The 55235-nt window shown below is 32.6% G+C and carries 68 protein-coding genes and 4 pseudogenes (2 of these 72 running past the window's edge); 21 read left to right on the top strand and 51 right to left on the bottom strand.

Annotated elements, in window-relative coordinates:
* From FHQ18_RS11590 to FHQ18_RS11550, 9 genes are all read right to left on the bottom strand, one after another.
* On the bottom strand, positions 1-33 hold the start of the coding sequence (locus FHQ18_RS11590) for a hypothetical protein (protein WP_149267336.1). 339 nt of this gene lie to the left of the window's left edge; the window shows 33 of its 372 coding nt (coding positions 1-33); it begins with the start codon at positions 31-33; the stop codon falls past the left edge of the window.
* Positions 21-284, bottom strand: a complete 264-nt coding sequence (locus FHQ18_RS11585) for a hypothetical protein (protein WP_149267335.1) — start codon at positions 282-284, stop codon at positions 21-23. The genes FHQ18_RS11590 and FHQ18_RS11585 overlap by 13 nt, the downstream gene beginning before the upstream one ends.
* A gap of 204 nt (positions 285-488) precedes the next feature.
* Positions 489-758, bottom strand: coding sequence for a hypothetical protein (locus FHQ18_RS11580; protein ID WP_149267334.1), 270 nt, complete (start codon positions 756-758; stop codon positions 489-491).
* Between the two features lie 2 nt (positions 759-760).
* Positions 761-1267 (bottom strand): phage protein GemA/Gp16 family protein, encoded by a 507-nt coding sequence (locus FHQ18_RS11575; protein ID WP_149267333.1) that lies wholly within the window; start codon positions 1265-1267, stop codon positions 761-763.
* Entirely contained in the window at positions 1264-1719 is a 456-nt protein-coding gene (locus tag FHQ18_RS11570) for a hypothetical protein (protein WP_149267332.1), read from the bottom strand. The genes FHQ18_RS11575 and FHQ18_RS11570 overlap by 4 nt, the downstream gene beginning before the upstream one ends.
* On the bottom strand, positions 1712-2593 hold the full coding sequence (locus FHQ18_RS11565; RefSeq protein ID WP_149267331.1) for an AAA family ATPase: 882 nt from the start codon (positions 2591-2593) through the stop codon (positions 1712-1714). Before FHQ18_RS11565 ends, FHQ18_RS11570 begins: the two co-directional genes overlap by 8 nt.
* Positions 2593-5241 carry a Mu transposase C-terminal domain-containing protein gene (locus tag FHQ18_RS11560; RefSeq protein ID WP_149267330.1) on the bottom strand — a complete coding sequence of 883 codons (2649 nt, stop codon included), beginning with the start codon at positions 5239-5241 and terminating at the stop codon, positions 2593-2595. The genes FHQ18_RS11565 and FHQ18_RS11560 overlap by 1 nt, the downstream gene beginning before the upstream one ends.
* On the bottom strand, positions 5238-5642 hold the full coding sequence (locus FHQ18_RS11555) for a hypothetical protein (RefSeq protein ID WP_149267329.1): 405 nt from the start codon (positions 5640-5642) through the stop codon (positions 5238-5240). Before FHQ18_RS11555 ends, FHQ18_RS11560 begins: the two co-directional genes overlap by 4 nt.
* A complete protein-coding gene (locus FHQ18_RS11550; protein WP_149267328.1) occupies positions 5632-5889 on the bottom strand; it encodes a helix-turn-helix domain-containing protein in 258 nt (85 codons plus the stop codon). The genes FHQ18_RS11555 and FHQ18_RS11550 overlap by 11 nt, the downstream gene beginning before the upstream one ends.
* Positions 5890-5937: 48 nt before the next feature.
* Here FHQ18_RS11550 and FHQ18_RS11545 point away from each other — a divergent pair, with 48 nt between their 5' ends.
* Both FHQ18_RS11545 and FHQ18_RS11540 read left to right on the top strand, forming a co-directional pair.
* Complete coding sequence (locus tag FHQ18_RS11545) at positions 5938-6366, top strand: helix-turn-helix domain-containing protein (RefSeq protein WP_149267327.1); 429 nt, start codon at positions 5938-5940, stop codon at positions 6364-6366.
* Between the two features lie 2 nt (positions 6367-6368).
* On the top strand, positions 6369-6803 hold the full coding sequence (locus FHQ18_RS11540; RefSeq protein ID WP_149267326.1) for a hypothetical protein: 435 nt from the start codon (positions 6369-6371) through the stop codon (positions 6801-6803).
* Positions 6804-7076: 273 nt separating this feature from the next.
* On the opposite strand, the pseudogene FHQ18_RS12925 reads toward FHQ18_RS11540, so the two are convergent.
* Both FHQ18_RS12925 and FHQ18_RS11530 read right to left on the bottom strand, forming a co-directional pair.
* Positions 7077-8364: pseudogene (locus FHQ18_RS12925) on the bottom strand (O-acetylhomoserine aminocarboxypropyltransferase/cysteine synthase family protein).
* 16 nt (positions 8365-8380) lie between these two features.
* Positions 8381-8803 (bottom strand): RrF2 family transcriptional regulator, encoded by a 423-nt coding sequence (locus tag FHQ18_RS11530; protein WP_149267325.1) that lies wholly within the window; start codon positions 8801-8803, stop codon positions 8381-8383.
* Positions 8804-9149: 346 nt separating this feature from the next.
* Between FHQ18_RS11530 and FHQ18_RS11525 the strand changes: the two genes are divergently transcribed.
* The 4 genes from FHQ18_RS11525 to FHQ18_RS11510 all read left to right on the top strand — a co-directional run bounded on the left by FHQ18_RS11525 (position 9150) and on the right by FHQ18_RS11510 (position 11276).
* Complete coding sequence (locus FHQ18_RS11525; RefSeq protein ID WP_149267324.1) at positions 9150-9608, top strand: PepSY domain-containing protein; 459 nt, start codon at positions 9150-9152, stop codon at positions 9606-9608.
* Between the two features lie 45 nt (positions 9609-9653).
* Entirely contained in the window at positions 9654-9908 is a 255-nt protein-coding gene (locus tag FHQ18_RS11520; protein WP_149267323.1) for an SHOCT domain-containing protein, read from the top strand.
* Between the two features lie 180 nt (positions 9909-10088).
* The gene (locus FHQ18_RS11515) at positions 10089-10526 is read left to right on the top strand and encodes an IS110 family transposase (protein WP_149267322.1); all 438 of its coding nucleotides are present in this window, start codon (positions 10089-10091) and stop codon (positions 10524-10526) included.
* Positions 10527-10634: 108 nt separating this feature from the next.
* Positions 10635-11276: a transposase gene (locus FHQ18_RS11510; protein WP_223144620.1), complete on the top strand. Its 642-nt coding sequence runs from the start codon at positions 10635-10637 to the stop codon at positions 11274-11276.
* A 23-nt stretch (positions 11277-11299) separates the two neighbouring features.
* On the opposite strand, the pseudogene FHQ18_RS11505 reads toward FHQ18_RS11510, so the two are convergent.
* Positions 11300-11563, bottom strand: a pseudogene (locus FHQ18_RS11505) (transposase); the annotation flags it as partial.
* Between the two features lie 18 nt (positions 11564-11581).
* On the opposite strand from FHQ18_RS11505, the gene FHQ18_RS11500 reads away from it, so the two are divergent.
* From FHQ18_RS11500 to FHQ18_RS11480, 5 genes are all read left to right on the top strand, one after another.
* Positions 11582-11779, top strand: coding sequence for a hypothetical protein (locus FHQ18_RS11500; RefSeq protein ID WP_149267320.1), 198 nt, complete (start codon positions 11582-11584; stop codon positions 11777-11779).
* Positions 11780-11787: 8 nt separating this feature from the next.
* Positions 11788-12090 carry a transposase gene (locus FHQ18_RS11495; RefSeq protein ID WP_149267319.1) on the top strand — a complete coding sequence of 101 codons (303 nt, stop codon included), beginning with the start codon at positions 11788-11790 and terminating at the stop codon, positions 12088-12090.
* 70 nt (positions 12091-12160) lie between these two features.
* Complete coding sequence (istA, locus tag FHQ18_RS11490) at positions 12161-13600, top strand: IS21 family transposase (protein WP_149265869.1); 1440 nt, start codon at positions 12161-12163, stop codon at positions 13598-13600.
* A gap of 17 nt (positions 13601-13617) precedes the next feature.
* The gene (istB, locus tag FHQ18_RS11485) at positions 13618-14364 is read left to right on the top strand and encodes an IS21-like element helper ATPase IstB (protein WP_223144591.1); all 747 of its coding nucleotides are present in this window, start codon (positions 13618-13620) and stop codon (positions 14362-14364) included.
* 61 nt (positions 14365-14425) lie between these two features.
* Positions 14426-15202 carry an IS256 family transposase gene (locus tag FHQ18_RS11480; RefSeq protein ID WP_149267318.1) on the top strand — a complete coding sequence of 259 codons (777 nt, stop codon included), beginning with the start codon at positions 14426-14428 and terminating at the stop codon, positions 15200-15202.
* Between the two features lie 9 nt (positions 15203-15211).
* Here the strand turns inward: FHQ18_RS11480 and FHQ18_RS12680 are convergent, their stop codons facing one another.
* Together FHQ18_RS12680 and FHQ18_RS12675 are read right to left on the bottom strand one after the other, a co-directional pair.
* A complete protein-coding gene (locus FHQ18_RS12680) occupies positions 15212-15358 on the bottom strand; it encodes a hypothetical protein (protein ID WP_188020413.1) in 147 nt (48 codons plus the stop codon).
* Entirely contained in the window at positions 15355-15498 is a 144-nt protein-coding gene (locus tag FHQ18_RS12675) for a hypothetical protein (protein WP_188020412.1), read from the bottom strand. Before FHQ18_RS12675 ends, FHQ18_RS12680 begins: the two co-directional genes overlap by 4 nt.
* 224 nt (positions 15499-15722) lie before the next feature.
* Here FHQ18_RS12675 and FHQ18_RS11475 point away from each other — a divergent pair, with 224 nt between their 5' ends.
* Positions 15723-16415 (top strand): class I SAM-dependent methyltransferase, encoded by a 693-nt coding sequence (locus FHQ18_RS11475; RefSeq protein WP_149267317.1) that lies wholly within the window; start codon positions 15723-15725, stop codon positions 16413-16415.
* 75 nt (positions 16416-16490) lie between these two features.
* Here the strand turns inward: FHQ18_RS11475 and FHQ18_RS11470 are convergent, their stop codons facing one another.
* Positions 16491-17294, bottom strand: coding sequence for an RsmB/NOP family class I SAM-dependent RNA methyltransferase (locus FHQ18_RS11470; protein ID WP_188020410.1), 804 nt, complete (start codon positions 17292-17294; stop codon positions 16491-16493).
* The gene (locus tag FHQ18_RS11465) at positions 17237-17530 is read right to left on the bottom strand and encodes a hypothetical protein (RefSeq protein ID WP_149267315.1); all 294 of its coding nucleotides are present in this window, start codon (positions 17528-17530) and stop codon (positions 17237-17239) included. The genes FHQ18_RS11470 and FHQ18_RS11465 overlap by 58 nt, the downstream gene beginning before the upstream one ends.
* A gap of 222 nt (positions 17531-17752) precedes the next feature.
* Here FHQ18_RS11465 and mnmA point away from each other — a divergent pair, with 222 nt between their 5' ends.
* The 3 genes from mnmA to FHQ18_RS11450 are packed head-to-tail and all read left to right on the top strand — an operon-like array spanning position 17753 to position 19706.
* Complete coding sequence (gene mnmA, locus FHQ18_RS11460; protein ID WP_149267314.1) at positions 17753-18784, top strand: tRNA 2-thiouridine(34) synthase MnmA; 1032 nt, start codon at positions 17753-17755, stop codon at positions 18782-18784.
* The gene (gene larE, locus FHQ18_RS11455; protein ID WP_188020409.1) at positions 18768-19493 is read left to right on the top strand and encodes an ATP-dependent sacrificial sulfur transferase LarE; all 726 of its coding nucleotides are present in this window, start codon (positions 18768-18770) and stop codon (positions 19491-19493) included. Before mnmA ends, larE begins: the two co-directional genes overlap by 17 nt.
* A gap of 36 nt (positions 19494-19529) precedes the next feature.
* Positions 19530-19706 (top strand): exonuclease domain-containing protein, encoded by a 177-nt coding sequence (locus tag FHQ18_RS11450; RefSeq protein WP_149267312.1) that lies wholly within the window; start codon positions 19530-19532, stop codon positions 19704-19706.
* On the opposite strand, the gene FHQ18_RS12995 is transcribed toward FHQ18_RS11450, so the two are convergent.
* From FHQ18_RS12995 to FHQ18_RS11340, 22 genes are all read right to left on the bottom strand, one after another.
* A complete protein-coding gene (locus tag FHQ18_RS12995) occupies positions 19685-19798 on the bottom strand; it encodes a hypothetical protein (RefSeq protein WP_188020408.1) in 114 nt (37 codons plus the stop codon). The two genes, FHQ18_RS11450 and FHQ18_RS12995, sit on opposite strands and share 22 nt — an antisense overlap.
* Positions 19799-19803: 5 nt before the next feature.
* Complete coding sequence (locus FHQ18_RS11440) at positions 19804-20361, bottom strand: transposase (protein WP_188020407.1); 558 nt, start codon at positions 20359-20361, stop codon at positions 19804-19806.
* A gap of 667 nt (positions 20362-21028) precedes the next feature.
* The gene (locus FHQ18_RS11435; RefSeq protein ID WP_149267309.1) at positions 21029-22690 is read right to left on the bottom strand and encodes a sulfate adenylyltransferase subunit 1; all 1662 of its coding nucleotides are present in this window, start codon (positions 22688-22690) and stop codon (positions 21029-21031) included.
* A gap of 102 nt (positions 22691-22792) precedes the next feature.
* Positions 22793-23704 carry a sulfate adenylyltransferase subunit CysD gene (gene cysD / locus FHQ18_RS11430; RefSeq protein ID WP_246798763.1) on the bottom strand — a complete coding sequence of 304 codons (912 nt, stop codon included), beginning with the start codon at positions 23702-23704 and terminating at the stop codon, positions 22793-22795.
* A gap of 146 nt (positions 23705-23850) precedes the next feature.
* Positions 23851-26178: a sulfurtransferase TusA family protein gene (locus FHQ18_RS11425; protein WP_149267308.1), complete on the bottom strand. Its 2328-nt coding sequence runs from the start codon at positions 26176-26178 to the stop codon at positions 23851-23853.
* Complete coding sequence (locus tag FHQ18_RS11420) at positions 26179-26574, bottom strand: M67 family metallopeptidase (protein WP_149267307.1); 396 nt, start codon at positions 26572-26574, stop codon at positions 26179-26181.
* Positions 26575-26591: 17 nt separating this feature from the next.
* Complete coding sequence (locus tag FHQ18_RS11415; RefSeq protein ID WP_149267306.1) at positions 26592-27398, bottom strand: HesA/MoeB/ThiF family protein; 807 nt, start codon at positions 27396-27398, stop codon at positions 26592-26594.
* Positions 27399-28640 carry an aminotransferase class V-fold PLP-dependent enzyme gene (locus FHQ18_RS11410; protein WP_149267305.1) on the bottom strand — a complete coding sequence of 414 codons (1242 nt, stop codon included), beginning with the start codon at positions 28638-28640 and terminating at the stop codon, positions 27399-27401.
* Positions 28637-28849, bottom strand: coding sequence for a sulfur carrier protein ThiS (gene thiS / locus FHQ18_RS11405; protein ID WP_149267304.1), 213 nt, complete (start codon positions 28847-28849; stop codon positions 28637-28639). The genes FHQ18_RS11410 and thiS overlap by 4 nt, the downstream gene beginning before the upstream one ends.
* Positions 28850-28892: 43 nt before the next feature.
* Positions 28893-29600, bottom strand: a complete 708-nt coding sequence (locus FHQ18_RS11400; protein ID WP_149267303.1) for a phosphoadenylyl-sulfate reductase — start codon at positions 29598-29600, stop codon at positions 28893-28895.
* Positions 29601-29611: 11 nt separating this feature from the next.
* Positions 29612-29839, bottom strand: a complete 228-nt coding sequence (locus FHQ18_RS11395) for a DUF2061 domain-containing protein (protein ID WP_149267387.1) — start codon at positions 29837-29839, stop codon at positions 29612-29614.
* A 207-nt stretch (positions 29840-30046) separates the two neighbouring features.
* On the bottom strand, positions 30047-30883 hold the full coding sequence (locus FHQ18_RS11390) for a DsbA family protein (RefSeq protein WP_149267302.1): 837 nt from the start codon (positions 30881-30883) through the stop codon (positions 30047-30049).
* Between the two features lie 87 nt (positions 30884-30970).
* The gene (locus tag FHQ18_RS11385; protein ID WP_149267301.1) at positions 30971-32131 is read right to left on the bottom strand and encodes an ABC transporter permease; all 1161 of its coding nucleotides are present in this window, start codon (positions 32129-32131) and stop codon (positions 30971-30973) included.
* Between the two features lie 38 nt (positions 32132-32169).
* Positions 32170-32889 carry an ABC transporter ATP-binding protein gene (locus FHQ18_RS11380; RefSeq protein ID WP_149267300.1) on the bottom strand — a complete coding sequence of 240 codons (720 nt, stop codon included), beginning with the start codon at positions 32887-32889 and terminating at the stop codon, positions 32170-32172.
* A gap of 14 nt (positions 32890-32903) precedes the next feature.
* The gene (locus FHQ18_RS11375; RefSeq protein WP_149267299.1) at positions 32904-34025 is read right to left on the bottom strand and encodes an ABC transporter permease; all 1122 of its coding nucleotides are present in this window, start codon (positions 34023-34025) and stop codon (positions 32904-32906) included.
* Positions 34026-34039: 14 nt separating this feature from the next.
* The gene (locus tag FHQ18_RS11370; protein ID WP_149267298.1) at positions 34040-34636 is read right to left on the bottom strand and encodes a Fe-S-containing protein; all 597 of its coding nucleotides are present in this window, start codon (positions 34634-34636) and stop codon (positions 34040-34042) included.
* Positions 34637-34649: 13 nt separating this feature from the next.
* On the bottom strand, positions 34650-35165 hold the full coding sequence (locus FHQ18_RS11365) for a hypothetical protein (RefSeq protein WP_149267297.1): 516 nt from the start codon (positions 35163-35165) through the stop codon (positions 34650-34652).
* Between the two features lie 19 nt (positions 35166-35184).
* Positions 35185-36123, bottom strand: a complete 939-nt coding sequence (locus FHQ18_RS11360) for a hypothetical protein (protein ID WP_149267296.1) — start codon at positions 36121-36123, stop codon at positions 35185-35187.
* Positions 36120-36485 (bottom strand): hypothetical protein, encoded by a 366-nt coding sequence (locus tag FHQ18_RS11355; RefSeq protein ID WP_149267295.1) that lies wholly within the window; start codon positions 36483-36485, stop codon positions 36120-36122. Before FHQ18_RS11355 ends, FHQ18_RS11360 begins: the two co-directional genes overlap by 4 nt.
* 13 nt (positions 36486-36498) lie before the next feature.
* Positions 36499-36978, bottom strand: coding sequence for a cytochrome c-type biogenesis protein (locus tag FHQ18_RS11350; protein ID WP_149267294.1), 480 nt, complete (start codon positions 36976-36978; stop codon positions 36499-36501).
* A 9-nt stretch (positions 36979-36987) separates the two neighbouring features.
* Positions 36988-38955 (bottom strand): heme lyase CcmF/NrfE family subunit, encoded by a 1968-nt coding sequence (locus FHQ18_RS11345; protein ID WP_149267293.1) that lies wholly within the window; start codon positions 38953-38955, stop codon positions 36988-36990.
* A 19-nt stretch (positions 38956-38974) separates the two neighbouring features.
* The gene (locus tag FHQ18_RS11340; RefSeq protein WP_149267292.1) at positions 38975-39874 is read right to left on the bottom strand and encodes a hypothetical protein; all 900 of its coding nucleotides are present in this window, start codon (positions 39872-39874) and stop codon (positions 38975-38977) included.
* 294 nt (positions 39875-40168) lie between these two features.
* On the opposite strand from FHQ18_RS11340, the gene FHQ18_RS12670 reads away from it, so the two are divergent.
* Both FHQ18_RS12670 and FHQ18_RS11335 read left to right on the top strand, forming a co-directional pair.
* Positions 40169-40318 carry a hypothetical protein gene (locus FHQ18_RS12670; RefSeq protein ID WP_188020406.1) on the top strand — a complete coding sequence of 50 codons (150 nt, stop codon included), beginning with the start codon at positions 40169-40171 and terminating at the stop codon, positions 40316-40318.
* Positions 40308-40724, top strand: coding sequence for a SoxR reducing system RseC family protein (locus FHQ18_RS11335; protein WP_188020405.1), 417 nt, complete (start codon positions 40308-40310; stop codon positions 40722-40724). Before FHQ18_RS12670 ends, FHQ18_RS11335 begins: the two co-directional genes overlap by 11 nt.
* A 51-nt stretch (positions 40725-40775) precedes the next feature.
* On the opposite strand, the gene FHQ18_RS11330 is transcribed toward FHQ18_RS11335, so the two are convergent.
* Both FHQ18_RS11330 and FHQ18_RS11325 read right to left on the bottom strand, forming a co-directional pair.
* On the bottom strand, positions 40776-42110 hold the full coding sequence (locus tag FHQ18_RS11330) for a sigma-54-dependent transcriptional regulator (protein ID WP_149267290.1): 1335 nt from the start codon (positions 42108-42110) through the stop codon (positions 40776-40778).
* Positions 42091-43227 (bottom strand): sensor histidine kinase, encoded by a 1137-nt coding sequence (locus FHQ18_RS11325; protein WP_149267289.1) that lies wholly within the window; start codon positions 43225-43227, stop codon positions 42091-42093. Before FHQ18_RS11325 ends, FHQ18_RS11330 begins: the two co-directional genes overlap by 20 nt.
* Before the next feature lie 285 nt (positions 43228-43512).
* On the opposite strand from FHQ18_RS11325, the gene FHQ18_RS12895 reads away from it, so the two are divergent.
* Complete coding sequence (locus FHQ18_RS12895; RefSeq protein ID WP_281285462.1) at positions 43513-43638, top strand: hypothetical protein; 126 nt, start codon at positions 43513-43515, stop codon at positions 43636-43638.
* A 38-nt stretch (positions 43639-43676) separates the two neighbouring features.
* Here the strand turns inward: FHQ18_RS12895 and FHQ18_RS11320 are convergent.
* Positions 43677-44897 (bottom strand): annotated as a pseudogene (locus FHQ18_RS11320) (IS256 family transposase).
* 93 nt (positions 44898-44990) lie between these two features.
* A pseudogene (locus FHQ18_RS12990) lies at positions 44991-45157 on the bottom strand (IS256 family transposase); the annotation flags it as partial.
* A gap of 131 nt (positions 45158-45288) precedes the next feature.
* Here FHQ18_RS12990 and FHQ18_RS11315 point away from each other — a divergent pair.
* Complete coding sequence (locus FHQ18_RS11315) at positions 45289-45714, top strand: hypothetical protein (RefSeq protein WP_149267288.1); 426 nt, start codon at positions 45289-45291, stop codon at positions 45712-45714.
* On the top strand, positions 45711-46370 hold the full coding sequence (locus FHQ18_RS11310; protein ID WP_149267287.1) for a sulfite exporter TauE/SafE family protein: 660 nt from the start codon (positions 45711-45713) through the stop codon (positions 46368-46370). Before FHQ18_RS11315 ends, FHQ18_RS11310 begins: the two co-directional genes overlap by 4 nt.
* On the opposite strand, the gene FHQ18_RS11305 is transcribed toward FHQ18_RS11310, so the two are convergent.
* The 9 genes from FHQ18_RS11305 to FHQ18_RS11265 all read right to left on the bottom strand — a co-directional run bounded on the left by FHQ18_RS11305 (position 46326) and on the right by FHQ18_RS11265 (position 53804).
* Positions 46326-48806 carry a heavy metal translocating P-type ATPase gene (locus FHQ18_RS11305; RefSeq protein ID WP_149267286.1) on the bottom strand — a complete coding sequence of 827 codons (2481 nt, stop codon included), beginning with the start codon at positions 48804-48806 and terminating at the stop codon, positions 46326-46328. The two genes, FHQ18_RS11310 and FHQ18_RS11305, sit on opposite strands and share 45 nt — an antisense overlap.
* Positions 48793-48936 (bottom strand): cbb3-type cytochrome oxidase assembly protein CcoS, encoded by a 144-nt coding sequence (ccoS, locus tag FHQ18_RS11300; RefSeq protein ID WP_149267285.1) that lies wholly within the window; start codon positions 48934-48936, stop codon positions 48793-48795. Before ccoS ends, FHQ18_RS11305 begins: the two co-directional genes overlap by 14 nt.
* A gap of 94 nt (positions 48937-49030) precedes the next feature.
* Positions 49031-49462, bottom strand: a complete 432-nt coding sequence (locus tag FHQ18_RS11295) for a hypothetical protein (RefSeq protein ID WP_149267284.1) — start codon at positions 49460-49462, stop codon at positions 49031-49033.
* Positions 49459-50283, bottom strand: coding sequence for a 4Fe-4S dicluster domain-containing protein (locus FHQ18_RS11290; RefSeq protein ID WP_246798760.1), 825 nt, complete (start codon positions 50281-50283; stop codon positions 49459-49461). Before FHQ18_RS11290 ends, FHQ18_RS11295 begins: the two co-directional genes overlap by 4 nt.
* Before the next feature lie 367 nt (positions 50284-50650).
* On the bottom strand, positions 50651-50797 hold the full coding sequence (locus FHQ18_RS11285; RefSeq protein WP_149267282.1) for a CcoQ/FixQ family Cbb3-type cytochrome c oxidase assembly chaperone: 147 nt from the start codon (positions 50795-50797) through the stop codon (positions 50651-50653).
* 38 nt (positions 50798-50835) lie between these two features.
* The gene (locus tag FHQ18_RS11280) at positions 50836-51027 is read right to left on the bottom strand and encodes a cbb3-type cytochrome c oxidase N-terminal domain-containing protein (RefSeq protein ID WP_149267281.1); all 192 of its coding nucleotides are present in this window, start codon (positions 51025-51027) and stop codon (positions 50836-50838) included.
* Between the two features lie 16 nt (positions 51028-51043).
* Positions 51044-51931, bottom strand: a complete 888-nt coding sequence (gene ccoO, locus FHQ18_RS11275; protein ID WP_149267280.1) for a cytochrome-c oxidase, cbb3-type subunit II — start codon at positions 51929-51931, stop codon at positions 51044-51046.
* A gap of 10 nt (positions 51932-51941) precedes the next feature.
* Positions 51942-53348 (bottom strand): cbb3-type cytochrome c oxidase subunit I, encoded by a 1407-nt coding sequence (locus tag FHQ18_RS11270; protein ID WP_149267279.1) that lies wholly within the window; start codon positions 53346-53348, stop codon positions 51942-51944.
* Positions 53349-53366: 18 nt separating this feature from the next.
* A complete protein-coding gene (locus tag FHQ18_RS11265) occupies positions 53367-53804 on the bottom strand; it encodes an RrF2 family transcriptional regulator (protein WP_149267278.1) in 438 nt (145 codons plus the stop codon).
* Positions 53805-53962: 158 nt separating this feature from the next.
* On the opposite strand from FHQ18_RS11265, the gene FHQ18_RS11260 reads away from it, so the two are divergent.
* Positions 53963-55235: the 5' portion of a sensor histidine kinase gene (locus FHQ18_RS11260; protein ID WP_149267386.1), read on the top strand. It continues 401 nt past the right edge of the window; 1273 of the gene's 1674 nt are visible here — the first part of the coding sequence; it begins with the start codon at positions 53963-53965; its stop codon lies beyond the right edge, outside the window.

Genomic DNA, 55235 nt, shown 5'->3' with positions numbered 1-55235 from the left:
CACAGTCATGACCCTGTATTTTACATCAGACATTTAGCCCCCTTATTTTCGAGTTTTAAACCTGACTTCACAAAAGTATAAAAACTTTCAAAATCGATAAATCCAGCTGAAAAAAGAGAGTCCAGCACAACTGATAAGTATTCATCTGCTAAAACATTATGAATCTCTAACATAAAATCGTCAAATGTATCGCACTTTTTGGCGCAATCATTCATTGTCTTCAGGACTGCTTCGCTACTTTTATTTTCTAAAAGATAAACATTGTATTCGTTGTGCATATCCATTTTTTACTCCCTATTTTGTAATTAAAATCCACAACACAATAAGCGTGAGGATCACGCCAAGAGCCACACCGCTTAGATATGTGCCTAAAATCCACAACATATCAGCCTCCGCACGCACTCCAGCCGCATATCAGACAAATGGCACAGCCTTCCTGAAATGCGAGCCTTGCTCCACAAACAGGGCAGCAAGCTCCGGGAATATTGCTATACCCTTGCATAACTCTCTCCATACATCTTTTTATCTGCTGCAAACGTAATTAAAGTCTTTGTATCCTCATCCATTTTAAACAGGATATTCTCATTAGTGTTCCAGTAAATTTGCGCAATTTTAAACACACTGCCATCTCGCTTTCTAATAACCTTAAACCGTTGTACTACAATAGAATCTTCAATCATCTTTTTTATCTCCTCTTCATAAGGCTCGTATCCGAAATACTCCATCCATTTCTTCATAAACGCTTTACTGAATTTCATCTTCACACCCCCTTAGAAGCTCTTCTTAAAAATGCCCACACCTGCCTAAGCTGCTCTATATCGCAAAACTCAAGAGCGGATACTCCTATTCGCTCCTGACAAAATCTGTTTACTCTGTTTTGCCAGCCTGCTCCAAGCTTCCTTTCAGCCTCAGCTTTGAGCTTCTTAAGCATTTTCTTCTTAACTTCCCTGCCAGCCTCTTCAAAATTCATCTTTTTCGCACCCTGAAATCCGGCAAGCTTAAAAAATCTTAGCACTTCAGAAAGTTCAAAAATGTCCATATTTTTACAACTTGTTTTCCCGCTCGCATAAAGCAAAAACGTTCTATAATCAAAATCTGTCATTTCACGATTGTAAATCGAACCGCACTTTGTGCACAATTCAGCAAAATGCACATTCCCGCAAAGCTTACAAATCTTTGCTTCTTTTTTGGCTATATGCACTTTTGCAATCATCTTTCTGCGAAGCTCGTTTTCACTTATCCCATCTCTCCCTTTTAAAACCTTCATTGCTTCACTCCTTTCAACTTCCGCTGATTTAAAATCTGCGGACGCTCCCTTATCTTCCTATTCTTCAACCTATATAGATTGCATATCACACCATTTATTTTCTTGCGCCCGACCTTCTCCACATATCCTGCTTTCCGATACAGTTTTACATAAGAGCCGACTGTCTCTCTAGAAGCATGAGTTAAAGCTGCAATCTCCGAAATAGTCCATACGGGGCAATATCGCCACGCTCTCCACACTTTATCCAACAGAAAGTCCCTTCGCTCACGTTCCACATAAACAAGCATACCGTCTTTAACCTCTAATTCTCCACGCTTCAAAAAATCTCTTATGGTATATCTAACGTCGCTAACATCTAACCCTAAAAGCTCAGCTATGCGCCTATTATCGTAAAAAAAGCGCTTATATTTCACGAAAAAGTTTCTCACTTTCTTTGCCGATCCTTTAGCCATTCAGCGCCCTCAATACTTTTTCATCCACTTCCGTCAATCCGTTGATATTTATTATCCTTGCAATATTGATGGCATCTCTCACCACAAAACGAAAATCTCCGCTTGCTTTTTTGTGAAGTTTTTTGACGATACTAACATCTAGAGAAAGCCCAAGCGCTTTTTCATAATAAACAAAAACATCCTCAACACTTATAGGCTCAAACGCCACAACCCTTCTTGTCCTACTTTTCAATCTTCTTTCTGAATCAAGAATCCTCTTCAAGCTCTCTTCACCAACCAACACAATTGGCATATTGCAGCGCTCATTTAAACCTCTTATCATTTCAAAGTATTTTTTAGGCATTTTGTCGGCTTCATCGATTATAGCGATCTTCCTATAAGCAATAGTTGACTCTTCAATCACATCAAGACACGCCCGAAAACCTCTTGGCCTCACACCACCCAATTCATATGCAATCTCCCTTGCCACATCCACCAGACTAAAACCGTCTAAAAACTGGACATACACAGCTTCAGGCTTATTGATGCAATAATGCCTTGCTGCCTTTGTTTTACCTCTGCCAGCTCTGCCGATCACAACGCCGATACTTGATGTTAAATCAGCTTCCTCGCTAAACATCTCATCGCAAAGCTCGTTAAACCTTTTCACATTTTTTGTAGTGATAAACACATCACTGCGTACCACAATTTTTTTAGGCTCAAGCATATACCCACTTTCAGCTAAAATGTTTAAAACCTCTTGCTCTTTGCCATTTTTTCCGTTATAATTCCCAGCTTTTAACTGGGAAATGGTTGGTTGGCTGTGGCCTGTTATTTTTGCTACGTCGGCCACAGTCAACCCAAACCTATCCATTACTTGCGCCAACTTTGTCATTACACACCTCCATAACTACTTTTTGCCCCATGTATTTTTCTCCACGCTTCCCAATACTTCTTCTCCTCATCACTCAGTTGCGCCTCATACCTACGCTTAAAATCCAGATCAGCACTACTCAAAAACTCGCCCATCAGCTCTCTAATTAAAATATCTTCATATTTATCAACGCTCGATGTGATTATTTTGCTCCTCATAAGCTTGATAGGCTTGACTTTATTGCTCTCCTCTTTGTGCTCTTTGATTCTCTTTAAAATCTCTTCGTTTGTAAGATTTTCACAGGAATCCTGTGCTTTTTTAGATTTCTTTTTAACTGTCTTAATCTTAGAATATTTAAGAACCTCAGGAACACCTTTAATATATTCTTTATATTTTTCTGTAACGGCACTCATCAATGAACGCTTTCTTTCAATCAACGATTTAGTGAGCTCTTTGTCTATCATACTGCCATAAGTTATAGGTTTTAGCTCACGCTCAGATCCGTCGGGTAAGATCGCATAAGCAATAGACGCATCAAACGGGTTGTATCTAATTTCCACTTCAGTTTTATCTGGTAAATGCCAGAGACCGGCGGTAAGATCACCATCCCTAAGCTCGGCGTTTGCTTCATATAAAATATTGTTGATTTGCACTCTGCCTCTATGTACCTTCCTTTTAGCTCTTACAAAAAATACCTTATCGATCTCTTCAATACTTTCAGGCAGCACAACCGTAAACCCTTCATGCTTGATGCAGTATGCAAGCTGCTCAAGTGGAGATTTTTTCAGAGACTCGTGTTTTCTGTTATTATAAATCTTGACAGCATCAAACACCCTTAAGGCAAACTCTTCATAAGTAAGCACATTTTCCTTATCTATTTGTTCAGCTAGTCTCTTTTCGCTCTCGCGCCTATTTTCAGAGCTGTCATTTTTATTCACAACTCTGCCAGGTACACCAAGATACACCAGCAAATCTTCAAATGTTCTAAAAAACCTCTCAATGAGTTTAGCTTTCGCATTATAGGCCCTTGCCTTTCTACGATAATCTTCTACATCTGTAGCTGCAGCTATAATTTCGCCGTTTTCATCCTCTATAACCCAGTGCCCATCATTAGTCTTATAAAGCTCAGCAAAATCCTTACTCTCGGCACCAAAACTGGTAATATCTTTTGTAATACTGCTTATATATTTACTGATTTCAGGTTTGCCGTTATCAGTGTAAATCGATTTGAAAAAACCAAATGTTACTAACCCCATCCTTAAAGCAAGCCCGATCGTGTAAGAGCTGTACTTTCTACCACTCAGAGCAAAGCCGTAAACAAGCCTTGTCCTGGCATCCACAAAAAAGTATCCCATCGGCCGGAAAATTTCGTCTGTTTCAATATCTCTAACCCAAAAATCAAATTGATGCTGGTCCCCCACAACAATCTGAAACGGCTCAAGATCACTATAATCTCTTGCAATATAGAAAAAGTTATCCAGAGCTTGCCTTCCACCTTTTGCATATTTTATCAAAAGGTGATTGATGTCGTTTAGATATTGATATGCAGAAGAGACTGAGCCAACTTTCCAGCCTCTTTTTTTAGCTTCGGCTACAACAGCATCATAAGCCTTCTCTTTACTTATCTTGTTGCCGGCTCGTATACCTCGTAAATACACACCTTTCAAAAATTCGATCGCTTCCACATCCCACGCATACAAACTCTTTTCACGTTTTCTGCTCACAAGTTTCTTCAGTCCAGCAATTCCGCTGTTGTTGAAAATCTTTATATACCTCTCTAGAGTGCTTCTGCCTTTCTTATATTTTCTTGCCACGTTTTCTATATGCTTTCTTTTGCTTATGCCGATAGGCGCTCTTTTAGCTTCATCAATCATCTTTAGGATCAACCCAAGCTCTTCTTTCTCTTTGTCGTTAAGTTTGGTACTGCCAACAGAAATAACGTTTTTCATTTTCTCAATCTCCAAAATAGCCATAGGAGAAAGCTTGTCAGTGATTGCTGCATCCAATCCTTTTGCTTTCTCATTATTATCTAACACCCATTTCACCTGAGCTTCTGCCGGCAAAGAAGAAAGAGCCACTTTATAGGTTTTGCCGCCACGACCTTTGTTTGATGGTGTATAAATAAATTTATACTTTCCTTTGTCACAACTCTTCCTAACACCACGCTCAGAAATCCCGATGAGGTTTGACGCTTCCGAAATTGAGATCCAAATTTCATCTTTTGGAAGTTCCTTAGTCGGGCAATTTTTAGGTTCCTTAGTTCCTTTGTAACCCCAGTTTTGGTTCCTTAGTCGAGGGGTTACTAAGGAACCTTTTTCAATTTTACTTTTATTATCAGTATTTTCTAAATGTGAACCAATTTCACAGGTTACATTTAAGGTTACATTGTTAATTTTTTCGGCTTTATTTTCTTCTTTATCTTCAGACAGTTGCGTGGTTACATTGTGGTTACATTCGGTTACATTGTGGTTACATTGAGCGGTTACATTGCCAACTAATTTTGTGCGAATTTCATCAGGTAAAGATTCTGCAATAAAATACTTAATTGGCTTACCACCATTAGGGTTGGCCTCTTCAACGTAAAGCCAATTCTCTTTTTTGGCCCTTTTGATTATAGCCACTCTTGAAACACCAAGTATTTCCGCTATCTCTTTCGCCGTTAGTTTCATTTGCCACCTTTTAGTTTCTCTATTTCCTTCTCAATCCTCTCTTTTTCTTTCATAAGCCTTAATAGATTCAGCTCTTTACTTTCTTCCTCATCCACCATCTCAAAACCGATTGCTTCAATAAGAATTTTAAGAGGCTCTATGTTGCCGGTAATAAAGCAAAACGCAGGCAAGAGTTCAGCAGGAAACCTGTGGTTTATTTTGCTTGGAGCTGTCATCTGATCAAAAAACTGTTTTGTAATTTTATGACCGGTTAGGCCATGTAAAAGACTCACAATCTCCTCTCTGGAATACTTCGAACCCCTGACAGCTTCAGATAGCGCCTCTCTAAATCTTTGAGAAATCTTAAACTTGCCGCACTCCACACCAGAGCCAGAAGTCAAACATTTCCCCTTATTTGACATTGCTTTTTCCCTCAGTTTTAACTATTCTATATGTATCGCCCCAGAGATCCTCGTAGGGGACGCTCAGGGCTTCAGAAATAGCTTTTTGAATACGAAAGGAGGTTTTCTTGCCAGAAATGACTTGGGAAACCGTAGGAAGGGCAACATTAAGCTCTTTTGCAATATCTGTGAGTTTAATGCCTTTTGCAACCAAAAGAGCTTTAATATAATTTTTTTTGTCAATAAAAGGTAATTTGTTAGCTCTCATATTTAAGTATTATTCGATACGAATATTTTTGTCAAGGGAAAATTTGTTATGAATATTGAAATATGCAAAAGAATTAAACAAATAAGAAAAGATTTAAATGTTTCTCAAAAAGAATTTGCTGCAACAATAGGTATTTCGCAAGGACATCTAAGCAAGATTGAAAGAGGTGAACATTCTCCAGATAAACCAATAATTATGTCTATCGCATATTCGTATGGAATAAATCCTGACTGGCTCCTCACAGGTGAAGGTGAGATGTTTCGTACAAACGATTCAAAAAATATTAATTCTGGAAACATAATAAATGGTAGTAATTTTATAATAGGCAGCAATAATACAGGGTTCCGTGAAAAAGAGATAACGGATATCGAAAAAGACCTAATAGAATCTTTCAGGAAACTACCAAAGAAAAAACAGCAATATTTTTATCATAAAATAAAAGCAGAAGCGCTTGAAACCGAATTAAAGGAGGATTAAAAATGGAAAACAGCAATAATTTTATAAAAGGCAAAAACTTTATAATTGGGAACAACAACATAATCACTCATGACCCTTTGTTTAGCATAATCAAAAACACTAATAACATAAACGATCTATTTGAAAAAATAGAAAAACACAAAACATCACTCAGAAAAGAAAAAGAACATATCATAAATAAAATCTTTTTATTATTAATACCTCTTCTAGGTTTTACAACGTTTCTTATTACTGCCATAATATCAAACGCAACAAAGCTAATCTTTTTATTTTTTATTCTATCTCTAATTCCTGGCGTGCCTATTTCTTATTTTTTTAAAAAACTTGAAAAACTGTCACCTAAAATAAAATCAACTGAAGAACTGGTAATAGAAATCTACAAACTCGTAATCTTAGACAAAATAAAAGAAAAAGAGCCAACAAAAGAACCTTTATAAAACTTTATAAAACTTTTCAAAGGATTTAAACTTGCCTCACTTTACACTGTAAAACACACCAAAAAAACAAAACTTCCACCAAAAACTCCAACTTACCTTAGGCAACCAAAAACAAATAAAACCTTTTATTTCCAACCAGTTCCATAATGTGCGCCAAACACTACCCTACCTCACCTTAAACTAAAATTAACATTTACTTTCTTTAGTTCAACAAGCGGGGTATTACCAATAGTAAAAAAGTATTTATCAAAGTATTTCATCACACTACTCCTTTCAAACTTTTGATAATGCTTGATCTAAATCCTCTATTATATCTTCAATATTTTCAATCCCAACAGACAATCTGATAAAATCATCCGTAACACCTGTAGCCAATCTCTGCTCAGAAGTTAATTGTTGGTGAGTAGTACTTGCAGGATGTATTACAAGAGTTCTTGCATCCCCTATGTTTGCAAGATGTGATATCATTTTTACAGAATTTATGAATTTAACTCCTGCCTCATATCCTCCTTTTATACCAAACCCTATGATTGCACCAAAATTACTTTTTAAATACCTCTTTGCATTCTCATAATCTTCATGATTCTCAAGTCCAGGATAATTTACCCAGCTAACTTTGGGGTGGGTTTCCAAAAATTTTGCAACTTCAAGTGCATTCTCACAATGTTTCTTCATTCTCAAAGGTAAAGTCTCTAACCCTTCAATTATCATAAACGCATTAAATGGACTTATATATGCACCTATATCTCTCAAAAGTTGTAATCGTATCTTGATAACAAAAGAAATACCCTTAACCACAGCTTTATCATGATTTCCAAAGGCATCCCAGTATATTAAACCGTGGTAAGATTCATCAGGATTCGTAAATTCAGGAAATTTCCCATTTTCCCAATTGAAATCACCTTTTTCTATGATGGCTCCACCAATACTTGTACCGTTTCCTGTTATAAATTTCGTCAAAGAATAAACAACAATATCAGCGCCATATTCAAAAGGATTGAAAATATAAGGAGCAACCGTGTTATCTACTATCAAAGGTATGCCTAATTCATGAGCATATTCAGCTATTTTTTTCAAAATCATTTACATTATTCTTTGGATTTCCTATACTTTCCAAGTAAAAGGCTTTTGTATTTTCATCGGCGGCTTTCTTAAAATTCTCAGGATCAGATGAATCTACAAACCTCACTTTTCTTCCAAGTTTTTTCAAAGTGTAATTAAAAAGGTTAGATGTTCCTCCATACAAATATGAACTCGATACTATATTATCTCCTAACTCTGTAATATTTAGTATCGAGTAGCTTATAGCTGCTTGACCAGAAGATACTGCAAGAGCGGTTGTCCCTTTATGTAGTGCTGCAAGTCGTTGTTCAAGTACCTCCTGAGTTGGATTCATAAGCCTTGTATAAATGTTTCCAAATTCCTTCAATGCAAAAAGATTTGCAGCATGTTTGGTATTTTTAAAAACATATTACGTAGTCTGATAAATAGGAACTGCTCTTGCTCCAGTATTATCAGGCGTATAACCATGATGCAGTAGTAAACTTTCAACCTTTTTCATTTTATTCTCCTTCAACCTAAATTATAAAATTTAAATTTTTGTAAATTTTATCTGCTTTATTCAAAATATCTCTCAGCGTAACTTTTTTTAATATGGAAAGAATCTCTTCGTTCAATTCATCAAAAATTCTTAACATATCACAACCATCTTTGTTTATAAACTTCCTGCAATCAAATATAACTAAGTCTCTTTCCGTTATATTAATTATTTCATAAAGAGAGATTTCTTCAGGTTGTTTTACTAAGAGAAATCCACCATGAGCTCCTTTTTTTGAGTCAACAAGGCCGTGAATCTTTAACTCTGAAAGGGTGAGCTCGAGAAATCTACGAGGAATTCCATATTTCTTAGCAATAGTTGCTCCTTTTAATAATTCATTTTTTTGCCTCGCTAACTCAATCAAGGCAATTATAGCATAAATAGTCTTTGATGTTGCATTCATACAAAACTCCTTTCACAAAAATAATAATTAAAATCATATCACTTGTCAATATAAAAATCATGCTCTTTATGATTTTTATGTTTTATAAAAAACAAAACGGATACTTTAGTACCAGATAAAAAGAGATCAGTATTATAGTCATGATAAAATTATACAATGTTTATAGTCTTCTAATCCATACTGACTAAGTGTGTATAAATTACCTAATCATGTGTAAAGTCTACACACATTTTAAATACACCTTAAGAAATATCTATTATTTATCAGTAAATTAAAAATTTTGGCATTCTGGCATCCATTATGCATTACCATAGGTGCAACAAATCAAAAACATAAGGAGGTAGCCATGAAAAGGTTATTACTTTTAGCAGGTCTAATAATTTTCGGAGCAACACTTGCATTCGCTCACGGCCCAGGTTTTGCAAGAGGTATGTGGGGCGGTTATCAGCAAGGATACGGAATGGGAATGATGGGACCACAATTTCAAAACAGAGGTTACAACTCAGTACCATACCAACAAAATTTTGGCCCAGGCTTTTGCATGGGATACGGCCAAAAATGGTTTGCAAACGCAAACGGAATTTCTGAAAAAGAAGCTAAAAATTTGGTTAGTAAAATTCTAAAAGAAAATTTTAAAGGGTACAAAATCAAAGAAGTAGAGAAATTTAGAATGCCTATGGGTACAATGTATGAGGTTGATGTTGTAGATGCGGCTGGTAACAGGTTTGAATTTCATGTAAACCCTTTTGGTGCAGTAATGGGGCCATTTCCAGATAATTACGATAAAGAAAATGATAACGATTAAGGGGAGAGAATTCTCTCCCCTTTTTAAATTTTCAAGGAGGCTATTATGCATAGATACGGCTTTGGATTTATGGGGATTTTTGGAATAATTTTCTGGGCAATTTTCATAATCTTAGCGGTATGGGTCATTTCAGTTGGATTTAAACTTTTTGATAAATCAAATATCATAGTAGAAAAAAGAGATAGAGCATTAGAAATTTTAAAAGAAAGATATGCAAAAGGTGAAATCACAAAAGAAGAGTTTGAAGAAATGAAAAGTGATTTGGACATAGTGCAACTCCTACGTTTTTTTGTTGTATAAGAAAATGATATTATGTAATGAATTAAAAATGGGACAGAGGACTACAGTGGGAATAAGCTTAAAAGCTTCATATTTAGTCTGTCCCCCGTCCCGAAAGTCCCTATTGGTTGATTTGGCTATCAAGCCACTGTCAAACGGGAGTTTGGATTCGGGACTAAAATATTTTAAGTGAGGTTTGACATGAAAAATGACAAATTTGCTTTCTTTATAGGGGTAGATGTTTCCAAAGATAAGTTTAACCTTGCTATTGTTAACAATAAGCTTGAGCTTCTTAAAGAAACTGAATTTCAAATGGATATTGAGGGGTTTAACAGCTTCTATGATTTGATTAAAAAATATAACTCCTCTGTTATTGCTCTTGAATCTACTGGCAGCTATCACATTAACCTCTTAGCATTCCTTGTATCCAAAAAGAAAGATGTCTGTCTTATTAATCCAGCTCTCATTAAAAAATTTGCCCAATCAGTTACTCTCAGAAAAACTAAAACCGATAAAATTGATGCTGTTATTATTGCTAAATTTATAGCTAAGAATATTGAACATTTCAATTATTTTGTTCTTCCTGAGTCCAATGATATTATCGCACTTGCCAGGATGAAAGAAAATATTGCTCAGTAAATTGCAAGAATTAAAACTCAGCTTAAACAGCATCTTACTGTAGTATTTCCTGAACTTGTGGCAAATGCCAATGTATTTACTCAATCCATTTTGCATATCCTTAAACATATGCCTACAGCTGAACTCATCAGGAATGCTAATGAAAATGATCTTCAAAAGATTTTTGATGAATTGAAGTTTGCACATAAGTCAAATATTACCCCTCAGAAGCTCATATCCCTTGCTAAATCCTCCATTGGTATTTCCTCTGATATCTGGGCTACTGTCATCAAAGAAAATGTTGAAATGCTCATATTTCTTAATAGTCGACTTAATAATATTACGAAGGAATTTATTGATAGAATAAAATCTTCCAAGAAAGATGATATGGAGATTATTACTTCTATCAAAGGAATTAATGATATTACCGCTGCCCATTTTCTTGCAGAAATTAAAGGTATAAACAGATTTGCCAACAGAGGTAAACTTGCCGCCTATGCTGGGATAGATCCTGCTATTAAACAATCCGGAAGTATGTATAGTAACGGCAGAATAAGTAAAAAAGGATCCAAGTCCCTTAGGCGTATTCTTTATCTTATGGCAAGCGGTGTTATGAAGTTTAATGAGTATTTTAGAGCGTATTATTTGAAAAAGAAGGAGGAAGGTATGCCACACAGAAAAGCTATGATTGCACTGTGTAACAAACTTGTGCGTGTACTTTATGCCATGCTTACAAAAAAAGAGGTTTTTCATATGCCTGGATTATCTTAATAATCTTTAATATTTATAGTTGACTAATTTTGTGTAAGATTTTTTTCCTCCTGTAATCTACTATATTTTTCTTTTCGTTTTTTTCGTAATACTGATAAAAAATATCCCCAATGTTTTGTTTTCCGACGATTGTAACTCTCATTCATTTCCAAAATTACTAAAAATACTACTTTCTCTAACGCTTTCTTATCATTAAAAAACCCTATAACTTTACTACGCCTCTTAATCTCTTTATGAAATCTCTCTAATGAATTCGTTGTATAAATGTAAGGTCTCATTAATGATGGGGGATTGGGAGAAAAATTGTGTATGAGAAAAAAATAGTTGAGTTAACAAGAATAGTAGAGATAGAAAAAGAAGTAAAAAACTCTGGAGGTTGTACAATGAGTAAGAGAAAGAGAGAAATATCTGAAAACAACCTGCAAGAACTTTTTTCAAAAATAGACGAATACTTGGAAAAAGGGAATAAGCCTAATATTGCTATCTTTTTGAAGAATTGTTGAATTACGTTATGGCTAAAGAACGAGAAGAGTATTTGAAGAAGAATCCTTTTGATTTGGCAAACGGATTTTATAATCGCAAACTAAACATAAAATACGGGGAACTTGATATAAAAGTTCCCCGAGTTAGATTTGGTAATACATTTCGTCCTTCGTTACTTCCTACTCATTGGAAGAGAGTGGACAAAGAATATGAAGAGCTTCTACTTGCAATGCTAACCAATGGCTATACAAAATCCAAGATATCAAGAACGGTCCGTAAACTGGGTTTATCATTTAGCGAAGATGTTAAAGGTACAATAATTCCCCAGTAAAAGGCCCTTAAAAATCCCCACCTGTGTATGTTAACATCCTCCAACAAATACACAGGTTGGAGGAAATAAAATGCTGGGGGTAGAAATGTATTACACAGTAAAGACATTGTTGTCGCAAGGCAAAAATATTTCCCAAATAGCCAGGGAATTAGGGATCGACAGGAAGACAGTGAGAAAGATAAGGGACAAAGTGAAAGACGGTAAAGTAGAAACACCCAAATTTTCAAGAGTAAGTGTTTTAGAGGCTTACAAAGAAGAAATAATCGAATACCTCTCAGAAGGTTTAACAGCAGTATTAATCCATCAGAAACTAATAAGTGATCATGGTTTATCCGTAAGCTACAGTTGTGTGAAAAAGTATGTTAGGAAATTAAAAGGCCCGGATGGAATTTATGTCCCATTAATTTCCCCACCAGGCGAAGAAGCCCAAGTGGACTTCGGTTACATAGGTTATCTTTATGATAGCGAAAAAGGTAAAAAAGTAAAGAGCTGGATATTTTGCATGGTGCTATCTCATAGCAGATATAAATATTATGAAATAGTTAGGAGTCAGGACGTAGAAACATTTTTAAGATGCCACATTAATGCATTTGAATATTTTGGAGGAATTCCTAGAGTAATCAAGATAGACAATTTAAAATCTGGAGTATTGAAAGCAAATTTTTATGAACCTGTAATACAGAAAGAGTATGCTGCAATGCTTGAATATTACGGTAGCAGTCCATTTGCTTGTAAGGTGAGATATCCCCAGGAGAAAGGGAAAGTGGAAAGCGGAATTAAATATGTGAAGAATAATTTTTTCAAATCAATTCAAGAAAAAGATTATTATAAAGTCAAAGGTCTTCTACGAAAGTGGCAAGACAATGTATGTAACAAGAAAATACATGGCACGACAAGAAAAATTCCTTTTGAACAATTTGTAGATAAGGAGAAAAGTAAATTGCAGCCTTTACCATCTCAGAGATACGAGGTTTATGACATATCGGAAAGAATAGTAAACCGCTATGGTCACATTACTTACAGATATAATTACTACTCAGTACCCTACAATTACATAGGCAACAAAGTAAGTATTCGCAGCAATGGTAATATATTAAAAATTTACAATGATAAATATGAAGAGATAGCAATTCACAATATATCTAAATCAGTAGGAGAATTCATAACAAAAGAATCTCATAATCCGAAATTAAAATCTGTAGATTATGAAGCAAAATCGCTTGAGATAGGTACAAACACCTTTGAATTTTATAACAGGTTAAAGGAAGAAAAGCCCCATCATTATCACCGTATGATGCAAGGAATTTTTAATTTGATGAAGAGTTATGATAAAGATACAGTGGAATTGGCATGTAAGAGAGCAAATGAGTTTAATTCCATTAGTTATTTGTCAGTAAAGAGGATATGTGAAACTGGTTTATATACTCAAAAAGATGCGTCATCTAAAGAATCGGTTAACTGTGGTGGTTTTTCGAATGATTTAAGTAAATATGATTTATTAGTTAATTGATGAGGGGGAGGGTATAAATGCAAGATATTTTAAAAAAACTAACAAATTTTAAGTTATCCGGAATGGCAAAGACATTAGAAAGCCGAAATCAATATGCAATAGAAAACAGTTTGAGTTACCTGGATTTTCTTGAATTGTTACTTGATGATGAGTCAGTGAACAGACAGAATAATTCTTTTAAGAGAAGATTTTCAAAATCTAAGTTGGATTCATCCAAAACATTACCTATGTATGATTTTACTTATCAGCCTGAACTGAATAAGCAAGAAATACTTGATATAAGTAGTTGCAGATTTATAGAAGAAAAGAAGAATATAATATTCATGGGTAATCCAGGAGTTGGCAAAACACATCTTGCAAATGCCATAGGATTAGAGGCTTTAAAGAAAGGATACAAGGTTTTATTTATTCACGCCAATGACATGGTATCAAAATTAGTATCATCGAAAGGAGATGGTAGTTATTTTAGTGTATTAAAACAGTTTTTAAGTGTGGATTTACTGATAATTGATGAGGTTGGTTTTAAGAAAATACCTTTAAACCATGTTGATGAATTTTTTGAAATAATCAGACATAGATATGAAAATAATTCTATAATTATCACTACTAATAGGCCTTTCGAAGAGTGGGGTAATATATTTGGTGATGTTGTTTTAGCTTCTGCTATCATAGATAGACTCGTACATCATGCTCATATTTTTAGAATCAATGGTGAAAGCTATAGAATCAAAAGTTTACAATCTATGAAAAATACTAAAAGGTAACTGGGGAATTTTAAGGGCCCTAAGGTGGGGATTTTTACTTGACTTTAACAGCGAAGATTCGTTGGAAATGGTAGAGGAGCTAATTTACGAAAAGCTTGATTATTTTAAGACTCGTCCTCTGAAATCAGATTGGTTTTCAGTATTTATAGATGCTTATCACTGTGAATTGAGAGAAGAAGGCAAGATGGTAAAAATTAGCATATTTGTAGCAGTAGGAATAGATATGGATGGTTACAAGCATATTTTGGGTTACTGGGTACATAAGGGTAATGAGAATTTAGGTTTATGGAGCGAGGTATTTCAGGATTTGATAAATCGAGGTTTGAGTAAAGTATTTGTATTTGTAACTGATAATTTTTCAGGGTTAGACAAACTATTGAAAAAGTTTTTCCCGTTATCGGATCATCAACTTTGTTATGTTCATTTTGCCAGGAATCTGAGGAATAAGCTCTCTCCAAAGGTATCAAAAGAAGCTATTGCTCTGTGGAAGAAGATAAAAATGGCTTATGATTATGATGAAGGTTGTAAACTTTACGATCAGTTATTGACTCTTGTAGAGAAAAACAAGCCTGATTATGCTAAGTATCTGCAAAAATATAAAGAAAATTATTTAAATTTCTTAAAATACCCTGAGGATATTCGCAAGTATGTGTATACTACAAATATTGTTGAATCCATAAATGCAGGCTTAGAACGTATGAGATATGATGTTGGCGGTTATTTTGGTTCTATGAAAACAATTGAAATTAATCTTTTTGTTCAGTTGATAAATCTTCATGATAGCTGGTTAACAAAGCCTATTCCTGTCCTTAAAAGTAAAGCCTATGATTTGAAATAAATGTTTTCACTAAAATTTAACTTGATGGAAGATGAGGTCTTTGATATACACAATTTTTGAGGTAAGTCTCGCAGTCAAAACCAAAAATGCAGCTTCAACGTTTTTAAAATTCACTATCAAGTTTGGGTTACCTTCAACTTTGTTTTTAAATCTCAAAACTCCTCTTTTCTTTTGTAAAACAAAGCAAACCCATCTGGCTTAACCCTCATCATCACACAATAACCATCAGGCCAAGCTGAAATTTCCTCTTTTATCCTATCTTCATATTTTGATATCACCTGAAACGCTCTGCCCATCACGAAAAAGAATATTTTAACGATAACTTCTTTAAACCCCTTCTTTTTGGATAGTACGCTTGATACTTATTAGACATATATAACCTCTTTTAATTTTAACTGAGCATAAATTCATTTTATCCTACTTGCGCTACTTATGTCAAGAAATGTGACACATGGCATCATCCCATTTTTTTGCAAACATTACAATTGAGTTTTTAATGTTTTCGTGATAATTTTAAAATATAGAGTTTTACAAAGAATTAGCCAAACATTACAATGAAATATTCCCATTTGAAGAAGAAATATTCGACTTTCTCACCGATTTTGCAGATAAGAATAAAACTATACTGGATATCGGTTGCGCAACAGGATATTACACCAAGGCATTGATTGACAACGGCTACAAAGCCTTCGGTATCGAATACACCAAACACTTCTCTTTTATCACTAAAAACGTATCAATAGCCGACATGAAAATGTTACCTTTAAGAAAACAGATTTTCGGCACAATCTACATAATAGGCAACACTCTTGTGCATGTAAACAACAAGCTTGAAGCCGCAAAAGTTATCAGAGATTCATTAAACCTTCTTGAAAGCAAAGGGAAGCTGATTATACAAATAATGAATTACGATAGAATTTTCAAAGAAAAAATCACAGAGCTTTCTACCATTGAAACCGAAAATCTCATATTTAAAAGATACTATACATTATCAAGCACAGAATCAATCATTTTCAAAACTGTCTTAACAATCAAAGAAAATAAAGAAACCTACATACAGGAAACTCAACTTACTCCAATATTCTACGAAAATTTTACTACTGTAGCAGATAGCCTTAATAACTGTTATCTCCAGTTTTTTGGAGATTACTCTAAAAACAAATACTCTAAATATACAAGCCCTTTACTTATTGCCGTATTTTCAAAACTTTAAACACAGCAGCAAAGAAACCATCCATTTCATATTTAAGAGGAGTCGTCTTAAAAAAAACATCCAAATCAAGCTTCTCTACAATATATCTAAAATAGTCTTAACATCAATCAACTCTAAGTTCTTATACTTATCAAGGAAATAATCTACCTGATCTTCATTTTCTCTTTTCAATATTGAACATGTCACATACACAATATGCCCACCTTTTCTCACAAATTTGACTGCATTATCCATTATCATCCGCTGCTTTTGCAGCAAAGTGCTTATTTTATCAGCATCAAGTCCAAGTCGCAAATTTAAATCCACATCTCTGCGGATACTTCCCAGCCCACTGCAGGGCACATCAATAAGCACCCAGTCATAAAATTTCAGCTTTGGCTTCTTTATTATCTTAACTTCACAATTAGACACTTTCGCCCTTCTCATCAGGATACTCAACTTGTTTCTATCAACATCGTAGCATTCAAGCTTAATTGAATTTTGCATAACAGACATCAGGGCAAGGCTCTTACCACCTGTGCCTGCACAGTAATCCACCACCTTATCACCAGGTTTTGCCATAATAAGCAGAGAAATTAGCTGACTGGCTTCATCCTGAATTTCATAAAGTCCTTTTTTAAACTCATCAAATTGGCGGGCATTTATCCTTACTTTTAATCTTAGTCCAAAAGGGCTAACTTCTGTGTAAGTTAAATCAACCTTTTGAGACAGTTTATTATACAGTAGTTCTCTACTGTTTTTCAGAAGATTTGTCCTTATTGTCAAAGGAGCCCTCTTAAAAAATGACTTAAAAACATTTAAATCATCAAAACTTTCTGCAATCATCTTTGCAACATCAGCATTAAAAGAAAATATTTCCACCAGTTCTTTTTTCGACAATTTTCCTGTTTTTCTAAAATCTCTTCAGTATCATAAGAATCAAAAAAATTAAGTTCTTTTTTGTACAATCCATAGAATCTTATACATTTGTAAAAATAGTCAGTAACCTCCTTCCTTAGTGAAGAATTAAACTGTTTTTCCCTTAGGTACGAATCCAATACACTTCTTGCAACAGTTCTGCTTCGAGCAACATTTTCAACAAGAATGCCTATTTCGTTCTTCAATCCATCGTTCAATATATATCACCTATCCGATGATTTTTGTAATAATTATTATTGACTTTTTAAAATATTAGCTTAAATATAACAATAAACATTTTTATAGGTTGTTGTAAAATTTTTTAAGCTTTTAAACAAAAATTTTAAAAATCATATGAGAAAATTGTATAAAATCAATATTTTTACATACAGTTTTTTGCAAAATTTTGCTTAAAAACTATAAACACAAGTGAGGTTATAATGAAAAAGAAAGTAATAGTTGCCATGAGTGGTGGGGTAGATAGCTCTGTTGCAGCATACTTAATGAAAGAAAAAGGTTATGAAGTAATAGGTATAACTTTGAAGCTGTTTGACGGTCAGGAAAAACTACTTACAGATGCTAAACGTGTTGCAGATTTTCTTCAGATAAAATGGGAAATGGCTGACTATTCAGAGTATTTTAAAGATGTCATCTCATATTTCATAAACACATACAGAAAAGGTAAAACACCAAACCCATGTTCTTTTTGCAACAAAAACGCCAAATTTTCTTTTCTCTTTAACGAAATGCAAAAGCATGATGCAGAAATGATTGTTACAGGGCACTATGCAAGAGTCGTAGAATTCAATGGTAAAAAGTACATAGCTAAAGCCTTTGATCCTAAAAAAGACCAGTCATATTATCTCAGCCTTCTCGATGAGTTTCAGGTAAGTCTGTTATATTTTCCACACGGTGAAACTACAAAAGAGGAGGTTAGAAAACTTGCCAAAAATATTGGACTGTCAGTGGCAGAGAAAAAGGATAGTCAAGAAGTTTGCTTCTTGATGGGCAAAGATTACAGGACTTTTCTTAAGGAAAAAATAAAAGCAAATAGTTTCAAAAAAGGCTATTTTCTTCTAAATGGTAAAAAGATTAAAGAACATGACGGAATAGAGTTCTACACTGTCGGTCAAAGAAGGGGGTTAAAATTAAACTATCACGAATCCCTATATGTCAAAAAAATAGATGCTGATTCTGGTAATATCTATCTTGGGAAAAAAGAAGAGGTTTTTTATAGAGGTGTTAAATTAGAAAACTGCAATTTTCTTGATCAAAACAAACGCTTATTTAGAGCAAAAGCAAAAATCAGATACAGAATGAATTCCGCTCCCTGTCAGGTTGAAGTTCAGCCAGATGGCAAAGCTTTCTTGTTGTTTGACGAACCACAATTTGCACCGACACCAGGCCAAATAGCAACTATTTACATTGATGATAGGGTAGTTGGAGGAGGATTCATTGCAGAAGTATTTTGAAAATTTCACTTCCTGCTTAGTTGCATTAAGCGGTGGAAGAGATAGCGCCGCTGTCCTAAAACTTGCTGTGGAATTTCTTGGTAAAGAAAATGTGTTTGCCGCAACCTGTGTTAATTTCAATGTGTTTCTCTATGAAATTGAAAATGCAAGAAGAATAGCTGATTATTTTAAAGTACCTTGGATCCCTTTTTATACAAATCAATCACATGAGTTTTTAAAAAACCCTAAAGACAAATGTTACTACTGTAAAAAAGAAGTTTTAAAAACACTGACAGTGATAAAAGATAAATACGGCCTTGATATAATTTTTGACGGAACAAATACAGATGATTTAAAGGATTACCGTCCTGGGATGAAGGCATTACACGAATACAGTGTCAGATCTCCACTACTTGAAAATAATTTCGGCAAAAAGTTTGCGGCTGAAGAAACCTCGTTTCTTCAAAAAATAGGAGTCCATTTCACGGTGGAATCTTGTGCTGCAACAAGAATAATGGAACAAGAAATTACTTTAGATCTATTGAGAAAAATAGAGCTTACAGAAAACAGCCTCAGATACAGATATCCTACAATAAGAATCAGAGTTCTTAAAAATAAAATTAAAGTTGAATTCAAAAACAAAATCTCATTGACAAAGAACGATAAAGAAATAATTCGTGAGAAAATAAACAAATATTTTGATGTACCAATTATCACTATCCAATCTTAAATTGACAATTTGACACAATTAACTAAAATTACCAACATGAACTATAGCTCAGAAGTAAAAGAAATTCTTGACACCCCCTTAAACATGTTAACTTTTGTAGTTTTTGACATAGAAACTACTGGTATTCATCCAGAAAATGGGGATAAAATATTAGAAATCGGTGCAGTAAAACTCCACCCAGATTTTAGGTTCTATTTCATTTCGTGTGGGTAACACATCAAATCACCACAAACTTGTAATATCTTAAACCTCAAGTATTGAAAATTTCTATAACCATACGCTCGCTTGATTAACGTCTTAATCACATTATTTACACCCTCAAGTTGCCTGTATCGCTGACATTCGGACAGTGATACAGGCAAATATCACGCCGCTCCTCCTCTATCTTACAATTTAATATCCTACTCAGATGAAAATAATCATATACTATATCTGCCCTGGGAAATAATTCCTTAACTGCTTTTTCATAAGATAACCAAAAATCCACTGTGACTACCTTTAAATTACAATCGTTTATTTGCTCCAAGGCGGTCTTAGCATTATCAATTTTCCTGCCTCGTTCAACCCGTAACACCTTATTGCGATCATAATCAAACAATATAGTCGCATATCTGTGACCTCGCTTAAATGATATCTCACCTATACTCAATCGCTCAGTCTTGTAAAAAGAAAACTTCTTTTTCAATTCGTTGTAATCTATCCTGTATAAAATCGACGTAGGTATTCCTAGTAATCTAGAAGCCGTTTTATTATCAATATATTTTGTATATCTTGTTATTAATTCCCCTCCAAATTTCGAATATGATTGACGTGGAGAACATATACCATGTACCTCTGTATGAACTTTATTAGTTACTGGGCATCTCAAACGATATATTCGAGTTATAGCATATACCCCCATACCATTCACGCTGCCAATAAAAAATTTTCGCTTTCTGGAATCATATCAGCTGTGAACTTTTCCGCACTCTCTGCATATTGATGGTGATACACGCTCTAAATATAATACGATTGAGTTATTCTCTTCCTCTAAATCTACTATTTATACACTTGAATTTTAAAAAAGGTTGATATAATTTTTTCATTGAGGGACATGGTTAACCTCCTTTTGTGTTTTTTGTTGTTGTTTTTTTTCAAAAAATTTAAGGTTAACCTGTCCATCTTTCAAGTGATTTCTCACTGAAATTTTAGAATAATTTCCTTTATCTATTGATTATATCTATACACATTACCCACACTATTTGAAATAGATCTATTTTTTATATAATTATACCTTAACTTTTTTAACAATACAATAAAATATAATTTTTTACTAATCATACTACAATTAGTTTTTGATAAAATCTCTATCTTCCTGTTATCTATTACTTTTTTTTATTAACTTTTAACTAATAGGTATTTTTATATCCTACTACAAAGTTTTAAAAGAATAAAATATTTGAGGTGTTTTTTAAGATTTAAGCAGTAAATGAAAAAGTAGTAGATTAAAATGGAATAGAAATTTCACATAAAATTTGCTGTCTTATTTTTTATCATTATATCTTTTTACAATTCCATTCAGGGAAATATTTTCTTATTAATTTGTTTAGTTCAATTTCGAATTCAGTATATTTTTTTCTATTCGGTTCACTATATAAAGTATTTTGTTTATAGGAGGCAGCTTTGATAATCATGCCTGCGCCGACAGTATTATTTGTAATTCTATCGATAAATATAATACCACCTGTATGTCTGTTTTCCCAGTAATTATCAAATGGAATTTCCGTATTTAACACTACCCTACAATAAGCTATTTCATTCATCTGGAGTTTATTGTCTTTTTCCTTTTCTAATGTATTAACATTTATTTTAAAATATATCTCATCAACATATCCTGATACATAAGAAGTAGCTCTCTTCACATCATAAGTCTTATCTACCACCAAAGGCTCTTCACCCATCCACACAATAAACACATCAATAGTATCACTCATCTCAGGCAACTCATTAGATTTTACAATCAAATCTCCTCGACTTATATCAACTTCATCTTCTGTGAGTAATGTAACAGCCATCGGAGAACGAGCTATGCTCGTATGTTCAACGTTCAACGTTCTATGTTCTACGTTATCAGAACCTTGAACGTTGAACTTTGAACTTTGAACCTCTCTATCACTTTGAACGTTGAACCTTGAACCTTGAACTTCTTTATATGCTGGTGGTACTATTGCTTTAACTTTTGTTTTTACTCTAGATGGTAAAACCGTGATCTCATCATCCACCTTGATACTACCAGAAACTATTGTGCCGCAATATCCCCTGTAATCCAAATTCGGACGATTGACATACTGAACTGGAAATCTAAATTGTTCAATGTTCAATGTTCTACGTTTAACGTTATCAGAACCTTGAACTCCTTTATCACTTTGAACTTTGAACTTTGAACTTTGAACTTCTACTGTATCTAGGTATTCAAGTAAGGTTTTGCCATTGTACCAGGACATGTTCTCACTTTTTTTAACAACATTGTCACCTTTGAGAGCGGAAATGGGGACAAAAGTAAGTTCAACGTTCAATGTTCTACGTTCAACGTTATCAGAACCTTGAACCTTGAACTTTGAACTTTGAACAATCTCCCCTATCGTCTCCCCAATCCCCCTCATCATCTCAATATAATCTCTCTTTATCTTCTCGTAGACTTCCTGCTTGTAGCCTACTAAATCCATTTTGTTAATAGCCACAATTATATGCTTAATACCAAGTAAGGTTACTATAAACGTGTGTCTCTTAGTTTGTGTTAATACACCATTTCGCGCATCAATAAGAATTACTGCCACATCTGCGTTTGATGCTCCTGTTACCATATTTCTCGTATATTGTTCATGCCCAGGAGTGTCTGCAATAATGAATTTCCTCTTTTCTGTCGAAAAATACCTGTAGGCTACATCAATGGTTATCCCTTGCTCTCTTTCTGCCTGCAAACCATCTACTAAGAGAGAAAAGTCTATTTCGTCTTCCGTCCTTTTATACTTAGCTTCTGCCTTCAAAGCCATAAGATGGTCTTCAAAAACCATCTTAGTCTCATAAAGAAGGCGGCCTATAAGCGTACTCTTTCCATCATCAACACTACCGCAGGTGATAAAACGTAAAAGCTCCTTTTGTTCGTGTTGATGCAAATACTCAAGTATGTCATCTTTTATCAACTTTTCTTCACTCATTACTCCTCCATAATAGTACTAAGTGTTAAGCGTTAAGCATTAAGAAAAAAGAATTAAATTTTAAATCTTAGTGCTTAGTACTTAGCGCTTAGCACTTAATACTCAAAAATACCCTTCGATCTTTTTCCTTTCCATACTCCCCACCTGGTCAAAATCTATCAATCTTCCCTGACGCTCTGAGTATTTTGTGAGGAGCATCTCTTGTATAATTTCAGGCAAAGTAGTAGCTCTTGATTCTACTGCCCCAGTAAGTGGATAACACCCCAATGTCCTGAATCTCACCCATTTCATTTGTGCTTTCTTTCTTAATTCTTCTGGCATCCTATCATCATCTACCAGAATCAGCGCACCTTCATACTCCACCACAGGTCTCTCTTTTGCAAAATAAAGCGGCACTACAGGAATATTTTCAAGATAAATATAAAGCCACACATCAAGCTCTGTCCAGTTTGACAATGGAAATACCCGTATGCTTTCCCCTTTATTTTTCTTCAAATTATATACATTCCAGAGTTCTGGTCTCTGATTTTTAGGATCCCATCTGTGATTTTTATCTCTAAAAGAAAATATCCTTTCTTTAGCTCTTGATTTTTCTTCATCCCTTCTTGCACCACCAAAAATCACATCAAATTTATACTTATTTAAAGCCTTTTTCAAAGCCTCTGTTTTCATAATATCAGTATGAACCTTACTACCATGTATAAACGGGTTAATCCCCCTTTGAACCCCCTCCTCATTAACATACACTATTAATTCTAATCCCAACTCTTTTGCTCTCTTATCTCTAAAATCTATCATATCTCTAAATTTCCAAGTTGTATCCACATGCATCAATGGAAAAGGTGGCTTTGCAGGATAAAAAGCCTTCATAGCCAGATGTAACATTACTGACGAATCTTTTCCTATAGAATAGAGCATTACAGGGTTTTCTGCCTCTGCAACCGCTTCACGGATGATATGAATACTTTCATATTCTAATAATTTTAAATGCGTTAACTTCTCTTCTGTAATCATAACAACCTCACATAAAGTTCAATGTTCAACGTTCATGGTTCATGTAGGTGTAAGTGAAAGTGAAGGTGTTTGCATTCATCACCACACCACTAACCACTACCATACCACTTACACCTTTACTTTCACACTCACACTATCTAACTAAATTACTTTTTCCTAATAACGACAGACCAGTAATTATCAATTCTCTTTTGTTCTATAATCTCATGTCCTTCCATAGCAACGGATCTTGGAACATTGTCTATTGGATCACCATCATCCAGATATACCTCAAGTAAATCACCGCTTTTCATTCCAGCTAAATCCACTTTTATACGCACAAAATTCAACGGACATGATACACCTCGATAATCCTTAAACACCTTAATTTCAGGTTCTGACACCTTATCCTTCTCTTTTGGTTCATCAATTCCAGTAACAATATTTAAACTTTCATCAAGCTCGTCATAAAAACGTTTCACTGTATCAACAAACTCCAAAATCTCATCTTCACGCTCTGTTGTTAAAGACTGATTATCAATAAGCAGTCTTACAATATTTTCATATTTTGTGCTGACAAGCCCTGTTTTAAAATAATGCTCATCAAAGAGCTTTATCAATTGTTCATTAGATTCTGCATCATATCCTTTAAGCAGTAGTAACATTTTAACTGACTTAAAAATCATTTCATTCAATAAATCTAACTTGTCTTTACCATTAATTTCTTTTACTTTCTTTTTATATTTTACAAGCTGTTCTAAATACAACTCTACTAAATCAAACATACTTGCAGAACATTCACCCGGTCCAATATCATTCACATTGAACAATTCATCAGAATTCCAATCATAATAAAAAGAGTTATCTTCTTCAAATGAAGGAACATATTCAAAATCTTTCAAAATTTCTCTAATTCGGCTTTCACCAAACTTATTTAAATAGTCTTGAAAACTTGCTAACCCTGATTCTGCAAAATCTTTTAAAACTTCAATAACAAAGTAAGGCATTTTTTTAGCGCTAATTTCTCCAATTTTCTCGCCAAATTTAGTACCACCATCTTCAACTTTGCCACCAACAAGCACATTATACGCAGGATATAAATATCCATCGTTACGCTTTGCTTTACCAAAAAATCCGAGGTTACCTATCAGGTGTTTACCACAAGAATTTGGACAACCAGAAATATTTATCTGAATTCTACCTAAAGCAGAAAACAATTCTATATTCTCTGAAATTAATTCATAAATTTTGGAAACTGCACCTCTCGGCTTACAAATGCCAAGCTGACATGTATCTGCACCTTTACATGCAATAATATCAGAAATTATACGTGGATTATCAGAATTTGTATCAAGCTGTTTGATAATATTATAAACATTGGGTAAATATTCACCTTTTATATTGCGCAAATGAATATTCTGATTTATTGAAAACCTTATAACATCTTCACCAAAATTTTCTAAAAATTTGGCCAGCTTTTTAGCATCTTCTGTACTTATATCACCATTTTTTAAAGGTATTTCTATTGTATAAAATCCTTTTTGCTTTTGCTCTTTTACATAATTACGTTTCCATTCACCAAACCCTTCATCTATAGGTTCTTCAGGTTTTAAATTAATAATATCATTTAAAAAGTTTCTTTCTTCCTTATATAATGCTTCATAATCCTTTAATTCAAACTTTTCTTTTTCTCTTTCAAATAGTTTTATAAATTCTTCTCTTCCAAGTTTGTTATATAAAAATCTCAAACGAGCAGAATGTCTATTCTTCCTATTTCCGTATTTATAAAAAAGTAACTTCACACCATTTACTACCTGATAAACCTCATTTATCGTAATAAAATCATATAAAAGTTCAGCTATCCTTGATTTTCTGCCAAGTCCGCCACCTACATAAACTTTAAACCCTTTTTTACCTTCTTTTATTCTGGCAATAAACCCAACATCAGAAATTGTAGCACAAGCAGAATCTTCATAAGTATTGGAAAAAGTTATTTTAAACTTCCTCGGCAAATTAAATGAATCATCCTCTTTTAACAAATCATTAGTAAGACCCACAACAACTGGAGTAATATCATAAGGTTCCAAAGGGTTAATTCCTGCATCAACACTCATCACAATATTTCTAACTGTATTACCACCACCACCTTTTGAAGATAATCCACATTCAATAAGTCCCTTAGAAATATAAACTGTATTTTCTATTACAACATCATGAATCTGAATATCTTGTCTTGTAGTAACATGTAACTTTTCAGAACCATATTTGTCTGCAAGTTCTGCAATTACATATAGCTGTTTTGGAGTAATGATCCCTCCTGATAATCTAATTCTTACCATGTATGTTCCAGATTTTCTCTGCTCATATATACCAAAAGGAACACGTATTCCTTTAAATTTTTCTGGCTCAATTCTCCCTTTCAGGAAATCATCTACTGCTTTTTCATATTTTGCCAAATCTTCATAAATTGTATACGGTAAAGTATATGTCAACATTTATATCACCTCATATTCTATTTTTTTTACTTTTCCATCCTTTATCTCAAAACACTTCAAATCTCGCTGCCCATTCATTAAAGAAATAATAAAGTAGTAAACATTCGGATCATGTGCCAACCTGATATCTTCTTCTGAAGGCCTTGCAGGAGTACTTGGATGCGAGTGATATACGGCTATTATATCTAACCCTCTGTTTCTTGCATCCTTAAATGCGTTAAACTGCTCTTGAACATTAAAAGTAAAATGCTCTGGGCTTTGATCTTCATTTTTTATTTTATAATAATTTGTAATTACATCACCTTTCCCAGCAAGATATCCACAAACTTCATTTGGCAGTCCGCTTATAGCATATTCAAATAACTCTTCCACTATCTCTTTTTTTATTTTTAGCATAGATTTACCTTTTTTTTCTAATTTACTTTTAGCTCACAAACAATTTCTTCTTCATCCTTTAATTCGCGTATTACAGGATTTGTTCCGCATATTGGGCATTTATCATTCTTTTTAACTTCAATATTTCTAAATTCCATTAGTTTTGCATCAAAATATAAAATCCTATTTGTCAACAAGTAACCAACTCCTGTAATGTATTTCAGCACCTCAGCCGCCTGGATTGTCCCCAACATACCAGCTATGGCGCCCAAAATTCCAGCTGAAGCACATGTTGGTACCGATCCAGGAGGTGGTGGAGATTTAAATACGCATCTATAGCATGCAGTCTCTCCAGGAATGATCGTCATAGATTGACCGATAAATCTTAAAATGCCTCCATGAGAAAATGGCTTTTTCGCAAATACACACGCATCATTTATCAAAAACTTTGAAGCAAAGTTATCTGTCCCATCAACCACAAAGTCATATTTCGAAACCAAATCAAGTATATTTTCAGAGGTAATTTTTTCATTATAAGTCTCAACTTTGACATTTGGATTTAGCTTTTTAATTTTTTCAGCTGCCGATTGGACTTTTGGTTTACCAATATCATCGGTAAAATGGATTACCTGTCTTTGCAGGTTGGACAAATCAACATTATCCATATCTGCTATTCCTATTGTCCCTACCCCTGCAGCAGCTAAATAGAGTGCTACGGGTGAGCCTAAACCACCTGCACCAATTATTAAAACTTTTGCATTACATATCTTCATTTGGCCTTCTACGCCAATTTCCTGTAAAATTATATGTCTACTGTATCTTTCTATATCTTTTTCACTAAACATTTAATCACCTCCAATACCCTTTAAAGCATTATCTAAATCTTCTAATATATCCTCTACATCTTCTATCCCCACAGAAAGCCTAATCATTGAATCAGTTACACCAAGACGCTCTCTTTCCTTTTTCGGGTATTCACAGAATATTGTTGATGCAGGATGTATTATTAACGTCCTGTTATCGTGAATATTTGTAGATTTTTTAATAATCTTCAAATTGTCCATGAACTCAAAACATTCTTTTTCTGACGATAATTCAAAGGTCAGAATTGCACCTTGATAATCTGGAAAAAACTTTTTAGCTAGAGTGTAATCAGGATAGTTTTTCAATCTTGGATATCTAACATTTTTAACTTTAGATATACCATTCAAATACTCTGCAACAACCAATGCATTTTTACATGCTTTTTCAACTCTAAGCTGAATTGTTTCTAATCCTAAACTTTGCAGATAAGCATTATAAGGTGATAAACAAGCACCGATATTTCTAAACACTTCATTTCTTAATTTTGATATAAAAGCATATGGGCCAAATTTTTTGTAGTCATCATATAAGTAAGGATTATTACTCCACTTATATGAGCCATAGTCGATTATTAAACCGCCAACAGATGTAGCCCCACCAGATATAAATTTTGTAGAAGAAATAACTTCTATATCTATACCAAAATCTTTTGCTCTAAAAATTGGAGGTGGAGTTGCAGTTGTATCAGCAACTAACAATACTTTATAATTTTTAGCTATCTTCGCAACTCGTTCGAAATCAGTTACATAAAGTTGTGGATTTGTTATAGATTCTAAGAAAATCAATCTGGTTTTAGCATCAATTGCCTCTTCAATTTCTTTATAATTTTGTGGATCAACAAATCTGGTTTCAATATTGTATTTGCTTAATGTGTATTTGAGCAATGAATATGTATTGCCAAATACGTATTTTGTACAAACTATATTATCACCAGCTCCAACAAGTGTTAAAATAACATTTGCTATTGCTCCCATACCTGAAGATAATGCTAAAACACCTAACCCATCAGTAATACTTTTAATCCTTTTTTCGAAATAGCTTACAGTCGGATTGGATATACGCGAATAAATGTGTTTGTTTATCCTTCCATTAAATGCATCTGCTAATTCCTTAGAGGTTTCAAATTCAAAAGATACATTACCATATATAGGCATATGGATAGAACCATGTGGGTCATTTTTTGGTAATTTTGTGTGAAGAATTTTGGTTGTAACCCCTTTCAAATCAACCCCCCACCGACAAAATACAGGAAATCAACTTCATCTTTTTCTTTAAGTAAGGTATTATTATATTTGCTTTTATCTAAGAATTCGCCATTAAGTTGAACTACAACTGTATCAGGATCTTCCACTTTCTTTATTTTCAATAATTCTGCAACCGTTAGTTTTTCCTCTTTAACAATTACTTCTTCACCATTCACTTTTAATTTCATAATTACCTCCAATTTTGATGTTTAAAATTTTAAAATCTAAAAATTATTCCTTAAAATGTAGTCCACACTCTTTTTTGGACTCTAATTCCCACCACCATCTTCCAGCTCTTTCATCTTCACCTGGATGTACAGATCTTGTACATGGTGCACAACCTATACTCAGAAAACCTTTTTTATGCAGTTCATTAAAAGGAACATTATTCGAAACTATGTAATCCCAAATCTGTTTTCTATCCCAGTTGATAAGAGGATTTACTTTGATAATTTTAAAATTTTCATCATATTCTATTAACTCCATTTGTTTCCTATAAGTCGACTGTTCTTTTCTAAGTCCAGTAATCCATATCAATTTGTCTTTAAAAGCTCTCTTCAGCGGCTCAATTTTTCTGACATAACAACACTTTTTTCTAAGCTCTTCGCTCTCATAAAAAAGATTTATCCCGTGGTTATTAACCAAATCTTCCAGAAGGTTAAAATCAGGAAAGTACACTTTTATAGCTATATTCAATGCTTTTTGTGTTTCATCTAATAACCTATATGTCTCCTCAAACAATCTTCCGGTGTCCAGGGTAAAAACATGAATATTTCTATCCTTATCCAATTGCGATAACATATGTGTTATTACTTGATCTTCAGGACCTAAACTTGTTGAGAAAGCTGAAACACTTGAATAGTTATTTACTATTAAATTTAATATTTCGTTATCGTGAACATGCTTTAGTTTTTTTATAATTTCATAAATTCCTTGCATAATATGTTCTCCTAAATTTGGTAATCTTCTTTAAGTACTTTTCTTCCAATGTTTATTTTACTCCATGCTCTTTCGTGTAAATAATATAATATCATTTTTGTAATAACTTCTATTGAGCCAATAGAAAAAGCCATTGAGAAATTACCTGTAATCAGAAAAGATATAATGATTGTGTCAATTGTTCCAGTTAATCTCCATGAAATTGTTTTAATTATAGATCTGTATTTTTTTTCTACTATCATGTGGAAAAAATATATGTAAAAATTTTTAAATGTCAAGAAAAATCATGATATTTGTTTGGAAAAAATACGTAAATAATATAGATATATCACCAATATAGTGATAAAACTTTGATCTATATTTGGTTATTAATGTGAAGCTAATTATTGAGTTATATAGAGGGGGAGCCCCCTCTATATTGTTTAATTTTAAAATTTAATTTGTAATTATATTTCGTTTATGTACTTTTTTATTAATTCTTGATTAAAACCATCTATTCTTTTGCCGTTAATTATAATTACAGGTGTGCCTTTTACACCGAGTGAATTTCCTTTTTCAATATTTCTTTTAATCTGTTCAGAAGTTTCTTTTGAAAGGGCTATTTTTTTAAATTTTTTGGGATCTTTTGTTTTGTTTGCAAAAATCTCTAGTATTTTTTTATCTGAAAGTGATTTGTTATTAAAGTTATAAAGCTCATCCCTGAAATCCAATCCAAACTTTGCTCCAGCTATAAGAATTTTTGAAAAAAGTTCAGCCTTTTTATGCATATTTTTTAAAGGATAGTGAAGGATGTAAAAAGCATAATTTTTTTTGGATTTATTTTTGAGAAGTTCTTTTATTAAAAAGTGTGCTTTTTTACAAAATGGACATTCAAAATCGGTTATCATAACTATAGTGTTTTTTGCATCTTTGTTGCCTTCTATCAGAGTAAAGTTTTTGAGATCCTTTTTGGTAAATTTCACAATATTGTATTTACTCTTTAATGTTTCTAACATCTTTTCTCCGCTTATCAAGTTGATTGCATCTGGATAAAGATACTTTCCATCAGATAGCAAAAACGCATTTATTGGTCTTTTTATGTTATCACCAGTTGCTATTATTTTAACAAAATAAATGTTTGTGTCTTTAATTTTCTCGAGAATAGTAACTTTTACTTTTGGATTTTTTGCCCCCTGTCTTATTAGATTGTTTTTGATATTGCTTGCAATATCTTCCTTTAAGTTGGCAGCTGCAAAACTGACTATACTAATGACAATTAATAGTGCATAAAATATTTTCCTCATGATCTCCTCCTTTTTTATTTTTAACTGCAAAAGCAGTTATATCATTATATCAATAGAAAATATGATAATTAAATATAAAAAAAAATATCATATAAAGTTTAATGCCTCTGCTGGATCTGTTTCAGTTGCTTTTTTAGCAGGGAGTAATCCTGAAAGGATACATACAGTGGTTATAGCTAATATAAAAATCACGATATCTTTTAAGTCAAAAACGAAACGGAAATCACTGCTAATGAAGTATTCAACAATAAAATACGTCAGAAAAGAACTAAGTAAAAAGCTAATAAAAACTCCTATAGTACTGATCAAGAAAATTTCTGAAAGAATTAGGTAAATTATATGCTTTGATTTGTATCCAATAGATCTTAAAATTCCAATTTCCTTGGTTCTACGTTTAACAGAGTTCATTAAAAAGTTTGATATGGATAATAGACTGAAAACAATTATTATAATGGATAATAAATGCAAAAAGAATACAATATTCTTGATGCTGTTGAGCTTTACAATGTTATCATCTTTAACAAGATAAACATCATATCCTTTTCCAAGTAAAGACTTCAGCTCATTTAAAACTTCTTTATGTACCCTTTTTTCAAATAAAGAATAGGGCAATCTTATTTTGATTTTGTTTATACTGTTTTTTTTATTAATTAACGTATTTGCTGACATTAAATCCATTATTATTGAGTTGTCATAAACATTTCCATAAGTATTTAAGATTCCAGATATAAAAAATTCTTTTCCTTTTAAGAATATTTTATTGCCAATTTTAAGTGATTCTATGTTTGCTATTTTGTGCCCGATTATTATTTCGTTTGCAGAGTCTGGCAATTTTCCTTTAACAGATAGATTCATTTTGTTTATCTTATTTAATTCGATTCCATATATTTTAATAGTGCTACCTTTGTAAATGTAGTTGTAAGTTAGTTCTGGAATAACACTCAAAAAAAAGTTCTTATACTTTGAATTATTTAACCTATTAATAGTTTTTGTTGAAAAAAGCTTTAATTTACCGCTATTTCCACCAATGCTATACCCTTTATAATTTAAGGTGATATCTCCAACAGGTTTTACTTCTATTTTTACTCCTGTTTTTTCTATGTAGGAACTGATATCATTTTTTACAATATTTATTGCCCAATATAGGGTGATAATTATAGAAGAGGGGATAACAACAGCAAGTATTAGAAAAAATAGCCTTGATTTTTGCTTTATCCACATTTTGAAAATTATTTCAAATAAACTCACAAAACACCTCTTGCTAAATTTTCAAAGTATTTTTTGCTTCAACAACTTGAAACAGCACAAAATTCAATATCAACATTTGTTGAATATTCTATATTTTCAATCAAGCCATCTCTCATATAAATTACTTTTCGGGCAAAGCTTAAATTTTCAATATTGTGTGTTACAAACAGAATAGTTAACCCCTCTTTGTTTAAACTTGAAAATACTTTCATTATTTCTTCACTGTTTTTTGTATCCAGATTACCTGTAGGTTCATCAGCTAATATTAAAGGTGGTTCATGAACTATAGCCCTTGCTATAGCTACACGCTGTTGTTCACCACCAGAAAGCTCTGAAGGCATTCTACCAGCTTTTTCTCTCAGACCAACTTTCTCAAGGGCTGCAAGAGCCATTTCTCTCTGCTTTGAATGAGATATTTTTTTTATGGATAAAGGTAACATAACATTTTCTATAGCTGTGAGGTATGAGATTAGATTATATTGTTGGAATACAAAACCAAGATAATGTGATCTGAAGTCGGCTCTTTTCTCGTTTGAGAGCTTGTAAATATCAATATCATCAATTTTCAGCACACCTGAAGTAGGAGGGTTTAATGATCCAATGATACTGAGCAGAGTACTTTTGCCTGAACCGGATGGGCCAACTATAGCAACGAAATCTCCTGCATCAATTTTGAAACTAACTCCTTTTAAAGCGGTATGTTCATAGTCTGAACCTTTGTAAATCTTCACTAGCTCTTTTCCTTCAATAAAACTCATATTAAACTCCTATATTATGTAAAATTTAATGTTTTTATAGGATCTGTGTTAGCAGCCTTAATAGCAGGTATTAAAGTAGATATTATTACTATAAAAACAGAAACAATAATTACTATTCCGAATAATATAAAACTAAAATTAATGTTAAGATTAAACTCTGTAAACAGTTTCAGATCAGCAATTTTTGCAAGAAGAAAGCCAATTAAATATCCGATAGCGCCGCCAATAAATCCAACAATTATTGCTTCAGTAAAGAAAATTTCGACAATATCAGATTTTCTAAATCCGATAGTTCTAAAAATCCCTATTTCTTTTAATCTTTCCATAATATTGGAGAAAACAACCACAGACACAAAGATAATCATTGTAATAAAAGTGAAAGTTGTAATGACCCTTGAGAACACTTCAAACTTTTCTACAGTCTGTTTTCTTTGCTCTAAAATGCTTGAAATGATCTTTACGTCAGCATAAGGTAGTTTTTTACTAATTTGAGAAGAGATACTTTCAATTGGACATGTGTAACAGAAAGCGGCAACCTCTATTAATGAAAGTTCACCTTCTTTATTTAAGAGTTCCTGTAAAGTAAGTAAGTTTACAAAAATAGTATTGTCATCATCAGTACCAGTTTTATTTAAAATAGCGCGGACAATAAACTCTTTTCCGTAAATATCTAATTTATCTCCAACATTTAAAGATAACTTTTTAGCTGCATAACTACCAAGAAGTAGATCGTTGCTTCTATAAGGTTTGTCTCCTTTTAATATCCACCATTTCTTTTTAAGATTAATTTCAGCTGGGAAATCAACACCTACTGCTATAAGGTCTATATTTTTTACTTTAAGTTTATCAATTAATTTTGGTGCGATAACTGCTATATTTTTTCTGTTTTTTATAGAGTTGATTTTTATAATATCATTTACTGTTAGCGATTTTTTCCCTATGAGATTTTCCTTAAATGTAACAACAATATTGGATCCTATCTCATCAAAACTGTTTGCTATAGTTTCCTCCATTGAGCGATTTAAGAGATACAGACAAACTATGACAGCCATTGATAAAGATATCCCTAAAATCAGATAAACAGTTTTATATCTCCTGCTAATTAAATTCTTTGTGGCGATATGGTCATTTCTCATTAAATAACTCCGTACTAAATTCTCAATCTCCAGTTGTCCAAGATATTTAGATCGATGTAAATCTTTCCATTAATTATTTTATAAGGGATTTCTTCAGGTGGATATTTTACACAACCACCAGAAATACCTCTTAAATCGTTTAAAAACCATCTTGTACCACATGTTTCGCAAACAAGAATGTTGTTTCTAATTCTAAATCTTTGGGAACGGCAAGGCTCACACATTGCAATTACTACAACAAGTCTTCCAGAAGGTGCTATATATGCAGCAAGAGGTACTTCTTTGTTTGAACTTTTATTACGATAAACAGTATAAATTATTTTGTTATTTATAACTTGATTTAAGTCTAAAACCAATTTCTTATTTTCTATTTGATATGAGATATCTGTCATATTTATCTCTTTACCTTTATAATTCATAGATTTGCCTATATTATAATTGCCACCAGTATATCTTTTTATTGGCATAGAGTTTTTTTTAGCATTAAACACAAATGCACCTAAACCTACAATTGCAATAAAAATAAACATAAATATTATTACTTTGTTTGGTCCCTTGTATCTTTCTTCTTCTTTCATCAATTTTTCTTTAAGTTCGTTTCTTTTATCCATAACACACCTCTTTTTATTCAAATATTTTGTAGGCTTCTTTGAGATTTTTGTTGTCTATGATAGTATTTGAAATAAGTAAAAATATCTTGTTTTGTTTAGTAAAAAGATAAAAAAATAGTTCGGTTTCATCAGATAATTTTCTTTCAATAAATTTTATTGAATCATTGATGTTTAATTTAATATTTCTTATGTGAAGCTTGGCAGTTAATGTTTTTTCAAAACTGATGAGCTGATTGAAATCTTTAAATTCCATAGATATTACTGTAAGTTTTGCATTTTTGGATTCGTATTCAGCAATATAAGCATTATTGTGAATATTATATTTCCCAAATAACAAAGAGATTTTCTCAATGGCTTTATCACCATAAACAAGATTCTTAAATTTCATATTTGAGAAATAATTTGGTATTTTCCCTGTGATTAGAAAGTAATTAATTTTGGTAAGGGAAATTGCAATAAAAATAGCTATGGCACCAATAAACATTAAATCTTCAATTCCAACTTTTCTTCTAACAGAAATAGTTTTCATAATAGTTTTTCCTTTTGGCTCAATTCTTTAGCCTTTCAATATTCATCTGTATTTTAGATAACCTTTCTTTTGCTTTGCTTCTCATTTCTTTGTATGTTTTCTCATCAATCTTATTATTGGCAAATTTTTCGTCAAGATTTACAATTTCTTCCAATAGTGATTCTTTTCTTAAATTTAAAAGCTTCAATTGTTCATTTATATCCTCAACATTTGATGCTTTTTTTCTTTTTTTGTATTTTAAATAAATGAATAGTGATATTGGCAGTATTGTTAATATAGCTAAGAAAATATGTGGGTTGATTCCTCTAAATGGGGATTGACGCCAGAACCTTACATGTGCAGCACTGTGAAATTTGGGTTGATATGAATCAATAATTTGCGATGTTGTTTCACTTTTTATATTGACAAACAAGCTTAATTCCATATTGGGAAAAAGCTTTGGATAAAAGTAGTATTTTAACTTATTGTTTTGTATTTCAACTTCTTTACCTTCATATAAATCTTCACCTTTTATTTTAATCCCACTGGGTGGTGTTAGGATGTAGATATTTTCTGTAAATTTATTGATTTTTAAAGGGAGTATAAAATGTGGTAAATTTATTTGTTTTAACATCCTTATTACGATATTGTTTTCTCCGGGTTTTAAGTTTGCTTTAATTATCATCTTGTTTTGATTGAAATTTACGTTTTGTTTGTTTACACCTGCGAGAAATTCAAAATTACTAACATTTTTGGGAATAGATATTTCAATTACATTTGAATTAGTTTTTTCCTTTCCCTGATAATTTATAAATAAACTATATGTCAAAGATACACTATTTGCAGATATTGGATTAATGTATAAATGAAGTGCGGAAATCTTAACAGTTTTATCAACATCAGCTATTTTATAAGTATAGCCGTTGATCATAGTAAAAATTACAAAAAGAACAACAACTAAACCTTTTATTAACTTCATTTATGGCTCCCCATTTTTTGTTTTTTATATTTACTGATTTCCTTCTCTATTTCATCATCAATTGATGAAAATGTTTGATTATTATTCTCTTGCATTAGTTCTTCTTCCTTTAATATTAAAGCAGCTTTTTTTCGGTAATAATCACTTAACTTTTTGTAATCTTTTGGGGACAATTTGTTCATTTTATAATCAAACTCAATTTCAGCTAATGTGGTAAATACTGATTTCTTTTTTTCATCTAATGACATACTATCTTCTTCTTTATCAATATTAATGAAAATAAGTTCTTCATTTGTTATTATAGGCTTTATCACCAATATTATAGGTATTGAAAATATAATTAATGCTATTAAATAAATCATTTATACCTCCCTGTTAAAAATGTTTTTTTATCTCTTCATCTAAAAGTGGATCGAATTCAGCTTTGGTAATTTCATCAATTTCTATGTCGGGTTCTTTTTTTGCACGTTTATTGAATACCCATTTGTCAAGGGCAATGTAAATTATTAGTGCTCCTGCTAATAAACCTAAAAATGGGGTTACCCAAGCTAAAATGTTAAATGAGCTACTCACAGGCGGAGCAGCCATGACTTCTTCACCATAAATATTTATCATGTAAGCGTAGATATCTTTTTCACTTTTCCCTTCAATTAAAAGTTTTTTGATTAATTTTCTCATCTCTTCAGCAGTGTTATTCGAGCAGGCTTTCAAGTACATTCCACACCCATCAGTACACATAAGATTTGCTTCAATCTTTTTAAAAAGAGCGTAATCAAACCCATTGTCTATAGCAAATGCAAGCTGACCATTGATAATTATTGTAATGATAATAAGAAAAATCTTAACTCTTTTCATAATTCACTCTCACAGAATATATTTTGGATTGAGTTGGGCCCCTTTTCCAGGCCACAAGGCTATAATTGAACCGATTATTAAAATATATCCACCAATCCAGATCCATATAACTAATGGATTGATATGGATCATTAAGTCAACATACTTGCCATTATTTATCCAGCCAGCAAGTGCTACATAGAGGTCTTCTTTCAATGTAGAATAGATAGCTACTTCTGTTGAGGGTTGGTCCCATGTTTTATAAAACACTTTCTCAGGCTTGAGAATGCCAATACTTTTTCCATTTTTTTTCACTTTAAGTTTTGCAAAGACTATTTGATTACTACCTTCTTTGGTCATTTCTAACCCTTTGTACTTCATTGTGTAGTCGTTTATTGCAATCTCATCACCAAGTTTTACTCTTACTTCTTTTTCAATTTTGTAGGCATTTGAACCAATGATACCCACAGCAATAAGAATTGTGCCTATATGAACTATATAGCCACCATATCTTCTTCTGTTTTTAGAAATTAAGCGCCATAGAGATACAAGGTATCCTTCATTAACAACTTTTCTTCTAACTCTAACACCTTTAACAAATTCTTGTATAGTTGTGATCAATGCGAAAAATGATATTGTGAATCCGATGGTTGCGTAAAGTTTTTTAGAAAAGATAAAATAGTAACCTATTACTGCAAAAATTATACTTAGTATTGTGGGGATCAAAAAATTGTTCTTAAAATTTTCATAAGATGATTTATGCCAAGCAATCAATGGGCATATTCCTATAAGTAAAATTACTCCCAGAAGTATGGGGCTCATTACCTGATTGTACCATGGAACACTTACAGTAACTTTTACACCACGAATGGCTTCAGAAATAATAGGAAAGTTCGTTCCCCAGAAAACTGCAAATGCACCGCCAACAAGCAACAGGTTGTTAAATAGGAAGCTACTTTCTTTAGAAATATACGATTCAAAAGAACGTTGCTCTTTTAAAAGTTTTAAACGGTGAAATATTAATCCTAAAGATAAAGCTGCAAGCAATATTATATAGCTAAGAAATACAGAGCCTAAAGATGAATCAGAAAAAGAATGTACTGATGCATATACTCCACTTCTTGTTAAAAATGTACCGAAGATAGTTAACAAATAAGTTGCGATGATCAAAAACATATTCCAAATTTTCAGCATATTTTTTCTTTCTTGAATTATGATGGAATGTACAAAAGCTGTAGCAGTCAACCATGGCATAAAAGAGGAGTTTTCTACAGGGTCCCATGCCCAGTAGCCGCCCCAGCCTAATTCTACATAAGCCCACTGTGCTCCAAACAAATTGCCAAGGCTTAGAAACAACCATGCCCAAACTGTCCATCTTCTTGTAGTTTTAATCCACCAGTCATCAACCTTTTTGGTTATCAGAGCTGACATTGCAAAAGCGAATGGTACAGTAAATCCGACATATCCAAGATACAAGGTAAGAGGGTGAAAAACCATTCCTGGATTTTGCAATAAAGGATTTAATCCATTTCCATCTGCAGGTTTTACAGGTAGGAGTTCAAAAGGATTTGTTATGAATATTAATACACTTAAGAAAAAGATGTTTATCATCAATAACACTATGACAGCGTATGCCAAATACTTATTAAACACTCTTTTTAAAGGGAATGCTATAACAGCAGTATATATTGTAAGAAGAAGCGTCCAAAGCATCAAAGAGCCTGCGTTTCCAGCCCAAAAAGCAGCAAATTTGTAAAAAATGGGTAAATCTTTGTTTGTATATTGATAGACGTATTTTATTTGATAATTGCCTGTAATTAAAAAGTAAATTAGTATTAAAGAAGCTACTATTGATAGAAAAGCAACCGATAAGGTTGCTCCTCTACCACTTAATAAAAGTTTTGAATTTTTGTTTTCTATCCCTACCACTAAGCAAATTAATGCGTAAATGCAAAATAACAAAGCTATTACCAATGAACTGGTTCCAATAAAGGTCATTTGTATTTCCTCCAAAAGGTTATTTGTTGTTTAATTCTTTAAGTAATTCTTTGTATGTTTCTTCACTGATTTTTCCATCTAACAGTAATTTTCTTAATTTTTCTTTTTCTCTTTGTTTATGATTTTTATTATTTTCTTTTTGTTTAGGTGAGTTTTTGGATTGTTTGGAAGAAGTACCTTTGAGCATGTATGCAACAGTAAAACCTAATATGGCGGCAAATACTATAATTATCAATATAAGTTTTTTGTCAGTAGGAATGCTTGTTTCATTTAAATTGCTTTGCTTGATATTTTTGATTGAAGGTTCAGAAGAATTTCTTACATAACTTATTTTAAATGATATTTTTTCATTTTCTTTTATATCTTTAAGATTTAGATAGTAATTTGTAAAATCTCCATCTAACTGGTTCCAGTGTGGTTTTGGTATCATTTCAAATTGGGTGGAATCTGTAGGCTGTTTAACTTCAACTGTCATATTTTGAATAGGAAAAGCTGCTCTAAAAAGATGATTAAAGCTCCTATTGCTATTATTAAGGTTTAAATAATCGATGTAATATTCAAACATTACAGGGAATTCTTCTCCAGGATTTATTGTTCTTGAAGGTTTCCAAGTAATTTTAATATAATCACCCATATCTTCTACAAGATATCTCAGACAGAGCATACCGTTTTCTGTTTCGCACAACATATTAATTTTTGCGCCTTTTGGTGCATAATAAATGAGTTCATCATTAAATGGTTTGCCGGTATCATTGATGAATTTTCCTGAATAGATGACTAAAACTGATGGCTTATCATACTCAGGCCATATAGAATAATATAGCTGTTTCATTGTCATTGTTTCTGCAAATGCACTTGCACTGATAAATAGAAAAATTAAAATTAAAAATTTCTTAAACAGGTTTTTTGGTGTCTTCATAAATAAACCTCCAATGTTTTTCCCAACTATGAACAATTTTGATGCCAGAATGTTAATTTCTTGATAAATAAATAAATTGTAGTTGGAGACGATTAATAAATGTAGAATATTCTACAGTTGATCGATTTTTATTGTAGAATTTTATACAATTCTTTTTTTTGAATTGAATTAGTTTTATTCAGATGGGTTTGATTACTTCTTATAATTTAAAAATTTTTCGTAATATTTGAGAGAAATTTTAATATTGGCATGATTTTTGAATAATTAAAAATCAAGAAATTTGAGGAGGAATTTATGGATAAGATATTGATGTTTTCTATATTCACTTTAACACTAATTGGTTATATGCAACTAAAACTGTATAAAAAAGAAAAAGAGCTTTTAAATGTTGCAAAGGAGAAGAATGACAACATTTTTATTGAAGGAGGTTATTATGAGCAGTAAATATGTTTTGCATAAGGCTCGAGTTATAAAAATTAAGCCTGATGGGAAGGCAGTTTTGAAAGTAATGAGAAGTTCAGCATGTGGTTCTTGTGATGATAATCAGTCCTGTTGCTCTACAGGGGATAATTATACATTTATTGAGGTAAAATGTTTAGAAGATCTTAAAGAGGGTGAGACTGTAAATGTTGGTTTGAAAAAGAATAGCTTTTACAGCTCAATATTTATGATTTACATCGTTCCTGTGTTTTTGGCATTATTTACTGCAGCTATAACATCATCACTGAGTGCTAATGATAATATACTGACACCAGTAGCAACAGTTGTAGTTATTGTTTTATATTTTATATTTTTTAAAAAAGTGTATAAGAGTAAAGAGTTAGAGTATAAGGTGTTTAAAATAAACTAATTGGTTAAAGTTTTAAATCGACTTAAGATTTCTATTTATCTTTGCGAAAAGTTAGTCTTTGATATTGAATTTTTCAAGTCGATATAATAAGACATGCCTTGGTAAACAGAGATAATCAGCAGTTTTACTTTTATTCCCATTGAACTTGTTAAGTGCTTTAAGAATCAATGTTTTTTCTAACTGTTGTAAATCAAGTTTATCGTCAGGCAGATTTAAATCGAAACATTTTGCTATATTGTCTCCGATTTCAGGAGGGAGTAAATCATCTGTAACAATTCCATTTTGAGCCATTATACATAATCTATATATTAGATTTTCAAGTTCTCTAATGTTGCCAGGCCAGTCATAATTTTTTAATTTTTTTAATGTTTCTTCACTAATCTTTGTATTTTTAAATCCATATTTAGTCTTAAAATAATTTATAAGTTCGGGTATATCCTCTTTTCTTTCTCTTAATGGTGGAAGGTTTATTGGGAAGACGTTTAATCTGTAAAATAAATCTTCTCTAAAATCTCCTTTATCTACTAGAGATTTGAGGTCTCTGTTTGTTGCAGCAATTACTCTCACATCTACTTTAATAGCTTTGGTCTCTCCAACTGGTTCAATTTCTCCTTCCTGTAAAAACCTTAAAATTTTTGCTTGGATATTAAGAGGCATTTCCCCTATTTCATCAAGGAAAATTGTCCCTTTGTTTGCTTCAGCAATTTTACCTTTTTTGTCTTTATGGGCACCAGTAAAAGATCCTTTTTTATGACCAAAGAGCTCACTTTCGAATAAATTTTCTGGGATGGCTGCGCAGTTAATTGCAATAAATGGTTTGTCAGCTCTGCTGCTTAACAAATGAATTTTTTTAGCTATCAACTCCTTACCAGTACCACTCTCTCCAACGAGCAGTACAGGTGCATTTGTGGGTGCAACGGTTTCAGCTAAATTCAAAACCTTTTTCATAGCATTGCTTTTTCCTATTATTTCCACATTAAATGAGTTTTTTAAAATTTCTTTGAGATTTGAATTTTCATCTTTTAGCATTTTATATTTTGCAGCTTTTTCAACCGTTATCAGGAATTCTTCATTATCAAAAGGTTTAGTTATGTAATCAAAAGCTCCTGATTTAATAGCTTTAACAGCATCAGGTATATTCCCATAAGCAGTTATAATAATTATAGGGATATTTGTATTTTTGGAGATAATATTTTCTAATATTGTGTATCCATCTACTCCAGGTAGCCTTATATCAGTTATTACGATGTCAAACTTATCTTTTTCAAAAGTTTTTAAACCTTCAAGCCCATCGTCTTTATGAACAACATCATAACCAGCATCTTCAAGCATCATTTTCATCAAAGTGGCTAATGATACATTATCTTCAATTAGTAGAATTTTCATTTTCTAAAACCTCTAACTCTATGGTAATTTTAGCACCATTGTCGTTTTCTATAATAATTGATCCACCATGTTCTTTGATAATTTTGTGAGTTATAGTTAAGCCAAGACCTGTACCATCATTTTTTGTTGTGTAGAAGGGTTCAAAAACTTTTTCAAGGTTATCATTTTCAAAGCCTTTACCATTATCTTTAATGATAAATTTTATTTTTCCATCTTCAACTTTGACAGAAAAATCGATTTGTCCTTTATCTACAGATTTTAACTCCTCAAATGAGTTTGCAAATATATTTATAAAAGCTTGTTTTAAATAGTTTAAGTCACCCTGAATAAACACGTTTTCATTAAGCGCAATATTTGTATTAACCTGAACATTAGGATAGTCTTTATTTATCAATTTTACAAAATCCATAATTTCATCAATAAAAATTTTGATATTTATTTTTTCATTAAATCGTTTTCCAAATTTAGCATATTGTAAAAACCGCTCTAAAAATTCATTTAGCCTGTCGATTTCCTTTATAATAATCTGTAAAGTTTCTTCTTTATATTTACCATTTTTTAACATGTTAGCAGCTGTTTTTATTGCTGCTAAAGGATTTCTTATTTCATGCGCAATTCCTGCGCTTAATTGACCAAGCACCCTAAGTCTATCACTTTTGGCTATTTCTCGTTCCATTTTTAATTTTTCTTCTGTGTTCTTTCTTAGTAGTTCAAGGGATTCTTGCAGCTCTTCTGTCAGCATTTTAAGTTTTAAGTTTTCATTGTAGAGTTTTTGGGACAAAACGCCTGTTAACAATCCAACAGTGTAAATCATCAACACTTCTATAAATGGCTTTATTAAATAGTGTGGCAATCGAAAAAGATTAAGATAGACATCAAAGTTGTAAATGGATGAAAGAACCATAGAAAAGAGGATTCCACCAAGTATTCCAAATTTAACTGCTCCATAAATGACAATAAGATAGAAGAAGTAATAATGAGTGTAATGAATAACACTTGCTTTATAAGGTAAGTTAAAATGAAAATAGCTTACAATTGCAGTACCAATAACAGTGAGAAAAAACGGTAGATACCCACCAGGGATGTAAAGCATTTTAATATCAAACTTTTTATTCATTATTTAACTCGTTAGTTTTAACTTATTAAATATGGTTTTTATAAGAAAAGTCAATGATAGTGTTTATAGGATTATTTGAATATATTTTTTATAATGTTTTTTTAAGGTAGGAGGGTATATATAAATCTAAAATTGAAACTAGCAATAATTATCTCTGTTGTTATGATTATTTCTTTCAGCATATTGTTTATTTTTAGTGCAAAAATGGCAAAAAAAGCTGCTATAGCATCCTAGGTAGAAAGGGCCAGAAATATTATTGTTGTTGCTGAAGGTGTAAGAGAATTTATGGCTAAAAAGTGGGAAGCAGGTGTGTACAATTTTGATGAAATAAAAAAATATGTAAATAAATTTCTTTATACAGTTCAAGTTGTAAGGACAATGTCAACTTTTTTGTGTCACCCGACCCTGTAACGTTATTTGTGTAAATCCCCATTTTATTATCTACCATATTAACCATTTATAAACCTGTCAATCCTTTCCTGAAAGTAAATATACAATTGCGGATATATTTTTGACCAATCCCTTAGCCTGCCATTCCATTTTTTAGATATGTCATTTATCGCTAAATATAGCAATTTAAACAATGATTCCTCTGTAGGAAATACCCCTCGATTTTTAGTAACCTTCTTCAATTTGCTATTAAAACTCTCTATGGGATTAGTAGTATAAATAAACTTTCTAACTTCCAGTGGATATTTAAATAACGTTGAAAGTTCCAACCAATGGGTTTCCCATGACTTTATCACGTTAGGGTATTTCTTCCCCCCATTTTTCATTTAATCTATCTAATTCAACTCTTTCAGCTTCTTCCGTTGGAGATGCATAAATGGCCTTTAAGTCTTTTGCTAATTCTTTTCTGTCTTTATAAGATACAAATTTCAGTGAGTTTCTTACCTGATGAACTATACATCGTTGTATTTCAGATTCTGGATATACCGCCTTGATAGCTTCATTTAAACCTGGCAAACCGTCTATACTGAATATAAGAACATCTTCAACACCTCTGTTCTTAAGTTCGTTTAATACTGACAACCAAAATTTCGCTGATTCAGTCTCCATTATCCATATACCAAGACATTCTTTTTTACCTTCAAGTGTAATGCCTATTATTGCGTAAATTGCTACGTTTTTTATAACACCATCAACTCGCATCTTGTAAAATAATGCATCAAGAAATACTACTACATAAATTGGCTCTAAGGGCCTATTTTGCCACTCTTTTGCTCTTTCAAGAACTTTATCTGTAATCCTACTGATTGCCTCAGCTGAAAACTCAAGACCGTATAAAGATTCCATGTGGCCTGGATATCTCTTGTTGTCATACCTTTGGCATACATTGAAATTATATGTTCTTCTATACCTGTAATATCTGTCTGACGTTTTTTCACTATTTTTGGATCATATTCCCCATTACGGTCTCTTGGAATCGATAATTCTATCTCTCCATAATTTGATTTTACTTTCTTATTGCTGTATCCGTTTCGTGAATTGTTTGTCTCTTTAGATGATTTGTCATAACGGGGATAACCAAATAATTCTGTTAATTCTCCCTCATAAATTGTTTCTACTACATCCTTAATAATTGAAGATAATACCGATTGCAAATCTTCTTGGGTATTAAGCTTACCTTCTTTAAACATTCTTCTTATTTCATCCTTGTTGATAAACATATAAATCCTCCTGTTCCTTCTTTAGTTAACATATTTTCAGGAGGATTTACACAGTTTTAGTTACAGAGCCAAAATAATGTAGGTTGACAATGTTCATAGATAATTTTGTGTAAGATTTTTATCTTCCTGCATACTATATTTTTCTTTACGTTTATTACGCAAAACAGAAAGAAAATATCCCCAATACTTCATCCTACGGCGAGAATAACTTTCATTCATTTCTAAAATTACCAAAAATATTATCTTTTTAACGCCTTATTCCTTTTATAGATTTCAGAATCTCCATTTTTTATACTTTTTTTTAAATTTTGAGATGACACAAGGTACAATCTAATGTTGAAAAATTTTGTCAAGTAAATATAATTAGAATAATTTAAATAAGGAGGTAGGTGTGCGGTTTTTAGGAATAGCAGTTTTTTGTTTACTATTATCATTATCTTCTTTTGCAGGGGATAGATTTGTTGTTGAATACGACAAATCTATTGATGTTTCTATTTCTGATATAAGTTTTGAAGCTGATGATGTAGAGTTATTTATTTCAATGACTCGTCCTGCAAAACCTCTAAAAGAGATTGTCTTTACCTTTAAGTTTCTTAAAGATGGTAAAATGGTTAAAGTAGACGATGCTGAGGTAAAATTTAATATGAAAATGGATATGGGAGATTTTGAGTATCCTTTGATATTTAAAGATGGTTATTATTATGTGAAGGTTGTTTTGCCAAAATGCATGATGGGTGGTAAAAGGTGGTATAGTAAGGTGGAATTTGAGTACAATGGGAAAGAATATGAAAGGGTATTTATCTTTGATATGAAATGAATTTGATTGAGCTTTTCAGCTTTTTTAGTCTTGGTTTTTTTGGAGGTTTTGGTCACTGCATTGCCATGTGTCATCCTTTTGTGCTTTACACTTCAAGCAGGTTTGCAAATGGCCAGATTGGTTATTGGAATTTACTGAAGCCTCATTTTTTCTATAATTTTGGCCGAGTGATAACCTATTCGATTTTAGGGTTTGTTGCAGGTATCTTTGGTGGCATTGTAAATATTGCAGGAGGCCTTATTGGTGTGCAAAAGATTTCTGCTGTTGTAGCAGGTTCTTTTTTGATTGTTTATGCGTTTTTGACACTTGTTGGAAAGAATTTTATAGGAAAATTTGAAGATAAAATTGTTGGTAATAATGTTATGAGCTTATTGAAGAAAATTCAGCCTTCCAGTCCTTTTGCATTGGGATTGGTACTTGGATTACTGCCATGTGGATTACTATACAGTGCTCTGATTGGTTCTGCATCAAAGGGGAGCATTTTTTTTAGCATTATGGCAATGATACTCTTTGGATTTGGCACCACATTTGCGATGATGGTTGCTGCTGTATTTGGCAACTTTATAATGCGAAATAAGATTATTTTTAATTTTGTGAGTGTGATTGTAATGTTAGCTATGGGTGGATTCTTTATCTACTCTGGTATCAGCTTTTAAGAGTTTTATTCTCAGTGAATTAAAAACAACAAACAAGGAGCTTATACTCATTGATGCGGCAGAGATAATGGGGTGTATTTTGCCGCTTACCGCAAGAGGTATGGCAATTATGTTGTAAGAGAAAGCCCAGAAGAGATTACCTTTGATGATGTTCATTGTTTTTTGTGAAAGTTTATGAAAGTAAATCAAGAGTTTTATGTCACTGTTCAAAAGCACTGCGTCTGAGCTCTCAATTGCAATGTCTGTGCCTTTACCCATGGCTATACTAATATCTGCTTCTTTTAAAGCGGGGGCATCATTTATGCCATCTCCTATCATGGCAGGTAGTTCTTTCATTTCTTTTGAATGTTTAATTATTTTGGCTTTATCAAGTGGGGTTATATCAGTTATTAGATTGACATTTAACCCTAAGGTTTTGACTATTTTGGCAGCTGAAAAGTAATTGTCTCCAGTTATTACCGTGATTTTCTTTTTCTGGGCCAGTAAAAATTTTATTACTGATGAAGCACTTTGTTTTATTTTATCTGAAAGAAGTATTAATCCCAGTATGTCATCATTTTTTGCAACGAAGATGGTCAGATAACCTTCTTTGGCATATTTTTCAAATATTTCTAAGACAGTGCTGTCAATGTGTATATTCTTTTCTTTCATAAGGTTTAAGTTGCCCACATAGTATAAATTAGTGCCGTCGCTGGCTTCTACTCCCTTTCCTGGAAGTTCTTTACTTTTAACAATATTGATGAATTCTCCAGTGTAGGCAGAGGTTACAGCTTTTGCCAGAACATGAGAAGATAACCTTTCAACAGATGCTGCATATTTAAGCACATCTTCTTCTGATATACCAAAGGGGATGATTTTGATAATTTCTGGCTTTCCTATGGTTAGAGTGCCGGTCTTATCGAAATAAAAGTGTTTTGACTTGGGTAAAAGTTCCAGAATTTGTCCATTTTTGATGATGATACCGTTTTTTGTAGCATTTGAGATAGCAACCAAAATGGCAAGTGGTGTTGCAAGACCAAGTGCACATGGACATGCTATTGCAAGCACAGAAATTGCATTCATCAGTGCAGTTAAAGTGGCACCGTAAGTGTAATACCAAAATATAAATGTTGAAAAACTTATGAGCAGAATTGCTGGGACAAAAATACCTATTACTTTTTCGGCCAGTGTTTGTATATGAATCTTGGATTGCTGGGCTTGTTGGACGGCATCGATGATTTTTGAAAGTACTGTTTCCTTTGGATGAACAGTTGCTTTGATAACAATTCTGCTATTTAGATTGATTGTGCCAGCAAAGACATGTGTACCATCTCCCTTTTTCACAGGCAATGCTTCTCCAGTCAGCATAGACTCGTCAACCTCTGTTTCACCTGAAATTAGCTTTCCATCCACCGGGATTGTTTCTCCTGGATGCACTTCAATGTAGCTGTTTATCGTAACATTTGAGAGAGGTGTAATTACAGGTTTTATTTTACCGGCAAGGTAGTCTTTTAAGTTAAAATTGTTTAAAAGTTTTATCTGTTTTGGTTGTAGAGAGTAAAGAAGTGACAGTTCTCTCGTAGCTTTGGCTTTGGCATCTAGCTCTATGAATCTTCCAAGCAAAATCAGGGTAATAATCATCGAAGATGTGTCAAAATAAACTTCTTTGCCGTTAAATATTGCTATTACGCTATATACGTAAGCGGTGAAAGAGCTTAGAAACACTAAGGTATCCATATTAAATTTTCGTTGTTTTAGGAAAAGCAGGGTGTTTTTCATGAATGGCCAGCCAGAATAAAAAACCACAGGGGTGGCAAGTATCCAGACAATTATTTGAAATAGATGTTTGAGTTCTGGGTCAATCCCTTGAAAATATCCGGCATAGAGAGCAAAAGAATAGATCATTATTTGCATTGTGAAAAATGCTGCAATACTAAAACGGTAGAAATAATCTTTTTTTTCGTTTGCAAGAATATTATCTGTGGATGTGTGGGATGCTGGTAGCGGGCAGTAACCTATGGATTGAATTTTGTTTATGATTTCTCTTAGCGTTGTTTTTTCTTTTTTCCATCTTATTTTGGCTTTATGAGTGGCATAATTGACCCTGATGTAGGTGATTCCTGATAATTTTTGCAGATATTTTTCAATGAGCCATATGCATGAAGCACACCTTATGTTTGTTAATAACAGTTCTATTTCATATTCGTCATCCAGTTCTTTAATGTCTTCAATGAATAAATCTTCTGTTACAGTGACTTCTGGTGGTGGACCAGGTTTGTAATTTTTTCTCTTTTCATAGAATGATTCAAAACCACCTTCTTTCAATATATGATAAACGTTTTTGCATCCAGCACAGCAAAAATAGACGGTTTCACCATCGATTTCTTCTTTGATAGCTGCATTTTTATTGATTTTTAGTAAGCAGTGTTTGCAGACTACAATATTATTCGTCGTCATCGTCTAAAATTCTGTATTTTGGGCCTTCTATGTCGTCAAACTGATTTGTTTTTCCTGCCCACAAAAAAAGGAATAATGCTGCAAAACCCAGTAAAAGACTTATCGGAATTAGTATAAAAAGTGAGCTCATTTTAAAACTTTAATGCTATCAAAAGTGGTATTAATAACATAGCTATCAATGAGAGAATCATAACAATTGTGCCTATTTTCATGATACACCTCCTCTAATTTATATAAAACGATTTATTAAGGGTTAATTGATAATTGTCTAATTTTAGGTTTACTGTCAGAATATAGTATCCTTTTTTGGAAAAATTAAACTGGATTGTTCCTGAATTTTCAAAAATTCTATAAGATATTATTTTTATAATTTCATTTTCAACTGGTCGGCTAATTTTTATATTTTCGATCTTAAAAGATTTTTTGTTGTTGGATAGGATTTTGAACTTAAGTGTGCATAGGTTTGTTTTGGTGGAGATATTTTGGATTGAGATTTTGAGGTTGTAATTTTTTATTATTGAATTGTTTTTATCATAGTGCAAGGCTTCATTATAAGGTTTTGCAACACTTTTACCATCAAAGTATTTCATTCCAAAATAAAAGGTGATAAAAAGCAGCATTGCTCCTGCTGATAATAATGCAATCATCTGTTTCATCTCTTTTTTCCTCGCCTTGTTATTGGTTTTCTAAAACTTATTGTTTTGGATATGATTTTATCAGAATTTTTTAGCTTGATTGAAACGTCTAAGTTTAAAAAATGCTTATTTTCCAGCAGTAATTTTGGTATCTTTATATAGATAATTTTACTGATTCTTTCTGAAGGTGGTATAATAAAGTTGTTTGTTGGAAGAATGTAATACCTGTCTAAATTCTTTATTGAAAGCTCTGTATTTATTTCTTTGTTGCTGTTGTTTTCAAATATGAAGTTGTAGGAGTTTATCGCAAAATTGTTGGTGTATCTTGGTTGAAAGTGGTTGTTTGGGATAATTTCAACCTGCAAGTTGTTCAATCTTGACATTGAAAAAATGAATATTGCTAGAAAAATTGCTGAAATCGCAGATAAAATTACGATGTTTGTTCTTAAAAACCTTGGTTTGTTTTGAATGCCGTATCGATAATCAATTAAAGTGGTTTTGTTAAGTTTTGTCATTGTCTTTGAACATTCATCTATGCACTTGGCACATGCTATACATGCTGAGTTCAAACCATTTCTGATATCAATTCCAGTGGGACATATCTTTACACATCTTAAGCAGTTTATACATTCATTTTTTCTGTCAGGATCCATGGCAATGACAAGTGTGTTGTTGTCTATAAGAACTGATTGAAGCATTGAGTATGGGCATATTGTTGCGCAGAACCTGTATCTTACGAGCAGTAAATCAAGAAAAATTATTGCAGCGATAAATAGTAGAAAATAGAAAGTGACTTTGTTAAATGAATGTATAAACTGCTCAGGAGGTATGAAATACAACAAAATATTTGTGGAAATTATAACACTGAAAAATATTAACGCAATGATTGATAAAAGCTTATTAATTGTAGATTTTTTGTTAAACTTATCCATGAAAGAGGTGATTTCTAATGTCACACTTTGTGGACATAGCCAGCCACACCATATCCTGCCAAATAGCATCGTAATAAGAATGAAGAGGAATGTTAAAAAGAGAAAAAAGATCAGGATAGTAAAAAAATTGTCAATTCTAATTGTTTGTCCAAAAAAGAAAAGCTTTAGGGTCGGAATATCAAATCTTAATGCACTGTTGCCATTAATTTTAATAAACGGTAATCCTGCTGTGATAATAATGAGAACTGTTCTGACAATTTTGCGGTAAGTTTGATAACTATTCATCATCATCTTCTAAGATTTTGTATTTTGGAGATTCAACCTTATGATGCCTTTTTTTGGAGTAGTAAAAGAAAATTATAAAAACAAAAAGGACAACTAATGTAATTCCAAATATTAGATAAGCTATTAAATCACCAGCCATTTTTCACCTCTTTTTTGAATAAGGGAGCCTCTGCTCCCTTACTTTTTTTGAATCGATTCTAAATATGCCTTTTCTTGTGACCAGCCGCTTATTGCTGGAGTGTAGGCAATCACGTAATATATGCCAAAAATTATTAACCCCACAAAAAGTATTACCCAGGCGATTGGCAACTTATTTTTTGTATCTTCTCTTTCAAATGTTTCCAAGTTGTCAAATTCTTCGTTGTACATAAAAACCTCCAAGGTTTTAGTTTTTAGGTTTTAGGCTTTTTATAAACTCAACAAGGGACCAGATCTGTTTTTTAGTGAGCTTATTGGCAAAACCTGGCATAGCCTCTTCAATCCCATTTGCTACTGTTAGAAATGTATCCTTGTCAGGCATTTCAGCCTCTGCGTAATCTCTTAAAGAGCCACCTATGTTGCCCTCTGCATTTTGGCCATGACAACCTGCACATTCTCTCATATATAGTTTTTTACCTTCCTTGATCGCATCAGGCACCCCGGCAAGCGGGCTTGTTTCTTCAACCATTGACTCATCGAAAGTGACTATATTTTTCTTTGCAACAGCTGTGCCTATGGTTTGCAGGTATGCTACAAGGGCATCCATCTCAGTCATATCTTTTAATTGTTCAATCTCTTTTTTGGAGTAAGGAAAGCCAAGTGCTTTCATATGTTTTTCAACTTCTTTAGCATCAATTTTCCTATTTGCCAGAAAGTCATATTTTGGCATATTTGATTGTGGAAAAAATGCCTGAGGATTTGCCAGATGCTGATAGTGCCATTCATCAGGATATTTACCACCTATTCTTGCCAAATCTGGACCTGTCCTTTTAGAGCCCCATAAGAATGGTCTATCATAAGCAAACTCACCAGCTTTAGAGTAATCTCCGTATCTTAATACTTCTGCTTTAAGAGGTCTAACTGTTTGGGTATGACAGTTTACACAGCCTTCTCTTTGGTAGATGTCTCTACCGGCTAACTGCAATGCTGTGTATGGTTTTAAATTTATTAGTTTTGGGTGCATCTGTTCTGTGAACATGGGTAAAAACATGGTTACAAAAGTACCTATCAAAACAGCAACAGCTGCCACAATAGAAAAAATTACTGGTTTGCTGTATATACTCTTTTTTTCCATATCAACCCCCTTAAGCTGCAACTTGTGAAGTGGCGAGCGCTTCTTTGCCTTTCTTCATTGTCATGAAAATGTTGTAGATAAAAAACAGCATCCCTATCACAAAAATAATTCCAGCAACTGTTCTCATTTCCCAGTATGGATAATTTCTTACTAGAGTTTCCATGAATGTGTATTTCAATGTGCCATCAGGATTTGTCATTTTCCACATTGAACCTTGCTGAATACCTGTAATCCACATTGTGATGGAAAACATGAGTTGACCAATTAAAACTAGCCAGAAGTGAATATTTGCTATTTTTTCACTATAGATTTTAGTTTTGTAGATATGTGGAATGATGTAGTAGACTGATGCACAAATTGTCATAGTAACCCAGCCCATTGTTCCCATATGAACGTGACCTGGCACCCAGTCTGTGTAATGAATCAGTGAGCTTATAACTCTTATTCCCTGAGAAGGCCCCTGAATTGTTTGGAGTCCATAAAATGTTATGCCTGCAATGAAAAATTTTGTAAGATAATTTTTTCTCATTACAGACCAATCAGCTTCAACGGTAAAATAACCGTTTATAACAGATCCCCATGAAGGAGCTATTAAGAAGAGGGTAAATGCAATACCTAAGGTTTGCAGCCAATCTGGCAGCGGTGTATAAACAAGATGGTGTGCACCAGTCCAAAGATATGCAAAAATTAATGACCAGAAAGAAATTATTGACAATCTATGGCTGTAAATGGGCAATTTTGTTGATTTGGGCAGAAAATAGTAAAACATCGCAAGTATAGGTGTGGTGAAAAGAAAACCAACAGCGTTGTGCCCGAACCACCATTCAACATTTGCACTATTTACACCAGCAAAAAGGTGATAAGACTTGGTTAGACTGGCAGGAATTGAAAGGTTATTTACAATATATAAAATTGCTACTGTAATGACTGTCGCGATAATGTACCATAGTGAAATATACATTTGTTCTTCTTTTCTTTTTATGATTGTGCCAAAGATGTTAATTGCAAAGATGACCCATAGAATTACTATTGCAATATCAATAGGCCATTCAAACTCTGCATACTCGAGCGACTGAGTCATTCCAGCAAAAAGAGTGATAGCAGCAACAGCAATGCCTATGTTAAACAGATAAAGGTGAAATCTCGCTAGTTTAGGAAAAACTAAAGGTCTTTTAGTTAGCCTGATGACGAGATAATAAAATATACCAAACTCAGCACCTATTCCCAAACCGTAAGCAAGAATGTTGGTGTGGACTGTTCTTAGGCGGCCAAAGGTAAAGTATGGAGCAATGTTCCAGTCAGGATTCCACATCTGAATGGATATCCATAACCCTATTACCAAGCCAACAACACCCCAGAAGATTGCGGAGATTATGAAACCTTTGACAGTTTCATAATCATACTGATATTCGTTCATATCGACCCCCTTAAATATTTATCTGTTATTTAATTTGATTATATTTAACTGGTCGTCATCAAAGATGAAGTCTTTTATCTTAGCACTTTTTAGGTTATGGATTATGTTATCTTGTATAGTTTTGAAAAATGTGGTTATGTTACAAATTGGATTTAGTTTGCAGATTTCTGGTTTGTCTACACAGATGTTGAAACTGCTATTTAAACCTATACATGTTAATATTTCATAGATGCTTAGTTCGGAAATATCTTTTATAAGGGTAACTCCTCCATTTTTCCCTGTAAGTGTTTCAACAATATTGCACTTATTTAGTTTATGAATGATTTTTATGACAATGGGTTTGGTAAGGTATAGCTTTTCACATATTTCACTGATTTTTGTTTTCCCCTTCTTGCCTGCAAGATATGCAACAATCCTTATAGCGTAATCTGCTTCTCTTGATATAAAACCAGACATTGTTTACCTCTCTAGTAAACAATTATAATAATGAAATATTTTTGTCAATATCATTTTAGTTGAATTTCAAAGATGGGTTGTAAATATTTTTGCACCTATCTGCGTGCTAGGATAATTTTACTCTTGTGTAAATGAATAAAAAAATTTATTTTAAGCTCATGCATATTTTGTTTTCTTTATTGTTAGAAATGTCATTTTTTGCTGTTATTGCTTATGTTTATAGCAAAACTCCAGCTTTTAAACCCTTAATTACTAAAAAGCAGAGTTTGAGTGATAAGCTTTTTATTTATTTGTTTTTTTCTACAATTACGATTTTGGGCACATATCTTGGTGTACCTATTAAGGATGCTATTGCGAATACCAGAGCGATAGGTGCTATAATGGCTGGACTTTTAGGGGGACCTTTGCTTGGAGGATTGGTTGGATTTACTGGAGGATTACATAGATATTTTATAGGAGGATTTACTGCATTTTCTTGTGGTGTATCTACAACAACTGAGGGCATTATTGGCGGTTTGATGAATTACTATTTAACTAAAAAGGGCAGGTCAGACTTAATATTTTCCTATAAAGTTGCTTTTGCTGTGACATTTGTTGGTGAAACTATACAGATGATAATAATTCTTTTATTATCAAAACCTTTTAGCGAAGCTTTAGATTTAGTAAAAATAATTGCTATTCCAATGATATTTGCAAATTCCTTTGGTTCTGCACTATTTATAAGTATCTTGAAAGACCAAAAAAACATGCTTGATGAATATGGTTCAATATTTTCAAAAAAAGCCTTGAATGTTGCCGAAAAAACGTTGAATATTTTATCTAAAGGATTCAATAAAGAAACTGTAAGTAATTTAGCTAAAGTTATATTAGAAGAAACAGGCGTTGGAGCGGTTGCGATTACTGATAAAAAAAGGGTGCTTACTTTTGAAGGGTTAGGTTCTGACCATCACTTGCCAGGTGAATATATATCTTCAAAAAGGACTATTGAAGCAATTGAGCAAAAAAAAGTCATTTTTATTGATGGTGTGAAATTGAAATACAAATGCAGTATAAAAGAAAATTGTCCTTTAGGTTCTGTCCTTATTGTACCGTTAATCCTAGAAAATGAAGTGATTGGGACTATTAAACTTTACGAACCAAAATCAAGAACATTTTTGAATATAAATAAATCGTTTGGTGAAGGTATCGGAAATCTATTATCTACACAGCTTTTAATATCAAAATATGAGGAACAGAAAAACTTACTTGTAAAATCAGAGCTTAAACTTTTACAGGCTCAAATAAATCCTCATTTTTTGTTTAATGCGTTGAATACTATCATTTCAGTTGTAAGAACAAAACCAGAGTGTGCAAAGGACCTTTTAATACATCTTTCGAACTATTTCAGAAAAAATCTTAAAAGGAATAGTGATTTGTCTTTATTAGCAGATG

The sequence above is a fragment of the Deferribacter autotrophicus genome (assembly GCF_008362905.1).
Classification (GTDB): domain Bacteria; phylum Chrysiogenota; class Deferribacteres; order Deferribacterales; family Deferribacteraceae; genus Deferribacter; species Deferribacter autotrophicus.
This window is presented reverse-complemented; position numbering and strand designations above follow the sequence as displayed.

Bases quoted from the DNA above. Each gene is read 5' to 3' on its own strand.
- FHQ18_RS11585 (WP_149267335.1), bottom strand. From the start codon at position 284: ATGGATATGCACAACGAATACAATGTTTATCTTTTAGAAAATAAAAGT.
- FHQ18_RS11580 (WP_149267334.1), bottom strand. From the start codon at position 758: ATGAAATTCAGTAAAGCGTTTATGAAGAAATGGATGGAGTATTTCGGA.
- FHQ18_RS11575 (WP_149267333.1), bottom strand. From the start codon at position 1,267: ATGAAGGTTTTAAAAGGGAGAGATGGGATAAGTGAAAACGAGCTTCGC.
- FHQ18_RS11570 (WP_149267332.1), bottom strand. From the start codon at position 1,719: ATGGCTAAAGGATCGGCAAAGAAAGTGAGAAACTTTTTCGTGAAATAT.
- FHQ18_RS11565 (WP_149267331.1), bottom strand. From the start codon at position 2,593: ATGACAAAGTTGGCGCAAGTAATGGATAGGTTTGGGTTGACTGTGGCC.
- FHQ18_RS11560 (WP_149267330.1), bottom strand. From the start codon at position 5,241: ATGAAACTAACGGCGAAAGAGATAGCGGAAATACTTGGTGTTTCAAGA.
- FHQ18_RS11555 (WP_149267329.1), bottom strand. From the start codon at position 5,642: ATGTCAAATAAGGGGAAATGTTTGACTTCTGGCTCTGGTGTGGAGTGC.
- FHQ18_RS11550 (WP_149267328.1), bottom strand. From the start codon at position 5,889: ATGAGAGCTAACAAATTACCTTTTATTGACAAAAAAAATTATATTAAA.
- FHQ18_RS11545 (WP_149267327.1), top strand. From the start codon at position 5,938: ATGAATATTGAAATATGCAAAAGAATTAAACAAATAAGAAAAGATTTA.
- FHQ18_RS11540 (WP_149267326.1), top strand. From the start codon at position 6,369: ATGGAAAACAGCAATAATTTTATAAAAGGCAAAAACTTTATAATTGGG.
- FHQ18_RS11530 (WP_149267325.1), bottom strand. From the start codon at position 8,803: ATGAATGCAACATCAAAGACTATTTATGCTATAATTGCCTTGATTGAG.
- FHQ18_RS11525 (WP_149267324.1), top strand. From the start codon at position 9,150: ATGAAAAGGTTATTACTTTTAGCAGGTCTAATAATTTTCGGAGCAACA.
- FHQ18_RS11520 (WP_149267323.1), top strand. From the start codon at position 9,654: ATGCATAGATACGGCTTTGGATTTATGGGGATTTTTGGAATAATTTTC.
- FHQ18_RS11515 (WP_149267322.1), top strand. From the start codon at position 10,089: ATGAAAAATGACAAATTTGCTTTCTTTATAGGGGTAGATGTTTCCAAA.
- FHQ18_RS11510 (WP_223144620.1), top strand. From the start codon at position 10,635: ATGCCTACAGCTGAACTCATCAGGAATGCTAATGAAAATGATCTTCAA.
- FHQ18_RS11495 (WP_149267319.1), top strand. From the start codon at position 11,788: ATGGCTAAAGAACGAGAAGAGTATTTGAAGAAGAATCCTTTTGATTTG.
- istA (WP_149265869.1), top strand. From the start codon at position 12,161: ATGCTGGGGGTAGAAATGTATTACACAGTAAAGACATTGTTGTCGCAA.
- istB (WP_223144591.1), top strand. From the start codon at position 13,618: ATGCAAGATATTTTAAAAAAACTAACAAATTTTAAGTTATCCGGAATG.
- FHQ18_RS12675 (WP_188020412.1), bottom strand. From the start codon at position 15,498: ATGGGCAGAGCGTTTCAGGTGATATCAAAATATGAAGATAGGATAAAA.
- mnmA (WP_149267314.1), top strand. From the start codon at position 17,753: ATGAAAAAGAAAGTAATAGTTGCCATGAGTGGTGGGGTAGATAGCTCT.
- FHQ18_RS11450 (WP_149267312.1), top strand. From the start codon at position 19,530: ATGAACTATAGCTCAGAAGTAAAAGAAATTCTTGACACCCCCTTAAAC.
- FHQ18_RS11435 (WP_149267309.1), bottom strand. From the start codon at position 22,690: ATGAGTGAAGAAAAGTTGATAAAAGATGACATACTTGAGTATTTGCAT.
- cysD (WP_246798763.1), bottom strand. From the start codon at position 23,704: ATGATTACAGAAGAGAAGTTAACGCATTTAAAATTATTAGAATATGAA.
- FHQ18_RS11425 (WP_149267308.1), bottom strand. From the start codon at position 26,178: ATGTTGACATATACTTTACCGTATACAATTTATGAAGATTTGGCAAAA.
- FHQ18_RS11420 (WP_149267307.1), bottom strand. From the start codon at position 26,574: ATGCTAAAAATAAAAAAAGAGATAGTGGAAGAGTTATTTGAATATGCT.
- FHQ18_RS11415 (WP_149267306.1), bottom strand. From the start codon at position 27,398: ATGTTTAGTGAAAAAGATATAGAAAGATACAGTAGACATATAATTTTA.
- thiS (WP_149267304.1), bottom strand. From the start codon at position 28,849: ATGAAATTAAAAGTGAATGGTGAAGAAGTAATTGTTAAAGAGGAAAAA.
- FHQ18_RS11400 (WP_149267303.1), bottom strand. From the start codon at position 29,600: ATGCAAGGAATTTATGAAATTATAAAAAAACTAAAGCATGTTCACGAT.
- FHQ18_RS11390 (WP_149267302.1), bottom strand. From the start codon at position 30,883: ATGAGGAAAATATTTTATGCACTATTAATTGTCATTAGTATAGTCAGT.
- FHQ18_RS11380 (WP_149267300.1), bottom strand. From the start codon at position 32,889: ATGAGTTTTATTGAAGGAAAAGAGCTAGTGAAGATTTACAAAGGTTCA.
- FHQ18_RS11375 (WP_149267299.1), bottom strand. From the start codon at position 34,025: ATGAGAAATGACCATATCGCCACAAAGAATTTAATTAGCAGGAGATAT.
- FHQ18_RS11370 (WP_149267298.1), bottom strand. From the start codon at position 34,636: ATGGATAAAAGAAACGAACTTAAAGAAAAATTGATGAAAGAAGAAGAA.
- FHQ18_RS11365 (WP_149267297.1), bottom strand. From the start codon at position 35,165: ATGAAAACTATTTCTGTTAGAAGAAAAGTTGGAATTGAAGATTTAATG.
- FHQ18_RS11360 (WP_149267296.1), bottom strand. From the start codon at position 36,123: ATGAAGTTAATAAAAGGTTTAGTTGTTGTTCTTTTTGTAATTTTTACT.
- FHQ18_RS11355 (WP_149267295.1), bottom strand. From the start codon at position 36,485: ATGATTTATTTAATAGCATTAATTATATTTTCAATACCTATAATATTG.
- FHQ18_RS11350 (WP_149267294.1), bottom strand. From the start codon at position 36,978: ATGAAAAGAGTTAAGATTTTTCTTATTATCATTACAATAATTATCAAT.
- FHQ18_RS11345 (WP_149267293.1), bottom strand. From the start codon at position 38,955: ATGACCTTTATTGGAACCAGTTCATTGGTAATAGCTTTGTTATTTTGC.
- FHQ18_RS11340 (WP_149267292.1), bottom strand. From the start codon at position 39,874: ATGAAGACACCAAAAAACCTGTTTAAGAAATTTTTAATTTTAATTTTT.
- FHQ18_RS12670 (WP_188020406.1), top strand. From the start codon at position 40,169: ATGGATAAGATATTGATGTTTTCTATATTCACTTTAACACTAATTGGT.
- FHQ18_RS11335 (WP_188020405.1), top strand. From the start codon at position 40,308: ATGAGCAGTAAATATGTTTTGCATAAGGCTCGAGTTATAAAAATTAAG.
- FHQ18_RS11330 (WP_149267290.1), bottom strand. From the start codon at position 42,110: ATGAAAATTCTACTAATTGAAGATAATGTATCATTAGCCACTTTGATG.
- FHQ18_RS11325 (WP_149267289.1), bottom strand. From the start codon at position 43,227: ATGAATAAAAAGTTTGATATTAAAATGCTTTACATCCCTGGTGGGTAT.
- FHQ18_RS12895 (WP_281285462.1), top strand. From the start codon at position 43,513: ATGGCTAAAAAGTGGGAAGCAGGTGTGTACAATTTTGATGAAATAAAA.
- FHQ18_RS11310 (WP_149267287.1), top strand. From the start codon at position 45,711: ATGAATTTGATTGAGCTTTTCAGCTTTTTTAGTCTTGGTTTTTTTGGA.
- FHQ18_RS11305 (WP_149267286.1), bottom strand. From the start codon at position 48,806: ATGACGACGAATAATATTGTAGTCTGCAAACACTGCTTACTAAAAATC.
- ccoS (WP_149267285.1), bottom strand. From the start codon at position 48,936: ATGAGCTCACTTTTTATACTAATTCCGATAAGTCTTTTACTGGGTTTT.
- FHQ18_RS11295 (WP_149267284.1), bottom strand. From the start codon at position 49,462: ATGAAACAGATGATTGCATTATTATCAGCAGGAGCAATGCTGCTTTTT.
- FHQ18_RS11285 (WP_149267282.1), bottom strand. From the start codon at position 50,797: ATGGCTGGTGATTTAATAGCTTATCTAATATTTGGAATTACATTAGTT.
- FHQ18_RS11280 (WP_149267281.1), bottom strand. From the start codon at position 51,027: ATGTACAACGAAGAATTTGACAACTTGGAAACATTTGAAAGAGAAGAT.
- ccoO (WP_149267280.1), bottom strand. From the start codon at position 51,931: ATGGAAAAAAAGAGTATATACAGCAAACCAGTAATTTTTTCTATTGTG.
- FHQ18_RS11270 (WP_149267279.1), bottom strand. From the start codon at position 53,348: ATGAACGAATATCAGTATGATTATGAAACTGTCAAAGGTTTCATAATC.
- FHQ18_RS11265 (WP_149267278.1), bottom strand. From the start codon at position 53,804: ATGTCTGGTTTTATATCAAGAGAAGCAGATTACGCTATAAGGATTGTT.